Origin of the sequence: Pseudomonas sp. NPDC087342, assembly GCF_044744265.1 — a bacterium.
In the GTDB taxonomy this organism is placed as follows: Bacteria; Pseudomonadota; Gammaproteobacteria; order Pseudomonadales; family Pseudomonadaceae; genus Aquipseudomonas; species Aquipseudomonas nunensis.
Window position 1 is genome coordinate 111,481 of the sequence record NZ_JBIUXZ010000001.1, and the last position, 57,671, is coordinate 169,151.

The window sequence follows — 57,671 nt, forward strand, 5'->3', positions numbered from 1 at the left end:
TTCCCAATGTTTCAAACCATGCACTTTCTCCCATTGATCCGCGTGCAGCGTCAAGCAAAAGGCGCTGCGCCTATTCCACAGGCGTCGGAATCTGCATCGACGCGCTTTCCCCCATCGTGCTGTATTGCTCACGCAGGGCGCGTAGTTCCTTGGTCCCGAGCTTGTCCAGGCACAGTGCCGCGTTCTGCGCTTCGTGGGTGGCGCGAAGCAGCTCGTCGATTTTCAAATGCAGAATGTCGTTGTCGCGGTTTTGGGTGTTTTGAATCAGGAAAACCATCAGGAAGGTGATGATGGTGGTCGAGGTGTTGATGATCAGTTGCCAGGTGTCGTTGTAATGGAAGTACGGGCCGGTGCACGCCCAGATGCCGATCAGGGCGATGGCGAGCAGAAAGGTTTTGGAGCTGCCGGCCCAGTTGGAGAGGGATTGACAGAATTTTGCGAATTTCATGGCCGTGGTTCCTGAGGGTGGGTGAACCATGGACTGCGGCGAGTTCTTGAAATTCTTTTTTACATTTAGATAGTCCGACGAAATGTCGTTTTTTGGGTGGAGGTGTCTGGCTTGCGGGTTGTGGTGGTGTTGAGGGCTTCTTCGCGGGCGAGCCTCGCTCCTACAGAGGGGGAGGTGTGGGGCGGGACTGGCTGAGCAGTTGGCTGAAAGCTTGTTTGTCGATCGGGCGGCTCATGTAGAAGCCTTGCACTTCGTGGCATTGATCGGCGCGGAGGATGTTCAGTTGCTCTTCGGTTTCGACGCCTTCGGCGGTGACGGTCAGGCCCATGGCTTTGCCCAGGCCGATGATCGCCTGGACCACGGCGCGGTCGTTGCCTCCGCTGCCCATCGAGGCGATGAAGCGTTTGTCGATTTTGATGCCATCGAACGGGTAGGCGCGCAGGTAGCCCAGTGAGGAATAGCCGGTGCCGAAGTCGTCCATGTTCAAGCGCACACCGAGTTCCTTAAGGGCATTCATGGTGGTGAGGGCGCCGTCGATGTCGTTGAGCATCACGTTTTCGGTGATCTCCAGTTCGAGGCGGCTGGCCGGGAAGCGCGTTTCGACCAGCACCTCGCGGACATCCTCGACCACGTCGCTGCGGGCGAATTGGGCCGGGGACAGGTTGACCGATAACATGAGGTCGTCCGGCCAGGTGAGCGCGGTTTCACAGGCCTCGCGCAGGACCCAGCGGCCCAGCGGCACGATCAGGTCGGTTTGTTCGGCCAACGGAATGAACAAGTCCGGCCCCAGCAGCCCTTGACTCGGATGCTGCCAGCGGACCAGCGCTTCAACCGAGACGATTTCCTTGCCGTCCACTTTGTAGCGCGGCTGGTAATGCAGCACAAACTCATGCCGTTGCACCGCCAGCCGCAGGTCGTTTTCCAGTTGGCGACGATGCTGGATCTGGTCGCTCATGTGCGCTTCGAAATAGCACCAGGTGTTTTTACCGTCGGACTTGGCTTTGTACAGGGCAATGTCGGCACAGCGAATCAGTTCGCTGGGCACATAACCCAGGCGTCGGCTGAGGGCGATGCCCAGGCTCGCGCCGACATGCAGGGCATGCTGTTCATAGTGGATGGGCCGGTGCAGGCTTTCGATCAGCCGAGAGCAGAACTTGTCGACCTCGCTGCGGCTGTCCATGTTGTGCAGCACCACGACAAACTCGTCACCGCCCAGCCTGGCCACGATGTCATGGTCGCGGGTGCACTCGCGCAAACGCGCGCCGACTTCCTGCAACACCACATCGCCGGCGGGATGGCCAAGTGAATCGTTGATCGGTTTGAAGTTGTCCAGGTCGAGCATCAATAACGTCAGCGGCGCCGAGTGCTCCTTGAGCAGCAAGGCCTCTTCCAGGTAACGCGCAAGCTTGTTGCGGTTGGGCAATCCGGTCAGCGCGTCGTGCATCGACAGGTGCTGGATTTGCGCGTGGGCGGCGACTTCATCGGTGATGTCGCTGGCGGTGCCCCGGTAACCAACGATGCGCTGGTTGTCGAAGATCGGTCGCGCAGACACCCGGCAGTAGCGCTGTTCCCCGGTCTGATCGCGGTAGGTGCAGCGCAGGTCGCTGACGCTGTTTTCTTCGGTCAGTTTGTTCAGCCACAGGGGCAGCGGTGTGGTGTCGCAATACAGCAGTTGCTCGATGTTCAGTCCCAGCCATTGTTGATCGGAGAAGCCCGTGACGGCGCTGAAGCGTCCGGACAAGTAGGTGATGAACTGGCGCTGATCGATTTCCCAGATCCAGTCGGACGCCGCTTCCGCCACCGCGCGAAAGCGCTCTTCACTGGCCTCCAAAGCGTGATTGGCGGTTTCCAGCGCCTGGTTGGAGGCTTGCAACACTTCATAACTGCTGTCGACGTATCGGGACGAGCGCAGCGCATAGCGGAAGAAATACGCGGTCAGCAACATCAGCAACACCAAGGTCCCACCCAAGGTTGGCAACAACGACCACAACAAATGCTTGCCGGGCCGATCGAGTTCAGCGATCAGGCTGTAGCCGGTGCTGTCCAGTGGCACTTGCTGCTGGTTTTTGGCGAGGGAGCCATCGAGGGCGAGTTTCAGATTTTCCAGGCCATAGCTGGTGCCCAGGGCATGCAGTTTGGCCGTGCTCAGTTGATCGACGAACACGAGCACTGACGTGGTTTTCGGATCTTCAATCGGACGCTCGTCATTCGGCATGATCGCCTCGGCGGTCAACAACGCGGGCGCTCCCTCGAACATCGTGTACAGGCTCACCGGTTTGGTCAGTTCCTCCTGGCTCTGGACCTGCTCGATCAACGCGGCGGCAGACGCCGTCAGGTAACTGGAAAATTCCTCTTGGACCAATTGCCCGCGAACCACCGCGTATTTTGTGCGCGCCCGATCGAGCACGAACACGCCCTCGTAGCCATCGCTGCTGAACATGGTTTTACCCATGTTTTGCTGGGTGTACGCCCAGTCAGTGTCCACTTCACCGTTCAAATGGTCATAGGCGGAGGTCCAGAAGGCGTAACTGGTGATGTAGTTTTTTGACGCGGTGATGCGGTTTTCCAGCGCACGGGCGGTGTAGAAGCGGGTGTCGTTGATGTCTTCGGCGTCGAGGCCGGTGGCGATGCTGAACAGCGCGCCGACCACCATGCACACGCCGACGATAAACAGAATCGCCATCGCAAAAGCCAGGCGTCGGGTTACAAGGTTTTGTCGCGTGGGAGCGGGGGCCGTATAGGCTGAGACATCCATGCACTCGTCCTTGATCCATTGTCGCGGCGGGTGGGCAGCCTTGGTTGATGCACTGGTCAGGCTGCCCGGCGATCCAGTCATTTGCGACGGTCGGTGATGACTCTATGGGCGTGAGTATAGGTCGCGTGGGGGAGAGCGTTGGGATCGTTGGGTTTTGCGGTGGCTGATCTGGCGCCTTCGCGGGCAAGCCTCGCTCCTACAAGGGATCTTCTACTCCTCGTAGGAGCGAGGCTTGCCCGCGAAGAGGCCCACCCAGCCACCACAAACCCCGGATCAATTCGAGGTCCGTCATCCTGAGATAGACTCAACACGGTGCATCAACCGGCAGGAGTGACCACTGTGGCGCGATTCAAATGGATTCGCTGATCACCGCAGCAGCGCGGGCACTGGCGGCGGGTGATCCCCTCGGTGCGCTGAACCGCATCGCCTTGCGCGACGACGCGGCGGCGCTGGCCCTGCGGGGTATCGCGATGGCGCAGCTCGGCGATCTGCTGCGAGCACGGACACTGGTGCAGCGGGCGGCGCGGGCGTTCGGGCCAAAAGAGGCGTTGGCGCGAGCGCGATGTGTGGTCGCCGAGGCCGAGATCGCGTTGGCGTCACGGGACCTAGGTTGGCCGGTCAAGAAGCTCGACGCGGCACGGCTGACGCTTGAGGCCCACGGCGATTTCGTTAATGCCGCTCATGCGCGGTATCTGGAGATTCGGCGTCTGCTGCTGATCGGACGCCTGGATGAAGCGCAGCACACACTTGCCGAACTCGACCCCGCGCCGTTGCCGCCAGCCCTGCGTGCGGTGCATGAACTGGTGGTGGCCGGGATCGCGATGCGGCGCCTGCAATCGAACACGGCACGTGCGGCCTTGACCCGAGCCGAAGCGGCCGCCCGGGATGCCGCGATACCGGCACTGACTGCCGAAGTCGAGCACGCTACGCTGGTCCTCGACACGCCCGTCGCGCGGTTGATTGCCCATGGCCAGGCGCGACCGGTGTTGCTGGCGGAAGTTGAGGCGCTGCTCGCCTCGACATCGCTGGTGGTGGACGCCTGCCGCTACAGCGTGCGCGGTGCTGGCATGTCGGTGTCCCTGGCTTCACGGCCGGTGCTGTTCGCTATCGTCCGGGCGCTGGCCGAAGCCTGGCCGGGCGATGTGTCGAGAGAATCGCTGATCGCCCGGGCCTTTCGCTTGAAGCTTGGCGATGAGTCCCATCGCGCCCGTTTGCGCGTCGAAGTCGGACGCTTACGTGCGGCGCTGGAACCCCTGGCCAGCATGACCGCCACCTCGCGCGGTTTTGCGTTGGTGGTGCGCGGTGAAAGCGACGTCGTCCTATTGGCGCAGCCTGTCGAGGAGAAATACGCGACGCTGTTTGCGTTCCTTGCCGATGGCGAGTCGTGGTCGAGCTCCGCCCTTGCGCTGGCGCTCGGCACCAGTCAGCGCAGCGTGCAACGGGCACTCGATACGCTGGCGGCGGAAGACAAGGTGCAGTCATTCGGACGTGGCCGGGCGCGGCGCTGGATGACTCCGCCGGTGCCCGGTTTCGCGACGACTTTGTTACTCACGGCGCCGCTGCCCAGTGATTAGGATCACCTCACCAACCCGTGACTGAGGAAGCGATCATGAAAAACTCAACAGCTGAAATACTCCGTGAATATGGCCCCTTTGCCGGTGTCGATGCCGTGCATGGCGTGACCTGGGACGGCCAGCGTGTCTGGTTCGCCAGCGGCGAAAAACTCAACGCCCTCGATCCGGCCAGCGGCCAGACCTTGCGCTCCATCGACGTCAGCGCCGATGCCGGCACTGCGTTCGATGGCGAGCATTTATTCCAGATCGCCGCCGATCGCATCCAGAAAATCGACCCCAAGACCGGCCGCGTGCTGCACACCATTCCTGCGCCCGGCAACAGCGATTCGGGCCTGACCTGGGCGGAAGGGACGCTGTGGGTGGGCGAGTACCGCGACCGCAAGATTCATCAGATCGACCCTGAGACCGGCGCGATCCTGCGCACCATTGAGTCCAACCGTTTTGTCACCGGCGTGACCTGGGTCGAGGGCGCGTTGTGGCATGGCACCTGGGAAGGCGATGAGAGCGAATTGCGGCGGGTTGACCCGACCACTGGCGAGGTCTTGCAGAGCGTGAAAATGCCGGCGGGTGTGGGTGTTTCGGGGCTGGAATCGGATGGCGGCGATCAGTTCTTTTGCGGTGGTGGTGGCAGTGGAAAGGTGAGGGCGGTGCGGCGGCCGAGATGAGCTTAGGTCGATAATTTTTCGGAGACTGTTAGGGCCTCATCGCGAGCAAGCTCGCTCCCACATTCGACCGCATTTCTTCCGAGAGAACGCGGTCCCCTGTGGGAGCGAGCTTGCTCGCGATGAGGCCCGCCACGACAACGAAAGACTCGGAACGATAACGTATGATTGGTGCTTTCCCTCGCCAGCCACAAGGACCACCCCATGGCTTCAAGCAAACGCGAACAAGCCCACATCGAACGCCGCCTCGTCGCGACCCTGACCGAAGCCTGTGAAACCGCCAAAGCCGAAATCATCGGTTTCAGCTGGCTGACCCACGAAGTCGACTACGCCAGATTCCCCTCCAGCCTGCGGGTGATCTGGGTCTTCAATACCGAAGCCGAGAAAAATCAGGCATTGGCCAACGGGCAGGGCGAGCGCATGGTCGAGCTGACCACGTTCGCTTTAACCGAAGCAGAGGTGCTCGTCAGCCCGGTAGCCGCCCATGTGCAGTTCGACTCCGAAGAGCAATGCCAGCGAGTCAACGGCGGGAACTGGGTGCAACGCTTGGCGCGAGGAAAGTCATAGCCCGGCGCCTATCAACTTGAGGTACTCGGGGCTCTCGGAAATTGAGTTGTGTCCGACCCTTGCGATGACCTTCATCGACGCCATGCCCGGATTGAAATGCCCATAGAGCCGATCCGTGCTCGAACGCGGGATCACTTCGTCGTTTTCAGCGGCGATCAAGAGCGTCGGTACGCTGATGTGTTCGGCGTATTTGCCTGAGTCAAACGTATCCTTCAACAACCACTTCACCGGAAAAACCGGGTACTGGCGAACGGCGAGTTCCAGCAGGCTGTTGTAGGGCGTGATCAGGATCAGCCGCGCCGCCGGGCGTTGGCTGGCGAGGCGAATGGCGACGCCGGTGCCGAGGCTGCGACCGATCACCGTCACCTGTGGGTGTTCGGCGTAAACCCGGTCAAACAGGTCCAGGGCATCGCGCGCGATGGCCTCTTCGGAAGGCGAGCCGGAACTGCCACCGTAGCCCCGGTAATGCAGCAGGTAGATCGCCTGATCCGGGAACGCATCAGAAAACGAAGGCAGGTTTTGCGAGACATCTTCGGCATTGCCGCCAAAGTAGATCAACGCCTTGGGGCCGTCGTGGGGCCTTATGGATACCTGCAAATCCGCGTCGGCCACCGAGAGTTTGAGCACCGTGTCCGCTGTGGCGTGGGCGCTGGGTTGCGGGAAGTAGATCAAGGCGCGTTGAAACACGAACAGCGCCAGGCACAGCAGCAGGTAAACGGCTGCGAGCGCTACGAGGATGTACACCAGGGTTCGTGGCATTCGGCTGATTTTTCTGGGTGGCATTGACTGCTCGGGGCTTGTCGCTGATCACTGTCGAGTCTAGTCCGGAAAGCGGATCACCACACAAACCCCTGTGGGAGCGAGCCTGCTCGCGAAGAGGTCATCACATCCAACATCCATGTTGTCTGTCACACCGCCTTCGCGAGCAAGCCAGCTCCCACATTTTGAATTGCTACATCAGGGTGTTTTGCGGCAACCCCAACAACCCCGTCAGCGTATTCATGATCCCCTGCTGCCGCGCCCGATCCACTTGGTGCAGCGCCTCCGCAGCCGCCACATCCGCCGCACAATGCGGGCAAGTCGCTTCGTGTTGATGGATGTACTGCAAACACCCACGGCACAGCGCCAGTTGCGTCGGCACGCGGCCTTCATCCGGCGATTTCTGGCCCTGATTCGCCCAGGCCAGTTTGATCACCTCACCACTGTCACTGACGCTACTCACCGTTTCGCCGGTCTCGATACGCTCGGTGATCAAGTCAAAACGCCCCATCGCGAATGACTTCTGCGCCGCGTCCTCCAGTTTGACAATCCGTTCGCGCAGCCCGCGTTTTTGCAGGTCCAGCGCCCGATAATGGCAGTAGGGATTGTTGCCGGGTTTGCCGAGCAACGAGTGCGAAGTCCAGGTGCAACCGCCACGGCAGACGTCGTTGTAGTAGCAGCTGCGGCAGTAGCCCCACAGGTCATCGACCGAGCGCAGGCGACCGAAGTGCATGCCTTCGCTGTAGTGCCAGATGTCGTGCAGGCTCATGTTGCGCACGTTGCCGCCGGAGAAACCGACGGTGGCCAGCGACGGGCAGCCTTTCACCGTGCCATCGGCCTCCAGCGCCAGCACGGTTTGCCCGGCGGCGCAGCCACTCCAGTGCACGCGTTCGTCGCCGAAACCGCGCCACATATGTTCATACGGGCCGTAGTAGCCGATGTTGTTGCCCACGTTCATCAGCAGGCCGCGATCGACGCCTTCGCGGTACAGGCGCGCGAGCAACGGCATTACTTCGAGCAGTTGATAGGGTTGCAGCAACAGTTCCGGATGATCCACGGCGTTGCCCATGGCGACGGTCAACTGGATCTGCCAGTGGGTGGCGCCGAGGTCGATGATCAGGTTCATCAGTTCGGGCAAGTCGGCCAGGGTGGCGGCGCCGATCTGGGTGTTGACGCTCACTGCCAGCCCGGACTGTTTGGCGCGGCGCAGGGTGTCCACGGCTTTGTCGAATGAGCCGGGCACGTTGCGCACCGCATCGTGCAGCGGCGCCAGTCCGTCCAGCGAGACCCCGACGCCATTGAGCCCGGCGTCCACTGCGGCCTGCATTTTTGCTGGCGTGAGGTTGCGGCCACCGGTCTGGATCGCGCAATACATGCCGTGGTCGTGGATGGCCTGGATCAGTCGGGTCCAGTCCTTGCGCAGATAGGCTTCGCCGCCAATCAGAGTGATCTCGCGGGTGCCGAGCGCCGCCAGGGAATCAATGACGTCGAGGCATTCCCGGGTGTTCAATTCGTCGGGTCGGCGGTGCCCGGCGCGGGAGCCGCAATGCAGGCATTTGAGGTCGCAGGCCAGGGTGATTTCCCAGACCACATGCACCGGCACGTAGCGCTTGAGGTCGGTTTCACTGAGGTAGCGGGCAGGGCGATTGTCTGACATGGGAAATCCTTGCGCACCGACATGTGCGCGGCACGAATCCATCGTAGTTGTGGCGAGGGAGCACGCCCTCGCCACGGATCACTCCAATCACTTCACTGACGGTTAGCGCGCTTCCAGACGCGCAATTTCCGCGTTCAACTGCTCCAGCGCACCGCGCAGGGCACCGCTGTGAGCCAGTTGCTGTTCGCCCTTGTTCACCACCGATTTCAACTGCGCCAGATCACCACTGGCTTGCGCCTGTTGTACCGCGACGGCGTACAGCGGCTGGGCGTGGTGCGGGTGCTCCGGGGTGATAACGATGGGGGCCGGGCTGACGGCGGCGTGTTTGATCTCATGCCAGATACCCTGCTCGTAGTACCGATAGTCGACAAAACCGCTGATCCAGTCGGCACCGAGAATGCCCCTCAAATGAAAGGTCTGGGCAATCTGGCTGAGCGGGCCGCTCGGGCTGCCATCCAGGGTCAAAATGATGTGGCTCTCGGCCGTCGGAATCAGTTTGACCTCGGAATACGCACCCCACACCCGAGCATGAAAGTGCACGGGCGGATGGGTGGTTTGAACGAGGCTGGCAACCCCGCTGACTTTCTTTTTAACCGTATCCACCAGCAGGTCGAGGGTCAGGACCGGGGCGCCGAGCAGATGATTGCTGACGTTGAGGCGTGTGTGAAAAAGTCCGATAGACATGGTGCAACTCCCTTAAGTGTTTTCAGGACAAGCCAGGCACATTGAGTGGCCGGGTCAGCGGCGTTCCAGCCGACTGATTTCGCCCTTGGCGTCTTCCAGAGCACTTTGCAGTTGTGGCTGCTGATCCAGTTGCTGTTTGGCCAGGCTGGCCAGGCTTTTCATCTGCGCCAGGTCACCGCTGGCAATGGCGCTTTGAATTGGCGCGGCGTACAGCGGCATGATCGGTGGATAGGGTGACTGTGGTGGAATCACCGGGCCGGGTTCCAGGGGCGGGAAGGCGCTGGAGCGCACGGTTTCGGCGAGATGGGCGGGCACGTTGTTCACTTCGACCCAGCGTTGGCCATCAAGGTAGGAGTAGTTGGCGACCCCGTCTTTCCAGTCGGTGCCCACCACCAGTTGGATCTTGAAATTCACGATGGAATTGGAGCCCGGGCCGCCCTGATTGCCTTGTGCGGTGATCAGGATTTTGCTGACCCCCGGCGACATGACCGTCAGGTAGGTGTATTCGCCCCAGACATCGGAATGCACATCCAGCGGCGGGTTGGTTGCTTGAGTGATTGCCGCTGTGCCGCTGACCGTTTCTTCAGGGGTAAATACCAGCAGATTAAGTGCCAGGCTTTGTGCGCCCGGTGCCGAAGTACCAATACGGTAGGCGAGCGGGAACAAGCCGACAGGCTGTTGATTAGAACCAGACATGGTTATTGCCTCCATTGCAATAAGGGGAGAAAACAGAGCTAGTGTTTTTCCTGGCGCGTAACTTCCTTGGCCAGTCTTTCGTAGGCGGTCTGTAGCTCTTTGGGTTCAGCTTTGGCTGCGTCGCGTTGTTTCAATAACGCTTTCATCTTTTGCAGATTGCCTTCCGTGATCGCGTCATGGATGGCGGCCCCGTACGGGGGGATGGGATGAGACGAAGAACTGCTCATAACGACTCCTTCCGTGGTCTGTGTGACACTGCTCCGATCAGCAGTTTTTGCAGTTAAGCAGGACTCTTTGAATATGCAATGGCCAATGAAGGCATAATGCCTGTTAAATTTTTAATACGTATTTAGTAATCGCGATGCGTTTGGATATCACATAATTAATATTAAGAATGGCGATTAATAAAAACGTATTCAGCTTTTTCCTCATATATAAATGGTGTCTTTATCGCCATTAATAATGAGATGTTCATATAACGTTTGGCATTAAACTTTATTGTCATTTGATCGGGGTTCAGGACCCAAAACCGGGAGTACGAAATGACCGAGCGCCATCTGATCCACACCGAAACATTGCACAACGGCTGCAAAATCGAGGTGAAAGCCAAGATCCTGAGGGACGGCTCGCTGGAGATGTTTATCGGGGTTTACCGGCCGGACGGCACGGTGATTCTGGAGAACAACGATCCATCGCCACATCTGCTGGATATGGAGGCCGCGATGGAGTGGGGCATCGAGATCGCCAGGCAGGCCGCTAACGCTCAGACCGCCTGACCTTCATTCATCGCCAGATAGCGCTTGAACCAGTCCAGCGTGCGGCTCCAGGCAAGTTTGGCGGCGGCTTCATCGTAGCGAGGCGTGGAGTCGTTATGAAAGCCGTGGTTCGCGCCGGGGTAGATGTAGGCTTCATAGGTCTTGCCCGACGCTTTCAACGCCTGCTCGAAGGCTGGCCAACCTTCGTTGATGCGGGTGTCCAGTTCGCCGTAATGCAGCATCAACGGTGCCTTGATGCGCGGCACATCCTTGGCCTCGGGTTGGCGACCATAAAACGACACTGCCGCGCCCAGTTCCGGGTAGGCCACGGCCGCCGCATTGACCACGCCACCGCCATAGCAGAAACCGGTAATCCCGACTTTGCCGGTGCCCGCCGCATGACTCATCAGCCACTCGATGGCGGCGAAAAAATCATTCATGAGTTTTTCCGGGTCAACGGTCAGTTGCAGTTCGCGACCCTTGTCATCGTTGCCGGGGTAGCCGCCCACCGAGGTCAGGCCATCCGGGGCGAGGGCGATGAAACCAGCCTTGGCCAGGCGCCGGGCGACGTCTTCGATATACGGGTTGAGCCCACGGTTTTCATGCACGACCACCACCGCCGGCAACTTGCCGGTGGCTTTCGCCGGGCGCACCAGATAACCGCGCACCTGGCCGTTGCCCTTGGGTGACGGGTAGGTGATGTACTCGGCGAGGATGTCCGGGTCGGTGAATGCCACTTGCTCGGCCAAGGCGTAATTCGGGCTCAGGGCGGCGAGCAGGGCGGAGGCGGTCAAACCACCCAGAGTGAACAGCGCCGCACGGTCGAGGAACTCGCGGCGGTTGATCTGGCCATGCACGTAATAGTCGTAGAGTTCCAGCAATTCGGGGGCGAAGTCTTTTGCGGTCAGGCGGGTCATTGGCCAGTTTCCTGTCGGTTCATTCGTAAAGAGCGCCTAGGCATTCGCGACCTTGGCGGTGCGGATGAACAACGCGCGCACCTTGTCCCAGAAGTTGCCGCCCAGCACGAAGAAGCTGCCGATCAACATGAGATCGCCCAGCAATTGCACCTGCCAGAGGTTTGGCCGCAGCCCCGGCCAGATATTGTCGACATAGGGTTCAAGAAACGCCGCGATCAGCGGCACGCAAAACATGACGAGTCCGATTCGATGGCGAACCGGGCCCACTTCGGCATCTGCGCTGGGCGCCAGTGAAGTCACGTAGCCGAACACGCTGCGCTTCAACTGCTGGAACCCGGCCTTGCCCATCACCGCGATCACCAGGATCAGCAGCACTTTATTGCTGATAAACAGCACTCCGGTCAGCGCCGCGACTTTCGAGCCCGGCACCCCGACCGCAGCGGCGAGCGGCACCATCAGCCACGAGCCCAGCATCAGGCAGAGAATCACGATGCCCAGTTTGAAGCGCCAGCCGGCCGAGTGGGGTTGGGTGGTCATGAGGGTCGCACCTTTGATGGATTGCCGTTGTTTTGCGAGCACTTGAAAAGCGTAGCAGCTGACTCGCGACTGTGAGCAAGTCTGCGTTTTGCAACGCTCGCCTTTCATAGGGCCGGCTATGCTCCAGTCATCTTCCTTGGCCGGGGAAAAACCCTATGCATTCACGTGCCGCCATGCTGATCCGGTCGGGGCCGCTTTTGCTGCTGGTGCTCGGCTTCAGCGGCTGCGCGCGCGTCGGACCGGACTTCCAGCCGCCGGGCGAGGAATGGGTCAAACACTGGAGCACCCCGGCGCTGGAGAAAGCCAGTGAGCGGGGCGACAGCCCGGACCTGCGCCAGTGGTGGCAGGTCTTCAATGACCCGGTGCTCGACCAGTTGATCACCGACGCGGATGCCCACAACTCCAGCCTGAAAATCGCCGGTCTGCGGGTGATCGAAGCCCGGGCGCAATTGGGCATCGCCCAGGCCGGGCGTTATCCGCAATTGCAGCAGGCCAATGTCGATCTGCTGTATGCGGAGCGCCGCCAGTACAGCGGCAGCAACCCGAAGAACAGCCGTTTCTGGCAATTCAGCGAAGGCTTCGACGTCGGTTGGGAACTGGATTTCTGGGGGCGTTTCAGTCGCGCCATCGAGTCCTCGGATGCCAGTTACTTCGCGGCCCAGGCCAACTATGAAGACGTGCTGGTGCTGCTACGCGCGCAAGTGGCGGACACCTACTTTTCCATGCGCACCACTGAAGCGCGATTGCGCGTGGCGCGGGACAATACCCAGCAGCAAAAGCGCAGCCTGGAGATCACGCGCAAGCTGTTCAACAGTGGCCAGACCGCCGAACTCGACCTGCAACAGGCCAAGACCCAATACCTCGGCACGCTGGCGAGCATCCCCAACCTTGAAGACCAGTTGCATCGAACCCGCAACGCCTTGTCGGTGCTGACCGGGCAGGCGCCGGGCGAACTGCCGCAGGTCACTGAAAACGAGGAGCTGATCCCGCTGCTGGACTGCGCGGTGCTGCGTGATGTGCCGGCCAATCTGCTGCTGCGTCGCCCGGATGTGCGCGCCGCCGAGTTGAATGTCGCTGCCCAGTCGGCGTTGATCGGCGTGGCCGTCAGTGATTTCTATCCGTCGCTGACCCTGCTCGGCAGCATCGTCTGGACCGCCACTTCTGTGGGCGGTACGCCGAACAATCTGGACTTTGTCGGCGGCCCGAGCCTGCGCTGGAACCTGTTCGATCACGGCCAGATCAGCAATAACGTGCGGGTGCAGGATGCGCGTTTGCAACAACTGATCGAGTCCTATCGCGACACCGTGCGCCAGGCCGCCCGGGAGGCCGACGATGCCGCCGGCGGCCTGAGCAAATCTTTGGAGCGCGAACGCATCCTGCGCCAGGCCGAGGTCGCGGCCAAGCGCTCACTGGTGCTGGCGCGGGCGCAATACACCGAAGGCTTCTCCGACTTTCAGCGAGTGCTGGATGCGCAACGGGCGCTGCTCGAACAACAGGACAACTACCTGGTCAGCCGCAGCAACGCGGTGAGCAATCTGATCGCCCTGTACAAGGCCCTCGGCGGTGGTTGGTACGCCGCGCAACCGATCGTTGATCGCGCCACGCAAAAGCAAATGGAAAAACGCACCGACTGGGGCGACTTGCTCGATGAGCCCGCCGCCACGCCGCCAGTCTTTCCCCAGCTCGACAAGGTGAACAAGCATGAGTGAAGCCGCGCAGCCCTCCGTCGAAGCGCCTGCACCCGAGGCGCCAACGCCGGTTGCCGACCCGGCGAAAAAAGGCATCAAGTGGGTGTTGCTGCTGATCCTCATCAGCCTCGCCTGGTACTTGCTGGCCGACCGCTTCACGCCTTACACGCAACAGGCGCGGGTCGGGGCGTTCGTGATTCCGGTCGCATCGGAAGTGGCCGGCCGGGTGATCCGGGTGAACGTGCGCAACAACCAGGACGTGCGGGCCGGGGACATCCTTTTTGAGGTCGACCCGCAGCCGTATCAGATCGCCGTGGATCGCGCCCGCGCTGACCTCGAATCGACCCGCCGCCAGATCGGCGCCAGCACCGCCGGCATCGCTTCGGCGCAAGCCTCGTTGCGTTCCGCCCAAGCCAACGAATTGAGGGCGCGGCAGGACAGTCAGCGGCTGGAAGGTTTGTACCGCGCGGATAAAGGCACCGTGTCGGTACGCTTGCTGGAAGTGTCCCGGGCCAATCTCGAACAGGCCACCAGCCAGGTTGCGGCGGCGGAGGCCGAAGTGCTGCGGGCGAAGGAGCAGGAAGGCGGTAGCGAGGCGGAAAACGCCTTGCTGCGTAGCGCCGCGACGGCGTTGTCAAAGGCTGAACTGGATTTGGCCAACACCCGCATCGGCGCGCGCTCGGCCGGGCTGATCACCGACCTGCGCACCGATGTCGGCCAATTCACTGCCGGGGGCAGTCCGGTGATGACCCTGATCGCCATCCACGACGTGTGGATCAGTGCCGACATGACCGAGAACAACCTTGGCCTGGTCAAACCCGACACGCCGGTGGCCATCGTGCTGGATGCATTGCCGGGGGAAGTGTTCGGCGGCCGGGTGCGCAGTGTCGGCTATGGCGTGAGTGTCGGCCAGACCACCACGCCCGGCACCTTGCCGAGCGTGCAGAACAGCCGCGACTGGCTGCGCCCGGCCCAGCGTTTTCCAGTGGTGATCGAGTTTGATGAAGAGGCCTTGAACGCTTTGCGCGACAGTCGCGCCATCCGCGCGGGCGGGCAGGCGGAAGTCATGGCGTTCCCGGCCTCGGGAAATCCATTGAATCCGCTCGGTCGGGTGTTTTTACGCCTGATGAGCTGGCTGTCGTATGCCTACTAATCGCACGCCCCGGGATCAGCGTTCACTGCGGCTGGCCACCGGCACGGCGCTGTGCCTGGCCACGAGTTTCGGCCTGGCGTTGCCGATTCCTTTTCTTTCGCCGGTGCTGGCGCTGCTGTTTTTGGCCACGCTCAATCGGCCACTGCCGTTCAAGGCCGGGGTGGTGCTGGCGCTGGTGGCGACGCTCACCACTGGCATCGGTCTGTTGCTGATTCCGCTGCTGGGGCATTACCCGGTCAGTGGGTTGTTGCTGATTGGCGTTGGCTTGTTCCTGGTGTTTCGCTTTGGCCTGCGCGGCGGGAATAACCTGATCGTGACCTTTCTGGTGATCGGCCTGACCATGATTTCTGCGGCAGGGACCGCGAGTTTTGACTTGGCGCTGCTGGTGATTGGTGCGCTGGTCAAAGGGTTGCTGCTCGCCGTGTTGGTGGTGATCTTGAGTCATGGGCTGTTTCCCGAACCGGCCAATGCGCCGCCGTCACCTGTGCCCCCGATGCTTCCTGCCGAGGAGGTTGATCGAGTGGCGTTGCGCGCCACGCTGATCGTGTTGCCGGCGTTCCTGCTGGCGTTGATCGATCCGGCGAGCTATCTGCCGATCATCCTCAAAGCCGTCAGCCTGGGGCAGCAGAGTTCCACGACCACCGCGCGCAATGCCGGTCGCGAGTTGATTGGTTCTACGCTGTTGGGCGGTGTGTTGGCGATCCTGTTCTGGTGTGCGTTGAGCCTGTTTGTGCACCTGTGGATGTTCTTCCTGTGGATGCTGCTGTTCGGCCTGGTGCTGGCGCGCAAACTCTATGCGCTGAGCCCGACCCGTTTCAGTCCGGGGTTCTGGCTGAATACGCTGATCACGCTGATTATCCTGCTCGGCCAATCGGTGCAGGACAGCGCCGCTGGCAAGGATGTCTACACCGCGTTCGCCGTGCGCATGGGGCTGTTTATCGCGGTGACGTTGTATGCCTGGCTGATGGTGCATCTGCTGGAACAACGCCGGGTGAGCCCAGCCTGAACCCAGGCTGAACGGCTCTGCGGTGGGCAGCGCTTTGGACGAGGGCTGGCCTTACACTTCGGCACTCGTCCAACCCCTGAAGTCAAAGCCATGTCTGAAGCGTTCGAAGTCCCCAGCCCTCACGAACATCATGTCGAACACGTCACGCATCACGCGCATGGCACCGGTGATAACTTCGCCAGCAAAATCGCGGTGATGACCGCGATCATGGCCACCATCGGTGCGCTGCTCAGCTATCAGGCGGGCTCCACGGAGAGCGAAGCGGCGATGGACAAGAACAACGCCGCCATCGAGAAAACCGAAGCGTCTAACCAGTGGAATTACTACCAGGCCAAATCCAGTCGGCAGAACTTGTCCGAGTTGGCGACCCATATCCCCGGGATCGATGCTGCGCACTACGCTGCCGAAGCCGAGCGCTATAAAAAAGAAAAGGAAGTCGTGCGCAAGAAGGCCGAAGCGCTGGAAGAAGAGGTGCGGGTGTGGGATGAAAAGTCAGAACAGGCCCTGCATCAGCATCACCGCTGGGCCCAAGCGATGACCGCGATCCAGATCGCAATTTCCCTGGCAGCAATCACCTTGCTGACCCGCAAGGAATGGCTGAAAAAAGTCGCCTACACCGCGGCGGGTGCCAGTGTGGTGTTGGGCACACTGGCGTGGTTGCATTTGTAAAGCACCCATCTGATTGCACACACCAATCCCTGTGGGAGCGAGCCTGCTCGCGAAAGCTATCTACCCTTCAACATTGATATTGACTGACCCACCGCCTTCGCGAGCAAGCCCGCTCCCACAGGTAATCTGTGGTGGATGGAGATGTTGTGTACGACCCAAAACCACTGTGGGAGCGAGCTTGCTCGCGAATGCTATTTACCATTCAACATTGATATCGACTGACCCACCGCCATCGCGAGCAGGCTCGCTCCCACAGGTAATCTGTGGTGGATGGAGATGTTGTGTACAACACATAACCACTGTGGGAGCGGGCTTGCTCGCGAAAGCTATTTACCATTCAACATCATTGTTGACTGACCCACCGCCTTCGCGAGCAGGCTCGCTCCCACAGTTAATCTGTGGTGGGTGGAAATGGTGTGTGCGACACATAACTACTGTGGGAGCGAGCTTGCTCGCGATAGCTATTTACCATTCAACAGTGATATTGACTGACCCACCGCCTTCGCGAGCAAGCTCGCTCCGACAGGGGATCTGTGGCGGATGGAAATGGTGTGTACGACGCCAAACCCTAGTGGGGGAGATCAATCCCCCCGTATCTGCCGCAGCTCTTCAATGGTCTCGATCAGCGCGTCATACGAGACCGGTTTGCCCAGATGCCGGTCGAAGCCGGATTTGCGGGTTTTCTCGATGTCGCTTTCGGCGCCGTAGCCGGTCAGGGCGATGGCCGGGACTTGTTTGATATGCGGCAGTTCTCGCAAGGCGCGCATCAGGTCATGGCCGCTCATGCCCGGCATGCCCACGTCGGACACCACCACGTCGTATCGACCGGTCTGGGCGGCTTTCAGCGCCTGGCGTGGCTCGGTGAAGTCGATGACTCGGGCGTCTTCCATTTCCAGCAGAATTTTCAGGGTGTCCAGCACGTCCCGAGAGTCATCCACCAGCAACACCGTGAGCCCGGCAAGACGCCCGGACTGTTCGCCGGTCTGCGTCGATGGCGCCACCAAGTCATGGGGCTGTCTCAAGGGCAGCAGGACGGTAAAGGTACAACCCTGGCCCAACCCGGCGGATTGCACCTCGACACTGCCGCCATGCGCTTCGGTCAACTGGCGTACCAGCGACAGGCCGATACCCAGGCCATCCCGTTGATGGGTTGCATGCTGATTGGCGGCCTGGCCGAACAGGTCAAATACCTGATGCAGGCTCTCAGCGCTCAGGCCCACGCCGCTGTCGCGCACATCCAGTCGCGCCATGCCGCCAACGCGGGCGGTGACCAGCTGAATCTTGCCGCTGGTGGGCGTGAACTTCAGGGCGTTGTTCACCAGGTTCCAGACAATTTGTTCCACCCGGGTCGGGTCGGCATCGATCACCAGGAGTTCTGGCATTTGCACCGACATGTCGACGTCCGGGTTGTCATTCGTCACCACCTGATAGACGTCTTGCAGCATCCGGTTCAGATCCACGGCGCTGCGTTTGAGCCGCAGCTTGCCGGTGCGCACCCGGGCGACATCGAGCAAATCGTCAATGATCCGCGCCTGGCTGCTGACCGCCTCGCAAATGGTACTGACGGCTTTTTCCGCCGGGGTCGCGGATTTGATAACGGGCAGGCGCCGCAGCAATTCGGCGTTGAGCTGGATCAGGTTCAGCGGGTGCTTGAGCTCATGGGACATTACCGCGAAGAACTCGTCCTTCAAGTGGTTGCTGCTCTTGATGTCGGACAGTTCCTGGTTTTGCTCGTCGTGCAGGCGCATGCGTTCCTGGCCCATGCGCAGCTCTTCTTCGGCGGCGCGGCGCTTGGTGATGTCGATGAAGGTCAGCACCGTGCCGTCGATGTGATTTTCGCTGGAGCGGTAGGGCAGGATCCGCGCGATGTACCAGCGGTTGTCGGTGCTGCTGACTTCACGCTCGATCATGTTCAAGGACTCGAACACCAGCGCCGCGTCACCCGCCAGGTCTTCGTAGTCGAGGCGATGGGTGATGTCGAGCAACGAGCGTCCGGTGTCCACCGGCAACATGCTGAAGATGTCGGTAGCCCGGGGCGTGAACCACTTGATGCGCAGTTTGCTGTCGACGAACACCGTGGCGATGTCGGTAGAGGCGATCAGGTTGGTCAGGTAGTCGTTGATCTTGTCGGTTTCTTCGACTTTGGTTTTCAGTTCGAAGTTGACGGTCAACAACTCTTCGTTGATCGACTGCAGCTCTTCCTTGCTGGTTTCCAGCTCTTCGGTGGCCGAGCGCAGTTCTTCGTTGATTGCCTGCATTTCTTCGTTGGAAGCCTTGAGCTCTTCGCTGGAGACTTCCGATTGTTCGATGGTGTCCTGCAACTGCAATTTGGTGCGTTGCAGTTCCCGTTCAAGGTTGGAAAGCACCTGGTTTTCCGATTGCAGCGCGATACCGGTGGCAACGTCGGCAGCGTCGACTTCGACTTCCTCGAAAATAACCAGGACGAACTCGCTGTCCGATTCTTCGTCGCGGTAAGGGTGGGCCAAAAGGTCGACTTTAAAGCTGCGATCCTCACGCTTGATGATCACCGCGCGGGACTTCACCACCTGGCTGCTTTGTTGCGCCTGGAACAGCGTGGTGCGCACTTCCAGGCGCAGCTCCGGAATAATCAGGGTCAGCAAATTGCGTGACAGCTCGCCGCCGACGTGCCGCAGGAAACGCCCCGAACTTTCGCTCATGTGCAGGATGTCGGCATTCGCGTCGACGATCATGCTCGGCGGTGCGGAGTGTTCCAGGGCGCGTTGATGGATGTCGGCAAACGACAGTTTGCGCGGTGCACTGCTCTGCGGGGCCGGTTGGGAAATGTCGGTGCGCACGTAGCCTCCACGGGGCATCGCTGGGGGACGGCGGCTGTTGCCGGCGCCGGTCTTGGCCCGGAAGATCCGGTTGCGCTTGTCCACTGGGGCAAACAGGTCATGGCAGGCGTCCGCGCTCTCGGAGGTGCCGAGGAACAGGAAGCCGCCGGGACGCAGGGCAAAGTGGAACATTTGCAGGATCTCGCGCTGGACCTCGCGATCCAGATAAATCAGCAGATTGCGACAGACGATCAGGTCCATGTGCGAGAACGGTGGATCGGACAACAGGCTGTGCTTGGCAAACAAGACCTTTTCGCGCAGCTCTTTGCGAATCCGATAGTGCAGGTCTTCCTTGCTGAAGTAGTGCCGCAGTCGGGTCGGCGGCACATCGGTGATGATCGCTTGCGGGTACAGCCCGCTGCGACCGACGCTGATGGCGCGCTCGTCGATGTCGGTGGCGAACAACTGCAACGTGGCCTGACTAGCGTCCAGTTGCATCTGATCGCTGAGCAGCATGGCCAGGCTGTAGACTTCCTCGCCTGTGGAGCAACCCGCCGACCAGACGCGGATTTCTTCTTTGTCGGGATGGGCCGAGATGGCAGCGCTGACCAGTTGCGGCACCACGTCCCGTTCCAGCGCTTCAAAGGCCTCGCGGTCGCGGAAGAAGTTGGTCACGCCGATCAGCATGTCGGCCAACAGTGCCTTGGTTTCTTCGGGGCTGTTTTGCAGGTAGTGGTAATAAGCGGCCAGGTCGGGCTGCGCCGTGACCTGCATCCGCCGTTCGATGCGACGCAGCACGGTGGCGCGCTTGTAGTGCTTGAAGTCATGGCCGGTGCCGGCGCGCAACTGGATCAGGATGCTGTGCAGCAATTGTTCGGCGGTCGCAGCTTCTCGCTCGTTGACCGAGGCGAAGCTTTGCAGGTCGGGATCGTTGGCCGTCGGCAGGGTGATGGCTTTCGCATTGCGCCACAACTCCAGCAGCTTTTGCGGCATTTCCACCACTGGCAAAATCAGGTCGACCATTTGCGTTTCGATGGCGGCCCGGGGCATGCCGTCGAACTCGGCGTCTTCCGGTGCCTGGGCCAGGGTCACGCCGCCCTGTTCCTTGATTCGCGACAAACCGACAGCGCCATCGGAGCCAGTGCCGGACAACACCAGGCAAAAGGCCCGTTCACGGTGCACATCCGCCAGGTTACGGAAGAACAGATCGATGGCCGAGGTTCGACCCAGGCGCGGGTCGGACGGGCTGACCTCAAGGTAACCGTCATTCATGGTCAGCCGGTGCGCCGGAGAAATCACATACACATGATTACGTTCGATGGGCACCGTTTCGGTGACCTGCAGGACCGGCATCTGTGTCGATTCCTGGATGATCTTGTCGGCAATGCTTTCGTGATCCGGCGACAGGTGAAGAATGATCACGAACGCCATGCCGTTGTCCTGGGGCATGTTGTCGAAAAACAACTTGATCGCTTGCAGTCCACCGGCGGACGCGCCAATACCCACGACACCAAAATCGAGTGGGTGAAAGGGATGCGGCGGTGAATCGGCAACGGTGGACTTTGGGTCGGATGAAGTTGTCATGCATGTGCCTTAGAAAGCGACGTCCTGACGCCGCTATAAAATAAATAGGCTTGTGCCTGCTTCGTGAATCAATAGCAGGACGCGATCAATTACTTGTATTAAATCAACGCGAACCGGATGGCGGAGAAATTTAGCATTCTATACGGGATACGGGTGGACGTTTGTTCGGGGGGACTGAGTGGACCAATTGATGTGCCAAGTGTACGGGCTCAGTCTTTTAAGCTTAGTCGATTATCAAGTAATCATTGGCGCCGGGGGAGGGTTCCCGGTCGCCTGGAACGAAGGTGCTGATTTGCTGTGTTCACTGCGGCGAGGGAGCAAGCCCCCTCACCACAAGGGACCGGGTTGATTCATTCAATGCCCACCAACCACCATATGGCTGAACGGCGCCACATACGCCTGCAATGTCACCAACCCGCCGACCAATATCGCCAGCACGATGGAGTGGAAGAACACATAACGCAGAATCTCCCCTTCGTGGCCGTACCAGCGGGTAGCGGTGGAGGCGACCACGATGGACTGGGCGTCGACCATTTTGCCCATGACCCCGCCGGAACTGTTGGCGGCGGCCATTAATACCGGGCTGATCCCCAGTTGTTCGGAGGTCACCCGTTGCAAGCCGCCGAACAGCACGTTGGAGGCCGTATCCGAGCCGGTCAACGCAACGCCGAGCCAGCCGAGCAGGGTGCCGAACATCGGGTAGAAAATCCCGGTGGCGGCGAACGCCAGGCCCATGGTTGCGTCCAGCCCCGAATAGCGCGTCAGATAGCCAAGGGCAAGCATCGCCGCAATGGTGATCAGGGAAAAACGCACCACCCACAGGGTTCGCAGGTATTGGCGTGCGAGTTGCGGAATCGAATAACCCATCAGCAAACCGCCGAGGATCGCCGCGAAGAAGATGCCGCTGCCGGTCGCGGTGAACCAGGTGAATTTGTAGATCGCGTCTTCGGTTTTTGGCGTCGGCACCACGGGCGGCACTTTTTCGACTTGCTGGTGCAGGGTGGTGAAGGTCAGTGCCGGGGAGAAGATCGGATTCGCCTCGCGCAACGGCTTGCCCTGTGGATCGAGCGTGGCAGTGTGGGTTTGCGGATCAATGACGGCGCGGGTATCGAACAGGTTCTTGAAGCCCTGGGTGCCCCAGGCGAACACAAACACCGTGAGGATGATCCACGGCATCCACGCGCGCATGACCGCCGGTTTGGCATCGCTGGCAAACGTCGCACTGGCCTCGGGTTTTTGCTCATGCTCGGGGTCGATTTTCGAGTTGTCGACGCGTCCGGACAGGGCGGCTGACGTGTGCACGGTGGCGGGTTTCCAGACCTTGAGGAAACCGGTCAGGCAGGCCATGGAAATCAATGCGGCGATCACGTCCACCAGCATCGGTCCGTGGTAGTTGGAGACGATGAATTGCGGCACCGCGAAACTGACCCCGGCCACCAGAATCGCTGGCCAGATTTCCAGCATCTTGCGCCAACCGGCGAACGCCCAGATCAACCAGAACGGCACCAGCACCGAGAAGAACGGCAGTTGCCGGCCGACCATCATCGACAGCTCCATTTCATCCAGCCCGGTGACTTTGGCCAGGGTGATGATCGGTGTGCCGAGGGCGCCGAAGGCTACCGGCGCGGTGTTGGCGATCAGCGCCAGGCCAGACGCAGCCAGAGGCGAGAAGCCGAGGCCGATCAGAATCGCCCCGGTCACCGCCACCGGCGTGCCGAACCCGGCCGCGCCTTCAAAGAACGCACCGAAGCAGAAGGCGATCAACAGCAATTGCAGACGCCGGTCGTCGGTGATGCGCGCCAGCGAATCCTGCAGCACCTTGAACGAACCGTTCTCGGTGGTCAGCCGGTGCAGGAAGATGATATTGAGCACGATCCAGCCAATCGGCAGCAGCCCGTTGGCCGCACCGAATAACGCCGCCGTGCCCGCCATGTTCGCCGGCATGCCGAAGGCGAAGATGGCGATCAGCAAGGCCGAGGCCAGCGCCAGCAGTGCCGCCAGGTGTGCCTTGACATGAAAAAACGCCAGGGAGGCCAGCATCACCACCACCGGCACTGCTGCCATGACGGTCGATAACACCGGGTTGCCGAACGGGTCGTAGATTTGCTGCCAGACCATGTTCCACCTCTGCTTTTTATTGTTGGAAGCGCAGATCCATTGCGGTTAGGTGGTTGGAGTATAGGTGGCATTTAGCCGCTGTCCTGGCGGGGTAGGGGTGGGGCTATTGCAGCCATGGAGATCCCCTGTGGGAGCGAGCTTGCTCGCGATTGCGATTTCCCATTCGACATTGATGTTGACTGGCCCACCGCTATCGCGAGCAAGCTCGCTCCCACAGGGGCTGGGTTCGGCAAGGCATCGGCGGTGGATGCTGGGTCCGGGCGCATCCGCAAAAAGAGCACGTACATCCAATTTTCCCTCGCCTGACCCCGGCACTATCGGATCAAGTGCCGGCGAAGCCATGCCGGTGATTTTTCAATGGGATGGGCGGGCCATGAATGCATCGGGCTGGGATGAACGGTCGCGGGACCTGGGGCTGCTGTTTTTGCGGGTCAGCGGCGGGTTGTTTCTGCTGTGGGTCCACGGTTTACCCAAGCTGCTGAATTACACCGAGCAACTTCAACAGATCGAAGACCCGTTCCACCTCGGCGCCAACCTCACGCTGATCCTGGCGATTTTCGCCGAAGTGCTGTGCCCGCTGCTGATCGTCGCCGGGGTGCTGGTGCGTCTGGCGTGCTTGCCTATTCTGGTGGTGCTGTTAGTGGCGCTGGTGATCGTGCATCCGCAATGGAGCCTGTTCGAAGGGCAGTTCGGCTGGCTACTGTTGATCGTGTTCACCAGCATCCTTATCGCCGGGCCTGGACGGTTGGCACTCAATCATCGATTCGCCGGAGTTTTGCGTTATGCCTGAGTCTTTCACCACCGCTGCGACCACGCGGCCGGGTTTCGATGAGATCGTCACCCTGATTATCAAACATCGGGTCAAGGCCGGTTTTGAAGCACCGTATGAAGCCTGGTTGCGCAACATCGTGACGATCGCCGGGCAGCAGGAAGGGCATTTGGGCGTGGACGTGATGCGCGGCAAAAACGCCGGCCTCGACATGTACACCTGCGTGCTGCGTTTTTGCTCCACCGAGGCGATGCAACGCTGGCTGGATTCGCCGCAGCGCCTTGAATTGGTCAACGAAGCCACGCCGATGCTGGCCGACGGCGACCAGACCGAAGTCAACCCGGTCAATGAATTCTGGTTCGCGCCAACCGCCGACGCCGCTTCGCCACCGCCACCGCGCTGGAAACAAGCCGTGGTGACATTTCTGGTGATTCTGCCGCACACCTTGCTGGTGCCGCTGATCTGGGGGCCGCTGCTCAAGCTCCACCCCCTCCTTTCCAATTACGTGGTCGCCACGTTCCTGGTCACCGTGACCATCGTGGTGTCGGTGGTGTACCTGTTCATGCCCAGGGCGACCCGATTGTTCGCGCCCTGGCTTTCTCATTCCCCTGCGACGAAGGAAACGCGATGAACGCCGATCTGATTCTATTCAATGGCCAATTCCATACCGTTGACCGCGAAAACCCGCTGGCCAGTGCGGTCGCGATCAAGGACGGGCGCTTTGTCGCGGTCGGCAATGACGGCGAAGCCATGGCCCTGCGCGGCTCGGGCACCCAGGTCATCGACCTCAAGGGTCGCTGCGTCATCCCCGGCCTCAACGACTCGCACTTGCACCTGATCCGTGGCGGCCTCAATTACAACCTCGAACTGCGCTGGGAAGGCGTGCCTTCGCTGGTCGATGCCCTGCGCATGCTCAAGGATCAGGCTGACCGCACGCCGACCCCGCAATGGGTGCGTGTGGTGGGTGGCTGGAACGAATTCCAGTTCGCCGAAAAGCGCATGCCGACCCTGGAAGAGTTGAACCAGGCCGCGCCAGACACCCCGGTGTTCGTGCTGCACTTGTATGACCGTGCCTTGCTCAACCGCGCCGCATTGCGCGTCGCCGGCTACACCCGCGACACGCCAAACCCGCCGGGCGGCGAAATCGTGCGTGATGCGAATGGCAACCCGACCGGCATGCTGGTCGCGCGTCCGAACGCGATGATCCTCTACTCGACCCTGGCCAAAGGGCCGAAGCTGCCGCTGGAATATCAGGTCAACTCGACCCGCCAGTTTATGCGTGAACTCAATCGCCTCGGCCTGACCAGCGCCATTGATGCCGGTGGCGGTTTCCAGAACTATCCGGACGATTATCAGGTGATCGAGCAGTTGGCCAAGGATCAGCAACTGACCATCCGCATCGCCTACAACCTGTTCACCCAGAAACCGAAAGAAGAACTCAGCGACTTCAAGAACTGGACGTCGAGCGTGACCCTGCACCAAGGCGACGACTACCTGCGGCACAACGGCGCCGGCGAAATGCTGGTGTTCTCGGCGGCGGATTTCGAGGACTTCCTCGAACCGCGCCCGGACCTGCCGCAAACCATGGAAGACGAACTGGAACCGGTGGTGCGCCACTTGGTGGAACAGCGCTGGCCGTTCCGTTTGCACGCCACGTACAACGAATCCATCAGCCGCATGCTCGACGTGTTCGAGAAGGTCAACCGCGACATTCCGTTCAACGGTTTGCCGTGGTTCTTCGACCACGCCGAAACCATCACCCCACAGAACATCGAGCGGGTGAGGGCGCTGGGCGGTGGCATTGCGATCCAAGACCGGATGGCGTTCCAGGGCGAGTATTTCGTCGAGCGTTACGGCGCCAAAGCCGCCGAAGCCACGCCGCCGATCAAGCGCATGTTGGCCGAGGGTGTACCGGTCGGCGCCGGCACCGACGCTACGCGGGTGTCCAGCTACAATCCTTGGACCTCGCTGTACTGGATGGTCAGCGGCCGCACCGTCGGCGGTCTGGAATTGCATGCTGAAGGTTTGTCGCGACTGACCGCGCTGGAGCTGTTCACTCATGGCAGCGCCTGGTTCTCGTCCGAACAGGGCAAGAAAGGTCAGATCAAGGTCGGCCAATTGGCAGACGTCGCCGCCCTCAGCGCCGATTTCTTCAGCGTCGATGAAGAGGCGATCAAGTGGATCGAGTCCGTGTTGACCGTGGTCGGCGGCAAAGTGGTGTATGCCGCCGGTGACTTCGAGAAACTCGGCCCGGCCAGCGTGCCGGTGCTGCCGGACTGGTCGCCAGTGGTGAAAGTCCCTGGCCACTGGCGCCCGACGTCGCCGATGCAGGCCCAGGTTCACCATTGCAGCGGGCCGTGTGGCGTGCACTCCCACAGCCATGAAAAGGCGCGCCTGTCGAATGCGCCGGTCAGCGATTTTGCGGGTTTCTGGGGCGCCTTTGGCTGCTCGTGCTTCGCCTTCTGAAGATCATAAAAAAGCGCCGGCCCAACGTGCCGGCGCTATTGGCACCATCCCACTACCGAGGAGTTTCACATGAGCAACGTTCCGTACAAACGCCTGAACAAAGACGACGCCGTTGTACTGTTGGTTGACCACCAGACCGGCCTGATCTCGTTGGTGCAGGATTTCTCGCCCAACGAATTCAAGAACAACGTACTGGCCCTCGGGGACCTGGCCAAGTTCTTCAAACTGCCGACCATCCTCACCACCAGCTTCGAAAACGGCCCGAACGGCCCGATGGTGCCTGAGCTCAAAGAACTGTTCCCGGACGCGCCGTACATCCCGCGTCCAGGCCAGATCAACGCCTGGGACAACGAAGACTTCGTCAAAGCCGTCAAGGCTACCGGCCGCAAGCAGCTGATCATTGCCGGTGTGGTGACTGACGTGTGCGTGACCTTCCCGACCTTGTCGGCCCTGGCTGAAGGGTTTGAAGTGTTCGTGGTGACCGATGCGTCGGGTACTTTCAACGAAACCGTGCAACAAGCTGCTTGGGCGCGCATGTCGGCGGCCGGTGCACAACTGGTGAACTGGTTCTCCGTGGCCTGCGAGCTGCAAGGCGACTGGCGCAACGACATGGAAGGCCTGGCCAACCTGCTGTCGCCGCGCATTCCGAACTATCGCAATCTGATGAACAGCTATTCGGTGTTGACCGCCAAGTAAGTCCCGGCGCATAAAAAAATACCCGCCAATGTGCGGGTATTTTTCTATCTGACCAAATCCCGTAGCAGCTGCCGAGCCTGCGAGGCTGCGTTCGGCGGCGAAGCCGTCGTCAAATCAGTCGCTGCGGTGTTTCAGGTAAATCGAGGTGGCAGGATTGACGACGGCTTCGCCGCCGAACGCAGCCTCGCGGTGCTCGGCAGCTGCTACGGGGGAGTTTTGTCGGGTGTCAGCGTTTTTGTAGCCAGCCCAGAAAACCACCTTTCTTGACCGGCGCCGGCACGGCCATCAACGCCAGCCGACTGTTCTGCTGCCGCACCGCCTGCAACTTGTTCAACGCCCGTCCAACCTCGCCACGCTGCGCCATGCAATCGCGGGTCAGGGACTTGTCGATCCGGTAAATGATGCACGACGTCAGCGCTGTAAAGCTGGCCTGTGACGGTGTGTCGGTGAGGATGCTCTGTTCGCCCATGACTTCGCTCGGCCCCATGCGTCCGGCTTCCTTCTGCCCGGTGCCATCGGGCACGGTGGCGCTGACCACGCCGGTGGCGATCACGAACAGGCTGTCCGGCACTTCATTCAATTCCAGCACCACCTGACCCGCCGTGTACTGCTGCGGGACCATGGCTTGCGCCAGTCGATCACGTTCATCCTCGCTCAGGGAACGGAAGATTTTCACTTCATCCAGCAACGCCCGAGCGCGGGTCGATGGCTCGATCACGCCATCGAGCTGCCGGGAAATCCCTGCCGCTTCCAGATGCCGATGGGCCAGGTCGAACAGCTGATTACGCACGTCGCCTTTTTTGCTCAGTTCCGCGATAAACCCGCTGGCCACGTAGATGGACATGGTTTCGCCGGCCTCTTTCAGCACCGCTTTCGGCGCCGGGTTCAGCAGCAACGTGCTGCTGCCTTGAAGCGTGCGATCCAGCGCATCCAGCACCCGACGCGGACGAATATGATTCGGCACCTGAATGCTGATCGACACGCCGTGCATGTTGTTCGGCCGGCTCAGGTTGACGATTTTCGCCTTGGCCGCCACCGAGTTCGGCACCACCGCCATGGTGCCGGCGCTGGTGAGCAAATGCGTGGCGCGCCAGTCGATGTCGAGCACCTTGCCTTCAACGCCGTCGATCACCACAAAATCATCCACCTGATACGGCTTGGTGGTGTTGAGCACGATCCCGGAAAACACATCGCTCAAGGTGCTCTGCAACGCCAGACCGACCACGATCGCCACCACCCCGGACGTCGCCAGCAAGCCCTTGACCGGCAACTCCAGCACATAACCGGCCGCCGCGACGATCGCCACCAGAAACACCAGCGCACCGATGACGTCCTGCAACAAGCGCCCGCTGTGACCAATGCGGCGCATCAGCACCAGGCCGATGACTTCGGTGAGCACCCGCGCGGCGTACAGCCACCAGATAATCCCCAACGCCGTGGCCCCGAGCTGCGCCACGCGGTCATCGGCAAACAGCGGCGCCTGCAAGGGGCTGACGCCGGCGTTGATGATCACCGCGCTGAAGATCATGAACAGCGCCAGGCGCAGGCCAATGCGGATCACGCGTTTCTGCAATGGCGCGAGGTGCCAGAGCAGGGCGTCGATCACCAGCAACAGGGCGCTCCAGGACAGGGGATGAGCGTAGACAAAGGACATGGCGGAACTCCGGGGATATTTGTTTTGTTGTCATGCGGGAGATCGCTTTTTGTAGGAGCCAGGCTTGCCGGCGAAAGCGCCCTCAAGTACGCCTTCGCCGGCAAGCCTGGCTCCTACGAAAAGCCCCTCTTCACACAAGTGCCGTGCGAGGAGGGGAGTCCTCAGTTCAAATGCGTCTTCAGTTCCAACGCCGCCTGCCGCACCGCCGCTTTCACTTCAGGAATCTGACTCAGCGGATTCAACAAACCAAAGTCATGAATCATCCCGTTGTAACGCACCGCCGTCACCGGCACACCCGCCGCATCCAGGTGACGGGCATAGGCCTCGCCTTCATCTCGCAACACGTCGAACTCGGCGGTTTGCACCAGTGCTGCGGGCAAGCCTTTGAGCTGTTCGGCGCTGGCCTGCAACGGTGATGCATGGATCTGCGCACGCTGGCCGGCGTCGGTGGTGTAGTTGTCCCAGAACCAATTCATCATGCCCTTGGTCAGGAAATGCCCTTCGGCAAATTGCTGGTACGACCCGGTGTCGAACTGCGCGTTGGTCACCGGCCACATCAGCAACTGGAAGCGCAGCGCCGGGGTTTTCTGTTCCTTGGCCATCAATGCCACGACTGCCGCCATGTTGCCGCCGACGCTGTTGCCGGCCACCGCCAGGCGTTTGCCATCGACGCCGATGTCCTTGCCATGCTCGGCGACCCAACGAGTCGCGGCATACGCCTGGTTGATCGCGGTCGGGTACTGCGCTTCCGGGGATGGCGTGTAATCGACATACACCGCCACCGCGCCGGAGCCCACCACCAGGTCATGAATCAGGCGTTGGTGAGTCGGGTAGTCGCCCAACACCCATCCGCCACCGTGGAAGAACATGAACACCGGCAACTCACCCTTGACCTTGGCCGGACGCACGATTTTCAGGTTGATGCTTTGCTCGCCGACCTTGATCGCTCGCTCGCTGACTTCCACGCCCGACAGATCCACTTTCACCGAGTTCTGCGCACCGGTCAGCACCGCACGGGCATCCTTGGGGCTCAGTTGTTCGAGGGGTTTGCCACCGCCAGCAGCGAGGGCTTCGAGGAAGGCCTGGGTGTTGTGTTCAACGCCAGGGCTGCCAGCCGCGAAGGCGTTGCCAACGGCGAGGGCGAGGAGGGAAGCGGTCAGGGTCTTTTTGACGAGGTTCATGGTGTAAATCCTTTTTAATTATGAAAGCGGCTTGGGTTCGGCGGCAGCGGCTGTCGCTGCACCATGGACACAGATTAATGGGGTGCCAGAATCGGAAAAAGCGGCTATAAAGTGTTTGACTGTCAACCAGAGCGTGACAATGAACCCGTTCGAAGATATGCGTATTTTTTGCCAGGTCATGGACTCCGGCAGCTTCACCGCGGCGGCTGATCAACTGGGCCTGTCCAAGCAATTCGTCAGCCGTCGATTGATGCAACTGGAAGAACGCCTCGGCGTGCGTTTACTCAACCGCTCGACCCGGCGCCTGGACGTCACGCCGCTGGGCCAGAGCTACTACGAGTCAGCCTTGCGCCTGCTCAGCGAAGTCGAGCAAGTGGAGCAGGGCATCGCCGGCCAGACCACCGAGCCTCGCGGGACGATTCGCCTGAGTGCGCCGCTGTCGTTCGCGCTGGCGCATTTGGGTTGCCTGCTGCCGGAATTTTTGCAGCGCTACCGCGACGTCACCGTGGAAGTCGACCTCAGCGACCGGCCGGTGGATTTGCTCGGCGAGGGCTACGACCTGGCGTTGCGCATCGGCGTGCTGGAAGACTCGACGCTGATTGCCCGACGCATCGCCTCGATCCAGCGCGTGTACTGCGCCAGCCCGGCGTACCTGGCCGAGCGCGGCACTCCGGACAAACCCGAAGACCTGCTTAGTCACGACTGTCTGCCGTATGGGCATGGGCGGCAGGTGCAGTGGCGGTTTGAGGGGCAGGGCAAGCCGTTGAGCGTGAATGTCACCGGGCGGATGCGCGTGAATAACGGGGAGTTGCTCAAGGATGCGGCGATAGCGGGGATGGGGATTACGTACCTGCCGACGTTTATTGTCGGCGCGGCGTTGAAGGACGGGCGGCTGGTGCCGGTGCTGGAGGATTTTCGGCCTGAGTCGCTGACGTTGTCGGCGGTGTACCCGCAGCATCGCCAAGGGTCACGGCCGGTGCAGGCGTTTATCGAGTTTTTGCGCGAGCGTCTGGATGGAGAGGTCTGACATCAACTTAGAACGGTTCAAAACAGGTATCGAATCAATTTTTTTGGGGATGCTGGCATTTTGACTTGTCTTCGCTACTATGCCCTCTATTCGGGATAAGCCGCAGCACAGGGAAGTCGTGTGAACATCAGAAAACTGTTGAGCTGGCTTGGAATTGGCAAACCGATGCCGGCGATTCAGTCGGCTTCAGTGGTGCCCGATGAGCCCCAGGAGGTCAATCCATTGCCCGCGTACTTCGCCTTGAGCTGGGCTGAGCGCAGGCAGAGGGTACTCGATCATTCTTACGACGGCTTCAATGGCGGCTTTGCTGCCGCCAACAGTGCCGAGATCAAGCGTATGGCCCTTGCTCGAGGCGATCATGCGCAGTTGCATGTGATCTTTAACATCGGTGCTGACGCCTTGGCCGAGTACATGCGAAGCGATAACTACAAAAATATCTACGAGTGTCCAATGGTCGGCTCCAAAGTCCTCAAACCCTCGGCAACCCGCCGCCAGGTGGATGAGTTGATCGGGCTGGCGCCTGCAGAAAATTTCTATTTCTGTGCCGCCTCCATTGGTGGCACCGGTATGCGCTATTACGGTGAGTACTGCGTGGCGCTCAAATCGCCGGACGATCAGGTGAGTGTCAAAGAGGGGCTCGATCGCAACTCCTATGATCTGATCAAGGCACCCTTGGCGGCGTTGCTGGACGTGGATAATCCCAAGTCGCGGGTAGATCGATTGAAGTTCAAATTCCGCTCAACCGAGTTCGCTGACATGCTGGCCGTCAAGGTCTTGCAGCATCAAGGCTTTCGTCCTCGCTTGTTGACTGCCGGCAATATCGGCGAGGCAGTGTTGAGCGACGAGGATTACGTCGAACTGTTTCATGAAGACAAAATCCGCCGTAACACGATTCTGGAGGTCCGCTCGCACCCTGAGGATGAAATGACCGAAACGGCCATTCAGGCGCGCTGGGAGCGCGGGGGCATTGTTTCACCCCAGCAATTGCTCTGGTTGCAACGTCGTCAGGCGGCACGCAAAGCGATGGATGCCAACGACATCGTGCATCGAGTGGTGAGCGGGAGCGGGAGGGTCTACCGATGGAGTTGAAATGGTACATCGACAGTTGGGCGCCGACCGAGGGCGTGGCGTTCGTTTCGAAGCGAAAGTCCTGCGAAGACCCTTGGGCTCTTGAGCACACGGCAACCCTAATGATTCGTGCGCCGGAGTTCGAGGCTCGTCCCGTTGATCGCGCCGTCGCATTCGGTGCGGCTCGTCGAGGCTTTCAGGAGCGATTTGCGATTGAGGGCTCGAAGGAGTACGGCTTCTTCTCCCTTGAGCACCTGACTACTTTTGTGAGTCGGATTTATCTAGGCAGTGGACCGGGCGCAGGTGGCGGGGGCGGCCTTCCAGTGGAAGGGGGCCCAGGGCCAAAAGGTAGTGGGCATTTTCGCGTTCGAATCAACAAGCTGGCACGCCTGAAGATCGTCTTGTCGGAGACGAACTGGGGCGTTTTTTTTCTGGAGCTACTGGAAGCGTCGCCCTACGATAGGTTCACGAAAATCCAAGGTCTTCTCAATGAGTACGTGTTACTGAGTGCTCTTGAATTATTGGAAGAGAGTGCTCATGAAGCTGGTGGGCCGCAAGTCCGTTCCAACTATCTGAATTGGCTCGCGCCAACCAATCGACTTGAAACTGCATTCACGGCGCCTTTACCTCACTCCTATGCACAGTCTCTGCAATTGCCCGAAAAGCTTCGAAGCTTTACGGATTTAATGAGCTTTATCGCCTCTGACCGTGCAGTTATCGCTGGATTGTCGATGGCCCAGGTGTTGCCTCTGCTACTGGCCACAGCAATCCAGCTGCTCAGGCCGTCGACTATTAGTGTCTACTACAGGGTTCGGCTATACGACGAAGAGGGTTGGCAGTACTGGCATCACAGATTTTCAGACAGATATGCGCAGTTCATCCTCAATTGGTTACCCCTTGCTGGACTGCCTTCGGAACTTGAGCAACCGCTAAAAGAATGGAACCAGCGCAGCCACGAAGATCAACGCGCTCGCCACTATCAAGGATAAAACGCATGACGAATCAAAGTTCGACGGGCAGTAACCCTCGATTAAGTAAAAAGCCGAGTGAGTCCCCTGGCACTGTCTACGGTGATCTGGATAAATCCGTAAAAGTCTTGATGCCTGTCTTGTTGCTTGGGCTCCTTGCTGCATTGGTCTTGGGGTTGTCTGCCAATGCGATGGCAGCAGTCATTCTTTGGGTTGTGGCGTGTCTGGTAGCGGGGGCTACCGTTGGCTTTTTGTTTGGCATTCCCAAGTCGGCGGCCCCGAGTGCAGCTCTGCCAGACAAGGCTGGCCCAGGCTCGGCTTCTCCTCGCAATGAGGCGGGAGGCCGGCCTAATACTAATTTGGAAGAAGTGTCAGATTGGCTGACGAAAATTATCGTGGGGTTGGGCCTGGTCCATCTTAAAGACATCAATGCCTACATCTTGAAAATCAGCCACACCGCCGCCGCATCCTTGAACGCCACACCCACTCCTCGTGATGTGTCCGTGGCAATGGCGTTGGTGATAGGCTTTGTCGTACTGGGATTTCTATTTGGATATCTTTACACCCGACTCTTCCTGCAAGGAGCTTTTCAGCGCTCTGATTACGACATGACCAAGCGTAGCCGTGAAGCGCTGGAGCTGGAACTTGAAAATACTCCCCCGGCCACTATGTCGGTCAAGGGTGAAGATTCAATGCCCACTGAGGAAGACAGATTGTCTGCTGAGCGTGTGCGTCAAATTGTTCCCGCCGATCAACCGGAAGAAGCGCTGGCACCGCTACGTAGCCTGGCGGCTGAGTTTGAGCAACTGCGCAGAGAGATGCCTTACGGCAACGAGCGAACGAGGAAAATGGCGGACATCGCGAAGAAGATGAAGTCGCTCGGTCTGGTGGCTACAAAGTTCCTGCCACAGCTGACCCAAAGCCACTCTCCAGGTGAGCGCCTGGCCGCGATCATGGCGCTGCAAATGCAGTTCGATCCGGCATACATAAATTGGCTGGCTGAACGCTTGGTGGTGGAGCCTGCTTTTCCGGGTTATCAGGCAGCCATTGCATTTCTCGCGCGCCTGCCAACGGTCGGCCGTGTTGAGGCTGAAGAGATCAAGTCCGCGGTGAAAAAAGCTGTGCAACAGCGCCTTGATAACGGCGTGGAGCCCGAGACCAGCCTGGATCAGTTGTGCGAAAGAATCCTCGCGCATGCGCAATAAGCGAACATAGTGTCGCTTAATCCGTTAAAGCGCAGAAAAAAGGGTCGGTAGATTATCTCTCCCGGCCCTTTTTCGTTATCGCTGATAAGCTCATTGGGTACGCTTGTCGTCGCCCGGTTCGCCGCCGACGTGAACGCCACGGTCATCGGCTACCTGGCCGACCGCATGCACGCCACGGTTGTCGCCCAGTTCACCGGCACGATGCACGCCATGGTCATCGCCTAGTTCACCCGAACGATGCACGCCGTGGTCATCGCCTAGTTCACCCGAGCGATGCACGCCATGGTCGTCACCCAGTTCACCAGAGCGATGCACGCCGTGGTCGTCACCTAGCTCACCCGAGCGATGAACCCCATGATCATCCCCACGCTCGGCATGGGTGCCGCTGCGTCCGGAGTTTGAGGCGTTTCCGGCTTGCCCCGATCCATGGTCGCTACCGCTGTGGCCACTGCTGTTTCCACCGTTGCCACTGCTGCCATTGCCGCCGTGACTGCCGCCATTGCCGCTGCCACCGCCGCCAGATCCACCACCAGATCCGCCGCCGCCACCGCCCGAGCCACCACCGCCGCCAGAACCTCCGCCGCCACCGCCCGAACCGCCACCGCCGCCAGAACCTCCGCCACCGGAACCGCCGCCCCCACCACCGGAGCCACCGCCGCCACTCCCGCCACTGCCACCATCCTTGGCTTGTGCGCTCGACACACCGGACAGGCTGTCCGGAATAAGAACGGTAGACGCCGACAGAACTGCGCCAATAGCTACTGCAAGTAAAAGCTTGTTGATGTGCATGTCGTTCTCCGTCTTTTTATTCAAGTTGGAACGTTGATGAACACTGCAACGTGCTGCCTGATTCAGTTCGTAAACACATCAGCGTTCCGATTTATTCATTCGAGACGTCGGTGACCGATGCACGGTAGTGCCCGACCCGTTCCAGAGTCAGTGAATACTCGAAGCCAGTTCGAAGATCGGCATGTACATCAGGATCACGATGACACCGATCAACAGGCCGATGAAGGTCATCAGCAACGGTTCGAACAGGCGCACGAACCATTCGAGCCAGCGGCTGATTTCTTCGTCGTAGAAGTCCGCGCTGCGTTCCATCATTTGCCCGAGGTTGCCGGACTGCTCGCCCGCACGCAGTAACCGCAGTGACACCGGGGTCACCAGATGGTTGAGTTCCAGCGCGGTGGATAGCGACTGACCTTCGCGCACCCGTTCGCAGGCCTGGTCCAGGCGCGTGCGCGAGGCCACGGTGAGCAACCCCCGAACCATGCCCATCGCGGTGACGAGCGGTATCCCGCCCTGCAGCAGAATCCCCAGGGAACGGTAGAAGCGCGCCAGTTCGTACATGAAGATCCGCTGATGCACCGCCGGGAGTTTTTCGATCAAGCGGTCCACACCTCGACGAAAGGCCGGTTGGCGCTGGAGGAACGCGAGGGCGACGATGATCGCTGCCAGCGTGCCGAAAAATTCCATCTGGTGCGCGTGCAGGAACATGCCGCTGGTCATCAGGACCTGCGACATCCAGGGCAGGTTCGAACCGAGGCCTTCGAACACCAGGCTGAAGCGCGGCACCACGTAGCCCATCAGAAACAGCACCACGCCACCGCCGACAATCAGCAACAGCAGCGGGTAGATCGAGGCGCTGACGATCTTCTGCCGAACCTCGTCCATGCGTTGGCGATAGCTGACGTAGCGCCCGAGGGCCTCGCCCACGGCGCCGGTTTTTTCACTGGACTGCACCAGCGCCACGTAGAGCGGCGGGAACACCGCCGACAACTGGCCCAGCGCCTGGGAGAACGATTTGCCCTCATACAGCAGGCGCACCAGCTCGCTCAGGGTCTTGCGGGCCTGGGGCGCGCTTTCCTTTTCCGCCAGGCTTTCCAGCGCGTCGATCAACGGCAGGCCGGCGTTCAGCAATGTGGTCAGCTCCTGGCTGAACAGCACCAGGTTGAAGGTCTCGCGCTGGCGCAGGCGCAAGGCCCGCCAGTGTCGCTCGGCTTGCAGGCTGACCACGCGCAAGCCCTGGTCTTCGACGATGCGTCGGGCTTCGCTGTGGCCGGGGGCTTCGACGGTCATCGAGACCACGCCGGCCTTGCCGACAGCCTTGAGATGAAAGCGCATGGGCGTCGCTCCGGTCATTGCCAGTTAGTGACTTCAGCGTTTTCGCCTTCGCCGCCGGGTTGCCCATCCTTGCCCATCGACAGCAAGTCGTACTCGCTGTTTTCCCCGGGGTAGCGGTAGTTGTAGTTACGGCCCCACGGGTCCTGGGGCAGTTTTTTCTGCAAGTACGGGCCGGTCCAGCGGGTTTCATCGCTGGGCGCGGTGACCAGCGCCTGCAAACCCTGCTCGGTGGACGGGTAGTGGCCGACCTCCAAACGGTACAGATCGAGTGCCTTGCTCAGGCCTTCGATCTGCGCCTTGGCGACCTTCACTTCCGAGCGCCCGAGCTGGGCGAAATACTTCGGCGCCACGATGCCGGCCAACAGCCCCAGCACCACCAACACCACCAACAATTCGAGCAAGGTGAACCCGCTTTGGGAGCGCGGGGCGGAATACAGACGCTGATTCATGATGACCTCATCCAGTCGGCAGCAGAGTCGCTGAGAGGGCTTATGCAATTGCCATGCTCACGTTTGGCGATACCGCTGGACCCCTTGTGATCCGGGCCTTGGCGCCGACGGCACAGTGCTTGCGTATGGCTGGTTGACTACCGGCCATTGGGGCAAAAGCCCCGTTTTTCGGGGCCGGCCAGGGGAGGTATGAAACATGAAAAATCTCACCGCAGGACTGCTCGGCACGCTGCTGCTGACCGGCATCGCCCAGGCCGATGTCTTCGTTTCCATGGACGCCAAGGGCAGCTACGTTTTGTCCAATGTCCACCGTCCCGGACGGCACTATGAACGGGTGATTCACGAGCCCGAAACAGCCCAGCTGAGCATGGATCAGCAACCACAAATGATCGCCCGCCAGCCCTATGCCGAGCTGGTTTCGGCAGCGGCCACGGCCAATCAATTGCCGGCGGCGCTGCTGCACGCGGTGATCCAGGCCGAGTCGCGCTACAACGCCGACGCGACCTCCGCCAAAGGCGCCGGCGGGTTGATGCAATTGATGCCCGACACCGCCCGGGAAATGGGGGTGACTGACGTCTACGACCCCAAAGCCAACATCCAGGGCGGCGCGCGTTATCTCAAGCGTTTGCTGACCTTGTTCGACAACGACATCAGCCTCGCCGTGGCGGCCTACAACGCCGGGCCGCAAGCGGTGCTCAGCCGTGGCGGGGTGATCCCGCCGTTCGCCGAAACCCAGCGTTACGTGCCCAGTGTCTTGCGCCAATACCGACGCTTGCAGGGCCTGGCTGTGGATGCGCCGTTGTGATCGACGGTGGTGGGGCAGGTTGCCCCAAATGTGGGGCAAACCGGGTAGTACCCCGTAGCAGCTGCCGAGCCCCGGCGAGGCTGCGTTCGGCGGCGAACCCGTCGCAAACCCTATGCACACGTTTGACCTGAGACACCGCGCCGCCTGATCTCACGACGGCTTCGCCGCCGAACGCAGCCTCGCCGGAGCTCGGCAGCTGCTACAGGGGAAATAGTCGCCAAACGTGGTTGGAAAGTGGGGAATGGGGGTGGGTTATTTCCCCCGATTGATTAACTCGTAACTTTAAGTTGTTGATAAACCAACAAATTATTTATGGCATGCGGATTGCTCCACCGGACTTGTCGAGAATTATTCCTGTGAGCACCCAAAGCGAGGCCCGTGATCATGACCGGCATACCACACGCTCATCACCTGGTTAACCTGCTGCTGTTTTTAGCGCCGATGTTTGGCCTGCAGCTGGCTGAAGCCGCCGTGCGCTGCGAGCGCAATCTGGTAGCGAACGTCGTGGCGTTCGATCAGCCGCTGATGTTCAACCGCCTCGGCGCGCAGAACGCCAACGGCATGATGTTCGCCCTGCGTCGGGATGTGGTCGACGACCATGACCGCTCCCTGGCCCAGGGTGGTTCGGCAGTGCCGGGCAAGGTTTCGCTGCGCCCCGACAAGCGTCCGCGTCCGCTGGTGCTGCGCGTCGCCGCCGGTGATTGCCTGACCATCAACCTGCAAAACCTGCTGGCCTATCAGGCCAACCCCGGCAGCCATGAAAGCGGGGAAGAAGAGGAGGGCGAAATCGGCAATGTCGATGATTTCAAGGTCGACGAGCAAGTCACCGACCGCCACGTCGGCTTCCAGGTCAATGGCATGCAGGCGGTCAACAGCATCGACGACATCGCCTCTTACACCGGGCGCAACGCCAACAGCCTGATCGCCCCTGGCGCCAGCCGTTCCTACACCTTGTACGCCGAGCGCGAAGGCGCGTTCGCCGCCAGCAGTCGTGGCGCGACCTTCGGTGGTGAAGGCGACGCGGGCAACGTTGCCAACGGTCTGTTCGGCGAAGTGGTGGTGGTGCCCAAGGGCGGCCGCACCTATCGCAACACCGTCACCGAAGAAGAAATGCGCCTGGCCAGCAGCGGCCGCACGCCGACCGGCCAGCCGATTGTCGATTACCAGGCGCGCTACCCGCAGCGCGAGCCGTGGATCCGTGAAGGCAAGGCCGGCACGCCGATCATCGGCATGGTCGATGGCAATGAAATCATTTCCAGCGAGAGCGACGCGATCGTGATGGGCAGCAACGCCGACGGCAGCTTCCCGCCCTCAACTTATCCGCTGGAAGCCATCGGCAAACGCAACCCGGCGATCCCCAACCGGCTCGAACCGTTCCGTGATTTCGCCTCGCAGTTTCAGGATGAAACCGCCGCTACCCAAGCCTTTCCGGCCTATTGGGCCGACCCGGTGATGGCCCACGTGCTGGAACCGACCCGCGATTCGTTCATGATCAACTACGGTTCCGGCGGCATGGGCGCCGAGGTGGTGGCCAACCGATTGGGCGTCGGGCCGATGCACGATTGCCTGTCCTGCGCCTACGAAGAATTCTTCCTCAGTTCCCACACCGTCGGCGACGTCGCAATGCTGGTGGACGTCCCGGCCAACGCCGGCCTGGAAAACATTCTCCCCGGCGAAACGCCGCGCGCCGATCAGATCGGGGTCAAGGCGACGATGGCGCTGTATCCGTCTGAGCCGTCCAACGTCAACCACAGCTACATCGGCGACTTCGTCAAATTCCGCAACACCCACAACGGCCACGAGCAGCACATCTTTCACCTGCACGGCCATCAGTGGTTATTCAACCCGAACGACGATAACTCCGACTATGTGGACGCCCAGGGCATTGGTCCGGGTGCCGGCTACACCTACGAAATCGCCAACGGTGGTTCGGGCAACCGCAATCGCGTGGCCGGCGATGCGATTTATCACTGCCACTTCTACCCGCACTTTGCCCAAGGCATGTGGAGCATGTGGCGGGTCCACGATGTGTTCGAAGAAGGCACCAAACTTGAAGTGTCGCAACAAGGCTCAGACGGTTATCACAGCGAACCCTACGCCTTGCGCAGCGGCAAACCAGCCTCAGGCGCCCGGGCCTTGCCCGATGGCGAGATTATCGCCGGGACGCCGATCCCCGCCGTTGTGCCGCTACCCGGTAAAGCCATGGCGCCGATGCCGGGCAAAGTCGCCGTGGTGCCGAAAATCGGCGAAAGCCTGGTGGCGGGTCATGACGATGACGATGACGACGATGATGACGGCGAACACCATGGCGGTGGCGCTCAAGCCATCGGCTCCCTGGCCCTGGTGGATCGCAGCGAAGCCAACCGCAACGCCGACGGCAGCCTGAAAAACCCTGGCTATCCATTCTGGATCGGCGGCATGGAAAGTTCGGTCGGGCAACGTCCGCCAACACCACCGCTGGACATGCTCGACGCCGCCAAGGCGCAGTCCCTGAAAAGCAGTGGCAAAGCCCTGTGGGCCAATCTCGACCCGGCGCAGTCCGGTGGTTGGGACGGCGGTCTGGGCCGGCATTCCCTCGACGGTTTCTCCTCTGGTGGCCTGGCCCACACCGTGACCACCTCGCTGGATTTCTCCAAGGAAGTGACCCGCGCCAAACCGATCTACATGCCGGAAGAGGGCACCGAAGTCGAACAGGCGGCCATGGCCTTCCACGCGAAAAAGGATCACCCAAGCTTTGCGCTGCTGCCCGGTAATCAAATCGTGGCCAAGGCGTTCCGCACCAACGGCGCGTTGCCGATTGCCGGTGCGCCGTACTACGAACCGTGCATGGACGACCGGCAAAAACGCCTGACCGCCAGCGCCGGGATGGGCGAGTTCAACAGCGGCGAGCGGGTCGACGGCATGTCTTACACCGGCTCCTCGACCTTCACCGCCGACCGTCCGCGCATCTACAAAGCCGCGAACATCCAGTTCGACGCGGTGTACAACAAGGTCGGCTACCATTTCCCGCAAGCGCGCATCCTCGCCCTGTGGGAAGACGCCTGGCCTGTCATTACCAAGCAGCGTCCGCCAGAGCCACTGGTGATGCGCATGAACACTTTCGACTGCGTGCAATACCAGCAAACCAACCTGGTGCCGGCCACCTATGAGATGGACGACTATCAGGTGCGCACGCCGACCGACGTGATCGGCCAGCACATTCACCTGCCGAAATGGGACCTGACCGCCGCTGACGGTTCAGCCAACGGCTGGAACTACGAAGACGGCGTGCTTTCCCCAGGCGCCGTGCAAGAACGCATCCACGCGATTCGCGAGTTCAACCAGTGCGAAGGCACCGACCCGCGTGACGGCACGCCGGCCTGCCCGAAAGCCAAGACTCACCCGTTCTTCGGTCAATACGGCCGGGCGGACTGGGTAGGGGCGCGCACGGCGATGCAGCGCTGGTTTGTCGATCCGGTGGTGAATGCCAAAGGTGTCGACCGTGGCCTGGGGACGATTTTCACCCACGACCACCTCGGCCCATCGACTCACCAACAGATTGGCCTGTACGCCACTGTGCTGGCGGAACCGGCCGGTTCCACCTGGTTCCACGCTGAAACTGGCGAGCCGTTGTACAGCGGCGCGCGGCAGGATGGCGGGCCGACGTCGTGGCAAGCGGTGGTGTCCACCGGGGACATCGACGGCGATGGCAAGAACGACAGCTTCCGCGAGTTCTTCCTCGAATACAGCGACTTCCAGCACGCCTATGAAGCCGGTGTGTATGTGGGCGCCGGCCCTAACGGCGTGCCTGATCCGCAAGCCTTCCCGGCCACCGCGGACAGCTTCCGTTACGCGATCAATCCGCCGGTACGCAACAACGCCAGCACCTTGCTCGACGGCATCATTGAAGTGCAGGGCGGCATGGTGCCGGGTTGTCCGACTCGGCCGTGCCCACAGGCGATCTCGGTCGATGACCCGGGCATGTTCGTGGTCAACTACCGCAACGAACCGCTGGCCCTGCGGGTGTACGACCCGAACAAGGTCGGCCCGGACGGCAAGCGCGGCATGCAGGCCGACGGCCTCGGCGGCGACCTGGCGTACGCCATGCAAAGCCGTACCGACCGTTCGATCCCGGCGATGAACCTGGCGCCTAACCTGGTCACCGCAGCCACCGGCCCAACCGGCGGCACCACGCTGTTCCCGCCGCACATCAACAAGGGCGGCGCCGAGGCCGGTGACCCGTTCACCCCGATGCTGCGCACCTACACCGGTGACAACGTGCGGCTGCGGGTGCATGCCGGCGGTCACGAGGAAGAACACAACGTGACCTTGCACGGGGTGAAATGGCTGCAAAGCGGCTCCGGCTTCGGCAACAGCTCGAACTCGGGCTGGCGCTCGTCGCAGATGGTCGGTATCTCGGAACAGATGGGCTTCAATGCGCCGGTCTCGATGCTCTCCAGTTCGGCGGCGACCACGGGTGATTACCTGTACTCGATGGACGCGTCGATTGAAGGTTACTGGAACGGTATCTGGGGCGTGATGCGCAACTACACGGCCCAGCGCAACGATCTGTTCGCCGTGCCCAACAATCCTAAACCGGCGGGTATGCGCAACACCGTGGCCTTCGATGGCTCCTGCCCACGGATCAGTGCCAACCCCAACGGCATCGGCACCCGGCCGACCGTGCAACGCAACTATGAAGTGGTTGCAGCGCTGGCCAACGACATCCTGCGCAATCCGTTGAACCTGACCATCGGCGATCCGGCCGGCATCGGGCAACACGTGGGTGGGCCGTTGAATCCGGCGGGTGGCACCCTGGTGTTCAACTCGCGGCCGGTGAATATCCCTCAGGTCACCGTGGTCGATCCTGAAGATGGCGAAACCATCACCATCGGCGGGCAAAGCGGTCCGTTGCATGATCCGACTGCGATCCTGTACGTGCGCAAATCCGACCTCGATCCGGCCACCGGAAAAATGAAACCAGGTATACCGGTGGAACCGCTGGTATTGCGCGCAGCAGCGGGCGACTGCATCAACATCACCCTGGAAAACCGCTTGCCGGTGATCATGCCCGACCTGACCCAGACGGCTGTGATGCAAGGGCTGGTCAAGCGCGATCGCAACAATGGCCAGGGCTCGACCATCTTCACCAACAACCTGCTGCGGCCGTCGAGCCACGTGGGTCTGCACGCGCAACTGCTGGCGTACGACATCACCAAATCCGACGGCACCAACGTCGGCGCCAACCCGATCCAGACCGTGCCACCGCGCATCGGCAACAGCGGTGCGTACCCGACCCGTACTTATCAGTACTACGCCGGGCACCTGGAACGCGAAGGCAAGCCGATCTCGCAACTGGGCCGCAGCGTCGACAACATCAACGCCACGGCGGTGGAGTTCGGCGGGCTGAATATCACCCCGGCGGACCTCATCAAACAACCGCAGAAAGGCTTGGGTGGTGCGATGACCATCCTGCCGATCGGCGCAACCTGGGTTGAGGATGCGCGCAAAACCAACGCAACGGTCACGGCGCCAGGGCAGACCACTTACCGCGACTTTGCGATGGTCTGGCAGAAAGCGTTGAACATCCGCTGGGCCAACGGTCGGCCGGTGGAAGGCATTGCCGCCGAAGGTTTTGGTGTGCCGACCGATCCGCAGGACAACTCGAGCATGGCCATCAACTACAAGGCCGAGCCGATCTGGTTCCGCTTCGGGTTGGCGCCGGATGCGCCGTTCGGACACGCCGGCGGCGCCGGTTACGGGGACGTGCCTAACGCGCATATGGCCTATAGCAATGCGCTGATCGGCGGCGATCCGCAGACACCGGTGCTGTATGTGAAACCGGGGCAACCGTTCCGTACGCACATCCTCTTGCCGACCGGGGGCAGCCGCGGCTCGACCTTCCAACTCGATGGGCATGTGTGGTCGGTGAATCCGTTCCAGTCGGAGAAGAGCGATACCGGTGGCTATCCGATGAGCACCCCAGGCGTGGGCTCGGTGCGGTTCGGCTACAACCCGATGTCGATGTACATCGGCGCTCGTGAAAGCATCCTGCCGGCGGCGCACTTCAGCTTCATGCACCCGAGCGCCGGGGGCAGCAACGCCATACCGGGCGACTACCTGTTCCGCGACTACGGCGCCTACGGCAACACCGCCGGGTTGTGGGGATTGCTGCGGGTGACCAACGAACCGGAACCGGCGCCAGCCCCGTAGGAAATGGGCGCACCGTTTCCGTAGGAGCGAGGCTTGCCCGCGAAAGCGGTGGGTCAGGCGACATTGATGGTGAATGTGATGGCGCCTTCGCGAGCAGGCTCGCTCCCACAGGGGGGCACCGATTCTGTAGGAGCGAGGCTTGCCCGCGAAGGGAACGACACGGTTTTGATGGTGTGGCAGATGACGCCTTCGCGGGCAAGCCTCGCTCCTACAGGGGGTGGGGTTGGACACAGATGCTGCGCCCACAGGAGATCAAATGTGGGAGCGAGCTTGCTCGCGAAAGCGGTGGGTCAGGCGACATCGATGGTGAATGTGATGGCCCTTTCGCGAGCAAGCCCGCTCCCACAAGGGGGCACCGATTCTGTAGGAGCGAGGCTTGCCCGCGAAGGGAGCGACGCAGTTTTGATGGTCTGGCAGATGACGCCTTCGCGGGCAAGCCTCGCTCCTACAGATGAAGGGAGCGACGCGGTTTTGGTGGTGTGGCAGATGACGCCTTCGCGGGCAAGCCTCGCTCCTACGGGGGCATGGCGTGGCACTGATGGGTAAGGGGAGACGCGGTATGAACAGGACAATAAGAATTGCCGGGTGTGTGGTGGTTGTTGCTGCCGTGTTGCTCTGGCTGGGTATCTGGCGCACGGCGCCGCCCACGATGCTCAGCGAGGTGGCGCTGCCGGACACCTGGAGCGGCCAGACGCTGGCCCGTGACGGGGTGGCGGTGGACTTCAAGGTGCAGGCGCTGGCCGAGGACGGTGTGCTGCGTGAAGGCGGGTTTGCCGATGTGCAGTTCCGCGTCACTGACAGCAATTCCGGCCAGCCGCTGTCAGGGGTGAATCCCGGTGCCTGGCTCGACCCGGAAACCGTCGCCGCCGACCAGGCCCAGGGCCGTGAACAAAGCTGCAAATCCCGGGTTGGGGTGTTCCTGAAATCCAGCATCGGCGCACGTCCGATGCTCGACCTGAACAGCTACTTCCTGCTGGTGATGAACCGCGACGCCAGCGTCTCCGTAGTCGATCCATCCGTGTCGGTCGGCGGCATCACCAGCACCATGGCGCGCATCGACCTCAAACAAGCGCCGATGGATTGGGTCACCACCAAAGACAACAAACGCGTGTTCATCTCGATGCCCACCGCCGGCGAAGTGGCGGTGATCGACAGCGAACAATTCAAACAGATCGACTCGGTCGCTGCCGGCAACAACCCGGTGCGCGTAGCCCTGCAACCGGACGAGCGCCTGCTGTGGGTCGGCAACAATGGCAAAACCGCAGAGGAGTCCGGCGTCACAGTAATCGACAGCCGCAGCCTCAAGACTCTGAAACACCTCGCGACCGGCAAAGGTCACCACGAAATCGCCTTCAGCAAAGACAGCCGCCACGCCTTCGTCACCAACCGCGACGACGGCACCCTGAGCATCATCGACATCGCCACCTTGACCATCAGCCAACAACTCAAGACCGGCACCCACCCGTTGTCGGTGGCCTACTCGCCGCTGTCCCAAGCGGTGTACGTCGCCGATGGCCAGGACGGCAGCGTGACCGTGGTCGACACCAGCAGCCTGGCGGTGCGGCGCATCATCAAGCTGAGCCAGGGCCTGGGCCCGATGGGCTTCACGGCTGACGGTCGCTTCGGCATCGCCCTCAACACCCTGGAAAACCGCGCCGAAGTGATCGACGCCGCCACCAACGCGCGCATCCACTCCATCGACGTCTCCGCCGAACCCTATCAAGTGGTGTTCACCAAAGCCTACGCCTACGTGCGCGGACTGGCCTCGGCCAAAGTGACGATGATCAACCTCGCATCCCTCGGCGAAGGTCGCACGCCAATCAGCCAAGGCTTTGAAGCCGGACCCCAGGCGCCACGGCTGGCCGGTGACTTGCCGCTGGCGTCGAGCCTGGCGGTGTCGCGAGACGACAACGCAGTGTTCGTGGTCAACCCGGTGGACAACACCACCTATTTCTACGCCGAAGGCATGAACGCGCCGATGTCCGGCTACCCCAATCGTGGGCAGGTGGCGCGGGCCGCGATGGTCATCGACCGCAGCCTGCGGGAAGTCGAGCCGGGGCTGTACAGCGCACGGATCAAACTGCCCCCGGCCGGGCGTTTCGACGTGGCGTTCCTGCTCAACCAGCCGAACATCATTCACTGCTTCAGCGCCCTGGTAGAACCGGACAGCAACCTCGCCCAGCGCCCCGGCGTGCCGAAAGTGGAATTCATGCTCGACAAGTCCACGGCCGACCTTGGCGACCCGTATGTCGTGCGGTTTCGCATCGTTGAGGGCCAACACAAAACCCGGCGCAGCGGGGTCAAGGATGTGCAGGTGCGCTACTTCCGCGCCCCGACGTCCCGGGCTCAGGAAGTCGCGGCGCTGGATCTGGGCAACGGCGTGTATGAAGCGCCGGTGACCCTCGACCAGAGCGGCGCCTGGTACCTGCATGTGCGTGCGGCATCCCTGGGCGCGAATTTCGATGACAAGACCTTTGCCAGCGTCCGGGTTCTGCCCTGCGATGACCACCGAAGAGGAAACTGACATGAACCGATTCGCACACCGTGGCTTGTTGACGTTCTGCCTGTTGGCCACCGGCATCGGCCAGGTCCTGGCGCATTCGGCGGATGAACACGCCGGGCACAACGCGCCGCCAGCCAAGACCCAGGAAAGCGCCCAGGTGAAATTCGCCGACGTCGCGCTGGTGGACCAGAACGGCAAACCGGTACGCCTGGAAAAGGACCTGATCAGCAACAAAATCGTGGTCATGGGCTTCATCTACACCAGTTGCACCACGGTGTGCCCGGTGGTGTCGTCGATCATGGGCAAGGTGCAGAAACAGCTCGGCGCGCGGGTCGGCAAAGAGGTGCAACTGGTGTCGATCAGCATCGATCCGCAACGCGATGACCCCAAACGCCTGAACGACTACGCGCGCAGTTTCCAGAACGGCCCGGGCTGGAGCTGGCTCACCGGCAGCCAGCAATCGGTGACCGAAACCCTCAAGGGCCTCGGCACGTTCAGCGGTGACTTCAAGAACCACGCGCCGCTGATCATGGTCGGCGACGGCAACAGCCGTCACTGGACCCGTTACTACGGTTTTACCGACCCGACGGTGCTGACCCGTGAAGTGGAAAAACTCAGCGGCCAGCGCAACGCCCACGCCAAACACACTGCTATCGCCATGGAGAACCAGCCATGAAAGCGCTTATTTTGATCTTCCTGACGATGTGCTTTTGCGTGATCAGCTTCCTCGCGTTTTCCCACGAACAGCACGCAGAGCCGACGCCAGCCGTGACCGCCGCCGCGCCGGCAACCGGCACCCGCGATGCGCAGACCTGGTTCACCGATACGCCGTTGCAGGACCAGAACGGCAACACCTTGCGCTTCTACAGCGATGCCCTGCAAAACCGCGTGGTGCTGCTCAACGTGATTTTCACCAGTTGCACCGATGCCTGCCCGCTGATCACCCGCAAGCTCAAGGAAGTGCGCGAAGTGCTGGGCGACAAGGCGGACGGCATCACCTTTATTTCCCTTACCAGTGATCCGCTGCGGGACACCCCGGCGGTACTCAAGGCTTACACCTTGAAGCAGGGCGTCGATGGCCCGCACTGGCTTTTTTTAACCGGTGACAAGGCGCAAATGGATCTGGTGCTGGGCCGCATCGGTCAGATCGTGCCGACCCCCGAGCAACATTCCACGCAACTGATCGTCGGTGACGTGGCCAACAAACGCTGGAGCAAGATCCGCCCTGATGCCCCGGCCGCCGCCATTGCCCAGCGCTTGCAGTTGCTGACAATGCCCGTGGTCGGTCGCTGAGTCCGGGCCATGAACATTGCCCTCCTGATCCTTCTCGCCAGCGTCAGCCTGAGCTCCAGCGCGTTGCCGCTGAGCCCCAGTGAAAGTGCGGGCAAACGCTTGTACCGCGAAGGGTTGTCGGGCAGTGGCGAGCCGGTGATGGCGCGGGTCGGCGCGGCGGACATTGTGTTGCCGGCCACCAGCCTGCCGTGCGCCAATTGCCACGGCGCCGATGGCCAGGGCCGGGCGGAGGGCGGGGTGCGGCCACCGGACCTGAATTGGTCGCGGCTCAGCAGCGTTTATGGCCAACAGCAGATCAATGGCCGCGATTACCCGGCCTACACCGAGGGCACGCTGGCGCGGGCGATTCAGGAAGGGCGCGACCCCGGCAACAATCGACTCGACCCGGCCATGCCACGGTTCGTGCTGTCGATGAAGGATCAACGCGACCTCAGTGCTTACCTCAAGCGCCTGGGCGAAGACCGCGATCCGGGCCTGAACGCCGACAGCCTGCACTTGGGCACCTTGTTGCCGAGTCAGGGGCCGTTGCGCGATGAAGGCTCGACCGTGGCGGCGGTGCTTCAGGGCAGCGTGGCACGGATCAATGAGGCGGGCGGGATTCATGGCCGCACGCTGCGCCTGACGATCCTCGATCCCGGCCCGGACAGTGCCAGTGCGGAACTGGCTCTGGACCGCTTGATCGAGCAGGAACAAGTGTTTGCCCTGATCGCGCCGCTGGTTCCGGCGCTGGACACCGAACTGGCGGCACGCCTGGAGCGGGCCGGAGTGCCGCTGATCGGGCCGTTGTCGCTGCTCGGCACAGCCCAGGCGAGTCGGCAGATTTTCGAACCGTTGCCCGGTTTGCGCGAACAACTGATCGCCCTGGCCGACTACGCCACCGACAGCCTGCGGGTGCTGCCGGGGCCGACACTGATTGCCTATCCGGACGATCCCGGCCAACGATTGGCGGCGCAGAGCCTCGGCCAATATTTGCAGGCTCACGCCTGGCAGGATGTGCGATTGCACGCCTACGATTCGGCACAGGATGAGTTGCCGCTGGGTTCGCGTTCAGTGTTTTACCTGGGCAGCGGTGGTGGTTTCAGTCGCCTGGCCGAACGCTTGCAGACAGCGGGGCAGGTGCCTTACCTGTTCGCCGCATCGAATCAGGTGGCGGGGGAGTTGCTGCAAGTGCCCAGCGGGTTTTCCCGGCGGGTGTTCCTCGCTTACCCGTTCGTGCCCAGCGACTGGACCCAGTCCGGGCGCACGGCCCTGACCTTGTTGCGCGAGCATCAGGGTCTCGGTGGCGAACACGCGGTGCTGCAAGTGGGAGCGTTCAGTTCGATGCTGCTGTTCAGCGAAGGCATGAAGCAGGCCGGGCGCGATGCCAGCCGCGAAAAACTCATCAGCGCCCTCGAGGGCTTGCACGATTTCGACACCGGGCTGACCCCACGGATCAGCTTTGGCCCCGGCCGCCGCCTGGGCCTGAATGGCGCGCATATCGTCACCGTGGACCTGTCCGACCAGCGTTTTTATCTGGTCGCACCCTACAAACCGATTGCCGTTACACCCTGACCGGAGGCTTCGATCATGAAGACGCTACTGTTGCTGCTGATGCTCTGGGTGCCCGTGGCCTTCAGTAATAACGGGCCGGCTGCGGCGCGGGTCAATGGCGAAGAGATTTCCGAGTTTCGCCTGGAGCGTTATTTCGCCGAATACCTGGAAGACCAGGGTCGGGCGGTCGCCAGCATCCGTAATCCCAAGGCTTACAAACAGCTGCGTCAGGCCGCCCTTGATGCACTGATCGACAAAGAATTGTTGTGGCAGGAAGCGCTCAAGCGCGGGGTGGTGATCAGCGATGCCACGGTGCAAAGCCAGGTGGCGCTGACCCGCCAGGCCATCGGCGGCCCCGAGGTGTTCGCGCGCAAGCTGCAAGACTCCGGTTTCGATGAGGCGAGTTTTACCGAGTACACCCGACGCGAGCTGGCGGCCCAGGAGGTTTTCGCCGACCTCACCCGCGTGGCGGAGCCGGACGAAAAACAGGTCCGCGACTTCTTCGAAGCGCACCGCGCCGAGATGGGCAGCCCCGAGCAGATCCACGCCCGGCATATCCTGATCAAAGTGCCGCAGGGGGCGGATGCCGCCACAGTCGAAGCCGCGCGACTACGCTTAGAGGAGCTACGTGTACAAATCGCCAGTGGCGCGGACTTCATCAGCGTCGCCCGCAGTGCTTCCGAAGACGCTTCGGCCAGTGCAGGCGGGGACTTGGGCTATTTCGCGCGCGGGCGCATGATGCCGGAATTCGAAGCGGCGGCGTTTGCATTAACGCCGGGCCAGGTCAGTGAACCGGTGCGCACGCCAGTTGGCTGGCATTTGATCTATTTACAGAACCACCAGGAGGCGACAGATGTCACAGAGGAGCAAGGGCTTGAAACAGTCAGGGTGTACCTTGCCCGACAGCAAAAGGCCCAGGCTCGTCGAGACGTTCTGGCGCAGTTGCGGTCCCGCAATCGCATTGAGCGGATTGACGATGATTGAACGTTCCCCCCCAATAGTGGGGAAAAGCTTCAATGCCAATCCATGCGCTTCCCCGCCTTTGGGGGGAGGGGGATCTGGACGACTTGGCATTGTCTTCAAATTCAAGGACATGAAGAGATAAAAATACCGACGCTCGGCCTGGCATGAAGTGTGCGTTAGCCCTTGTAAGGCGCGCACTCCGCCAGGCTCGGTACTCGGACCTGCGGTTTCAAGGAGTCGACCTTGTTAAACAAAGTACTGGTTGTCGAAGACGAACAACTGCTTGCCGAAAACCTCAAGGATTACCTTCAGGCGCAAGCGTTGGAAGTCCGGATAGCTCACGACGGTGCCATGGCAATCGGTGAAGCCGAACGTTTTGCACCCGATGTGATGGTGTTCGATTACCGCTTGCCGGATATGGAAGGCTTTGAGGTGCTCGATGCCGTCCGCCAGAACAGGAAGTGTCATTTTGTGCTGATTACCGGGCACCCAACCGCTGAAGTCTGTGAGCGGGCCCGACAGTTAGGTGTCAGCCATATCCTGTTCAAACCCTTTCCGTTGGCGGAATTGGCCCGTGCAGTCTGCGACCTTCTAGGGATGGAGCGCGAAGCCAAAACAGGCGTGAGCACTTCTGAAGGTTTTGTCGAACGACGCCAGAGCAGGACCGAGAGTTTCCCGCTGCAGTTGTACGACGGCAGTTGGGTGCTGGCGGATCGCCGACGAACATCGGCCTCGCTGGCACCGGACGACGAACAATTGCTCACCGGGGAGTAGTGGCGCGACACGACGTTCCGGCTCCAGCCGCAATGGCCTGCCGCGCCGACAGGGCTCTAAGCCCCCGGCGTTGGAGAGCAAGCCATGGAACGTCTGACACTTGCCGTAGAACCGGCACCATTGGAGTCTGTACCGACACGTTTTAGCAGTGAGCAATTGGCCCAGGCGCGGATCCGGGCCGCCAGTTCCGGTGAACGGGTACTGGACGCCCTCGGGGTGTTGTGCGAACTGGCCTCCATGCCGTTTATCCAGTGTCTCGGCGCTACCCTGCATTACCCGGTGCTCGACACCGACACGCTGTTCCAGGCCACTCCAGTATTTGATCGGGTCACCCTGGCCCAATGCCTCAAGCGCGAATTCATCCTGCTGCGCCACGCCGACGAAGTCATCGGTGTGTTCGCCGACCCGTTCGACACGGCGCGCCTGGCCTGGATCGACGATTGCCTGCACGGCGCGCCGCTGTATCTGGTGCATGCCGACGACCTGAAAGCCTACCTGGCCCGTCACGAAGAAAGCTTCCACGCCGTGGAGTCGCTCAACGCCCAGGCCGACGCGAATGTCGAGATCGACAACCTGCAAAGCCTGTCCCTGACCAGCATCAGCGAAGACGCGAGCGTGGTGGTCAAACTGGTCAACTCGACCCTCTACGACGCGCTGAAAATGCACGCCAGCGACATTCACTTGGGCACCACCGGCAGCGGCCTGGTGATCAAGTACCGCATCGACGGCGTGCTCAACAACATCAGCAAGATTCAGGGCAGTGAGTTCGCCGAGCAGGTGATTTCCCGGGTCAAGGTCATGGCCGAACTGGACATCGGCGAGAAACGCGTGCCCCAGGACGGGCGCTTCAAAATCGGCATCAGCGGTCGGCAGATCGACTTCCGGGTGTCGATCATGCCAAGCATTTTTGGCGAAGACGCGGTGCTGCGGGTGCTGGACAAACAAGACCTGGCGGACAAAGTCAGCGGCGTGCAGTTGCAGGCCCTGGGCTTTGAAGAAGACACCCTCAAGCAACTGCGTCGCCTGGCTGCCGAACCCTACGGCATGGTGCTGGTGACCGGTCCCACCGGCAGCGGCAAGACCACCACGCTCTACGCGATGATCACCGAGATCAACCACGGCGTGGACAAGATCATCACCATCGAAGACCCGGTGGAATATCAACTGCCGGGCGTCCTGCAAATTCCTGTGAATGAAAAGAAAGGCCTGACCTTCGCCCGTGGCTTGCGCTCGATCCTGCGCCACGACCCGGACAAGATCATGGTCGGTGAAATCCGTGACCCCGACACCGCTCAGATCGCTGTGCAATCAGCGCTCACCGGGCACCTGGTGTTCACCACCATCCACGCCAACAACGTGTTCGATGTGATCGGCCGTTTCACCCAGATGGAAATCGATCCCTACAGCCTGGTCTCGGCGCTCAACGCGGTGCTGGCCCAGCGCCTGATTCGCCTGGTCTGCGCCAGTTGCAGCGCACCGCACCAGCCGACCGATGAAGAACTTCAACAGTCCGGCCTCGACCCGCAAGACGTCGGCCACTACCACTTCGTGCATGGCAAGGGCTGCGGCCATTGCCGGGGCACCGGGTATCGCGGGCGCACGGCGATTGCCGAGCTGCTGCACCTGGACGACGAGCTGCGGCAAATGATTGTCGAGCGCCAACCCATTTCGAAAATCAAGGCCCACGCCTGCAAACGTGGCTTGCGCCTGTTGCGCGAGTCGGCGCTGGAACTGGTGCAAGCGGGGCGTACTACGCTCGAGGAGATCAATCGTGTCACTTTTGTCTCGTGATCGTTATGTCGCCGTGCTCGGCGCCAGTGGCGTCGGCCTCGGCCAGCGCCAGGGCAGCGAAACCCGTTGGCTGGGCAGCGTCGGTTTTATCGACGAAGGCTTCCATGCCTGGGCCGTTGCCCTGGAAACCCTCGACCGTCTGCTCGGCGAACATGCCCACACGGGTGCCGAATTGAGCGTGGTGGTCTCCGGGCACTTCAGCCGCTTTTGCCTGGTGCCCTGGAGCGACCAGATCAGCAGCCCCGACGAATTGCTTGGCTTCGCTCAGCTGTGTTTCGAAGACCTCTACGGCGTCCCAACCCAAGCCTGGAGCCTGGTGCTCTCGGCGGAACCGGCGGGCTACGACCGCATCGCCTCAGCCTTGCCCCGGGACTTGCTCGATCGCTTGCGCAGTCTGGTCAGCGCTCGTGGTTTGCGCCTGCGTTCGGTGCAGCCGTACCTGATGGCAGCGTTCAACCACTTCGATAAAAGCTTCGACGCCGGGGACTTCCTGTTCGTGGTCGCCGAACCGGTGCGCAGCGTGTTGCTGCTGGCCCGGGAAGGGCGCTGGACCTCGGTGCGCTCGGTGGGCAGCAGCGACAGCGATGCAGCACTGACGGCGCTGATTGGCCGCGAAGGCCAGTTGCAGGCGTCCAGCAGCGATCGGCCACTCAACGTCTACCTGCACGCCCCGGCGCGCATCGATTCGCAACCCGAAGTGCCCGGCGTACACCTGCGGACCCTCGAAGAAGACCGGACTGGCGTACGGGATTGCCTGTACGTGATGTCCCGGGCGGTGGCCTGACATGCGCGCCCTGACCCTCGACTTCCAGCCGCGTCGCCGCTCGGGCCCCTTGGGCTGGAGCCTGATGACCGCCGGCGTGGCGCTGACCCTGGCGTGCTTCTTCGCCCAGCAGCACCTCGACCAGCAATCCTCACAACAACAAGGCCACTTGCAACACGCCCAGCGCGAACTCACCGGCGACACCGGCGGCAAAGTCGGCCTGACCCCGGCCGAGACCCGCGAACAAGCACAAAACCTCGCCGAGATGCGCAAGGTCTCCCAGCAACTGCGTCGGCCATGGGAACGCCTGTTCGCGATGCTCGAAGCCATGCCTCGGGATGACATCGCCTTGCTGACCCTGACCCCGGATGCGCGCAAAGGCCAGGTACGAATCAGCGCCGAGGCGCGGGACCTGGAAGCGATGCTCGAATTTCACCAGCGTCTGGAAGCCAGCGACGAGCTGTCGGACGTGTCCCTGCTGAGCCACGAAATCGTCGCCAACGTGCCGGAACACCCGGTGCAATTCAACCTGTCGGCGACCTGGGAGATAGGCGATGCGAATCCCTAGACTGATCGTGCACGAATACCTGCAAGGCCTCGGTATTCCGGGCCTGGCCGGGATGGCACTGGTGGCGGTGGCGCTGATGTATGCGCTGGCCGGGCTGGTGCCGGACTGGCAGTCGCTGCAAACCCTCAGCCAGCAAACCCGCGAAGCCGGCGAGTACCTGGCCAAGGTTGAAGACGGCAGCGTCGCGCCACCGGTGGTGCCGCAACGGCAACTCGACGACTTCCGCAGCAAGTTGCCGTCGCAGCCTCAAGCCACCGTGGCCATCGACAAGATCTACGCGTTGGCCGCGCTGGAACACATCACGTTGGCCCGGGGTGAATATTCCCTGGGCATCGACCCCAAGACCCATCTAGCTCGATATCAAATCCTGCTGCCAGTGCGCGGCAGCTATCCGCAACTGCGGCGCTTCCTGCACGCCTTGCTCGGCCAGTTGCCGGCGGTGGTGGTGGAGGACGTGGAGTTCCAACGCAAAAAGATCGCCGACACCGACCTGACCGGGCGGATCCGCATGACCCTTTACCTGTCGAGGTCGTGATGAATACCAAACGCGTAGTGGGTTGGGTGGCGTTCTTCGGCGTGGCGGCGGCGCTGGCCTGGTTGCCGGATTTCTTGCGGCAACCCGAGGACGGCGAGGTCAGCGTTGCGACCGTCGCAACGCCGGCCAAAAGCAAAAAACCGGCCGCAGCCGTCAGCGTCAAAGCCGCGCCGATCAAGGACTTGAGCCCGTCCGGCGACCTGTTCGCCACCCGCAGCTGGAAGGCTGCGCCGGTACTGGCCAGCGTCACCGAACAACCCGTCAACCTGACCCCGGTGGTGCAAACCCCAAGCGCCCCCGCGATGCCTTTCCAGTTCGTCGGCAGGCTGCATAACCAATCCGACCTGCAAGTGTTTTTGCAGAACGGCGAAAAAATATACGTCGTACGCAAAGGGGATGTGATCGACGACACGTGGCGGATCGAGGGCATTTCCGATGTGGAATTGAGCCTGGTCTACCTGCCTCTGCATTTGTCCCAGACCTTGTCTGTGGGGAGCACGCAATGAACAGATCCCGTTTGCTGATGAGCCTGTGCCTGAGCACAGCGCTGGCCGCGTGCAGTTCGGCGCAAGTCGCCAACAAAGAAGCGTCTGACCTGATCGAACAAGGCCAGTACGAAGCCGGGTTGGCGCGCATCCAGGAAGGCCTGCGGGAAAACCCTCGGGACACGGAATTGCACCTGCTGCTGAACACCGGTCGGGCCAAGGCGATTACTGCGTTGTTGACCGCCGGCGACACTGACCGCGCGCGCCGGGACTTCGCGGCCGCACGCCTGGCCTACGGTCGGGTGCTGACCATCGAACCGAGCAACCGCCGCGCCCAGGATTCCCTGAAGCAACTCGACTACCTGCGCAGCCAGGACGACAAACTCGAACTGGCCCGTGGCGACCTGCGCCGTGGCGACATCTACGGTGCCGACCGTCAGGTCAAACAGATGCTCGAACTCGACCCGAAGAATGAAGGTGCCCTGGAACTGCAAGGCAACATTCGCCTGGTCCAGAGCCGCAACGTGGTGCCGTATCCACAACTGCGTACCCGTCTTGATCGGCCAGTCACCTTGGAGTTTCGCGACGCCAACCTGAAAACCATTTTCGAAGTGCTGTCCCAGGTCGCCGGGCTGAATTTCATCTTCGACAAAGACCTGCGCCCTGACATGAAAGCCACGATCTTCGTGCGTGATGTGCGCATCGAAGACGCCGTGGAACTGCTGCTCCAGCAAAACCAGCTGCATCAGAAAGTGGTGAACGAAAACACCTTGCTGATCTACCCGGACTCGCCGCAAAAGCTCAAGGATTATCAGGAGCTGGTGATGCGCACCTTCTACCTGACCAGCGTCGATGCCAACACCGCGCTGAACATGATCAAGACCATGCTCAAGACTCGTGATGTGTTCGTCGATGAACGCCTCAACACCCTGACCATGCGCGACACCGAAGACGCGGTGCGCATGGCCGAGAAACTCCTGCAATCGCAAGACCAGTCCGACCCCGAAGTGGTGCTGGAAGTGGAAGTGATGGAAGTCGCCACCCAGCGGATTCTCGACCTGGGTCTGCAATGGCCGAACACTTTCGGCGTGGTCAACAGCGACGGCTCCGGGGTGACGATCCTTGATCAACTCAAGGGCATCAACTCCAGCCGCATCTCCATTTCGCCGTCGCCGCAAGCCAAGATCAATGCGCAGGACAACGACATCAACACCCTGGCCAGCCCGGTGATTCGCGTGAGCAACCGCGAGCAGGCGCGCATCCACATCGGTCAGCGCGTGCCGATCATCAGCGCCACATCGGTGCCTTCGACCCAGGGGCCGGTGATCACTGAAAGCGTCACCTACCTGGATGTCGGTCTGAAGCTGGAAGTGCAGCCGATCGTGCACTTGAACAACGAAGTGGCGATCAAGATTGCCTTGGAAGTGAGTAACGCCACGCCACTGGAACCGACCCGCCAGGGCACGATTCCGGTACAGGTTGATACCCGCAACGCCCAGACCACTTTGCGTCTGCACGACGGCGAAACCCAGATCCTCGCCGGTCTGGTGCGTAACGACCACGGCGCCACCGGCAACAAGATCCCGGGGCTTGGCGACATTCCGGGGCTGGGCCGCTTGTTCGGCAGCAACAAGGACACCGTCGGCAAATCGGAACTGGTGCTGTCGATCACCCCTCGGATCGTGCGCAACCTGCCTTACCAGAGCCCGTCGGACATGGAGTTCCAGACTGGCACCGAAACCAGCATGCATATCCAGGCGCCTGAGCGTGGCATGGACTCGGCGATTCGTACCGACGTCATGGTCACACCGGTTGCGTCTTCCACCCGTGTTGTCGTCGAGAAGCCTTGATCATGAACGCCTCCCAGCGCGGTTTTACCTTGATTGAAGTCGTGGTGACGCTGGCCCTGGTCGGCCTGTTGGCCGGCATGGCCGCGCCCCTGACCGAGACCGTGGTGCGACGTGGCAAGGAGCAGGATATGCGCGCTGCGCTGTACCAGATCCGCGACGCCATCGACGCCTACAAACGCGCGTTCGACGCCGGTTATATCGAGAAGTCGCTGAACAGCAGCGGCTACCCGCCGAACCTGCAAGTGCTGGTGGACGGCGTGCGCGATGTGCGCAGCGCCAAAGGCGCCAAGTTCTACTTTTTGCGCCGGGTGCCTCACGACCCGTTGCTGCCGGTCAAGCGTAACGACGAAGGCGGCTGGGGCCTGCGCTCCTACGACAGTACGGCTCAAAACCCACGGGAAGGCGAAGACGTGTTTGACGTCTATTCCAAAGCCCGGGGCAAGGGCCTCAACGGCATTGCCTACCGCGAGTGGTGAACCTATGCGCCGTGAAAAGGGTTTTACCCTGCTGGAACTGATGGTGGTCATGGCCATCATCGCGACCCTGATGACCATCGCCTTGCCGCGCTATTTCAGCAGCCTCGAGGCGTCGAAAGAGACCACGCTGCGCCAGAGCCTGTCGGCGATGCGCGAGGCGCTGGACCACTATTACGGCGACACCGGGCGCTATCCCGATTCCATCGAACAGTTGGTTGAGCAGCGTTATTTGCGCAACCCGCCGACCGATCCGATTGCCGAGCGCAAAGACCTCTGGGTCCTGGTCGCACCACCGGACGGCGTGCCGGGCGCAGTGGCCGATATCAAAAGCGGTGCTACCGGGAGGGCGCGTGATGGCAGCCTTTATTCCGAGTGGTAGTCCTGCGGGTGAAAGCCTGTGGCAACTGGGGCTCTTGTGGCGAGGGGGCTTGCCCCCGTTCGGCTGCGTAGCAGTCGCAAAACCGGTAAATGCGGTTTGTTTGACAAAACAACAGTTGGGGCCGCTGCGCGAC

At 61.3% G+C, this 57,671-nt stretch carries 48 protein-coding genes; 32 read left to right on the plus strand and 16 right to left on the minus strand.

From position 1 onward, the window contains the following. Positions 1-70: 70 nt before the first annotated feature. Together ACIOYV_RS00565 and ACIOYV_RS00570 are read right to left on the minus strand one after the other, a co-directional pair. Positions 71-448, minus strand: a complete 378-nt coding sequence (locus ACIOYV_RS00565; RefSeq protein ID WP_054055276.1) for a low affinity iron permease family protein — start codon at positions 446-448, stop codon at positions 71-73. 160 nt (positions 449-608) lie between these two features. Then, positions 609-3,203 (minus strand): EAL domain-containing protein, encoded by a 2,595-nt coding sequence (locus ACIOYV_RS00570; RefSeq protein ID WP_401322530.1) that lies wholly within the window; start codon positions 3,201-3,203, stop codon positions 609-611. A gap of 353 nt (positions 3,204-3,556) precedes the next feature. Here ACIOYV_RS00570 and ACIOYV_RS00575 point away from each other — a divergent pair, with 353 nt between their 5' ends. The 3 genes from ACIOYV_RS00575 to ACIOYV_RS00585 all read left to right on the plus strand — a co-directional run bounded on the left by ACIOYV_RS00575 (position 3,557) and on the right by ACIOYV_RS00585 (position 6,006). Continuing rightward, positions 3,557-4,777 (plus strand): helix-turn-helix domain-containing protein, encoded by a 1,221-nt coding sequence (locus ACIOYV_RS00575; RefSeq protein ID WP_401319898.1) that lies wholly within the window; start codon positions 3,557-3,559, stop codon positions 4,775-4,777. 35 nt (positions 4,778-4,812) lie between these two features. Then, a complete protein-coding gene (locus tag ACIOYV_RS00580) occupies positions 4,813-5,442 on the plus strand; it encodes a PQQ-binding-like beta-propeller repeat protein (protein WP_401319901.1) in 630 nt (209 codons plus the stop codon). A gap of 201 nt (positions 5,443-5,643) precedes the next feature. Further along, a complete protein-coding gene (locus ACIOYV_RS00585) occupies positions 5,644-6,006 on the plus strand; it encodes a hypothetical protein (protein ID WP_401319903.1) in 363 nt (120 codons plus the stop codon). Here ACIOYV_RS00585 and ACIOYV_RS00590 read toward each other — a convergent pair. The 5 genes from ACIOYV_RS00590 to ACIOYV_RS00610 form a co-directional block, all read right to left on the minus strand. Further along, complete coding sequence (locus ACIOYV_RS00590; RefSeq protein ID WP_401319905.1) at positions 6,001-6,789, minus strand: alpha/beta hydrolase; 789 nt, start codon at positions 6,787-6,789, stop codon at positions 6,001-6,003. The genes ACIOYV_RS00585 and ACIOYV_RS00590 overlap by 6 nt on opposite strands. A 169-nt stretch (positions 6,790-6,958) precedes the next feature. Beyond that, on the minus strand, positions 6,959-8,422 hold the full coding sequence (locus tag ACIOYV_RS00595; protein ID WP_401319908.1) for a GDL motif peptide-associated radical SAM/SPASM maturase: 1,464 nt from the start codon (positions 8,420-8,422) through the stop codon (positions 6,959-6,961). Between the two features lie 102 nt (positions 8,423-8,524). After that, positions 8,525-9,106 carry a DUF1842 domain-containing protein gene (locus ACIOYV_RS00600; protein ID WP_401319910.1) on the minus strand — a complete coding sequence of 194 codons (582 nt, stop codon included), beginning with the start codon at positions 9,104-9,106 and terminating at the stop codon, positions 8,525-8,527. A 54-nt stretch (positions 9,107-9,160) separates the two neighbouring features. Beyond that, the gene (locus tag ACIOYV_RS00605) at positions 9,161-9,802 is read right to left on the minus strand and encodes a DUF1842 domain-containing protein (RefSeq protein ID WP_401319913.1); all 642 of its coding nucleotides are present in this window, start codon (positions 9,800-9,802) and stop codon (positions 9,161-9,163) included. Positions 9,803-9,840: 38 nt separating this feature from the next. Beyond that, positions 9,841-10,029 carry a DUF1843 domain-containing protein gene (locus ACIOYV_RS00610; protein WP_054054566.1) on the minus strand — a complete coding sequence of 63 codons (189 nt, stop codon included), beginning with the start codon at positions 10,027-10,029 and terminating at the stop codon, positions 9,841-9,843. A 315-nt stretch (positions 10,030-10,344) separates the two neighbouring features. On the opposite strand from ACIOYV_RS00610, the gene ACIOYV_RS00615 reads away from it, so the two are divergent. Next, positions 10,345-10,578, plus strand: coding sequence for a hypothetical protein (locus ACIOYV_RS00615; protein ID WP_401319916.1), 234 nt, complete (start codon positions 10,345-10,347; stop codon positions 10,576-10,578). Here the strand turns inward: ACIOYV_RS00615 and yghX are convergent. Together yghX and ACIOYV_RS00625 are read right to left on the minus strand one after the other, a co-directional pair. Further along, entirely contained in the window at positions 10,566-11,474 is a 909-nt protein-coding gene (yghX, locus tag ACIOYV_RS00620) for a YghX family hydrolase (protein WP_401319919.1), read from the minus strand. The genes ACIOYV_RS00615 and yghX overlap by 13 nt on opposite strands. A gap of 36 nt (positions 11,475-11,510) precedes the next feature. Then, positions 11,511-12,011 carry a transporter suffix domain-containing protein gene (locus tag ACIOYV_RS00625; protein ID WP_401319922.1) on the minus strand — a complete coding sequence of 167 codons (501 nt, stop codon included), beginning with the start codon at positions 12,009-12,011 and terminating at the stop codon, positions 11,511-11,513. 173 nt (positions 12,012-12,184) lie between these two features. On the opposite strand from ACIOYV_RS00625, the gene ACIOYV_RS00630 reads away from it, so the two are divergent. The 4 genes from ACIOYV_RS00630 to ACIOYV_RS00645 all read left to right on the plus strand — a co-directional run bounded on the left by ACIOYV_RS00630 (position 12,185) and on the right by ACIOYV_RS00645 (position 16,527). Next, complete coding sequence (locus tag ACIOYV_RS00630) at positions 12,185-13,720, plus strand: efflux transporter outer membrane subunit (protein ID WP_401322533.1); 1,536 nt, start codon at positions 12,185-12,187, stop codon at positions 13,718-13,720. Next, entirely contained in the window at positions 13,713-14,852 is a 1,140-nt protein-coding gene (locus tag ACIOYV_RS00635; protein ID WP_401319924.1) for an HlyD family secretion protein, read from the plus strand. Before ACIOYV_RS00630 ends, ACIOYV_RS00635 begins: the two co-directional genes overlap by 8 nt. After that, positions 14,842-15,858, plus strand: coding sequence for a DUF2955 domain-containing protein (locus ACIOYV_RS00640; protein ID WP_401319926.1), 1,017 nt, complete (start codon positions 14,842-14,844; stop codon positions 15,856-15,858). The genes ACIOYV_RS00635 and ACIOYV_RS00640 overlap by 11 nt, the downstream gene beginning before the upstream one ends. Positions 15,859-15,948: 90 nt before the next feature. Next, positions 15,949-16,527 carry a DUF4337 domain-containing protein gene (locus tag ACIOYV_RS00645; RefSeq protein ID WP_054054553.1) on the plus strand — a complete coding sequence of 193 codons (579 nt, stop codon included), beginning with the start codon at positions 15,949-15,951 and terminating at the stop codon, positions 16,525-16,527. A gap of 581 nt (positions 16,528-17,108) precedes the next feature. Here ACIOYV_RS00645 and ACIOYV_RS00650 read toward each other — a convergent pair. Further along, positions 17,109-20,906, minus strand: coding sequence for a CheR family methyltransferase (locus tag ACIOYV_RS00650; RefSeq protein ID WP_401319929.1), 3,798 nt, complete (start codon positions 20,904-20,906; stop codon positions 17,109-17,111). Between the two features lie 354 nt (positions 20,907-21,260). Next, on the minus strand, positions 21,261-23,024 hold the full coding sequence (locus tag ACIOYV_RS00655; protein WP_401319931.1) for an L-lactate permease: 1,764 nt from the start codon (positions 23,022-23,024) through the stop codon (positions 21,261-21,263). Between the two features lie 373 nt (positions 23,025-23,397). On the opposite strand from ACIOYV_RS00655, the gene ACIOYV_RS00660 reads away from it, so the two are divergent. From ACIOYV_RS00660 to ycaC, 4 genes are all read left to right on the plus strand, one after another. After that, the gene (locus tag ACIOYV_RS00660) at positions 23,398-23,814 is read left to right on the plus strand and encodes a DoxX family protein (protein ID WP_054054547.1); all 417 of its coding nucleotides are present in this window, start codon (positions 23,398-23,400) and stop codon (positions 23,812-23,814) included. Next, entirely contained in the window at positions 23,807-24,424 is a 618-nt protein-coding gene (locus ACIOYV_RS00665; RefSeq protein ID WP_401319933.1) for an antibiotic biosynthesis monooxygenase, read from the plus strand. Before ACIOYV_RS00660 ends, ACIOYV_RS00665 begins: the two co-directional genes overlap by 8 nt. Continuing rightward, the gene (locus ACIOYV_RS00670; protein WP_163913958.1) at positions 24,421-26,259 is read left to right on the plus strand and encodes an amidohydrolase; all 1,839 of its coding nucleotides are present in this window, start codon (positions 24,421-24,423) and stop codon (positions 26,257-26,259) included. Before ACIOYV_RS00665 ends, ACIOYV_RS00670 begins: the two co-directional genes overlap by 4 nt. Positions 26,260-26,328: 69 nt before the next feature. Then, complete coding sequence (gene ycaC, locus ACIOYV_RS00675) at positions 26,329-26,955, plus strand: isochorismate family cysteine hydrolase YcaC (RefSeq protein ID WP_054054541.1); 627 nt, start codon at positions 26,329-26,331, stop codon at positions 26,953-26,955. A 226-nt stretch (positions 26,956-27,181) separates the two neighbouring features. On the opposite strand, the gene ACIOYV_RS00680 is transcribed toward ycaC, so the two are convergent. Both ACIOYV_RS00680 and ACIOYV_RS00685 read right to left on the minus strand, forming a co-directional pair. Further along, the gene (locus ACIOYV_RS00680; RefSeq protein ID WP_265039359.1) at positions 27,182-28,609 is read right to left on the minus strand and encodes a mechanosensitive ion channel family protein; all 1,428 of its coding nucleotides are present in this window, start codon (positions 28,607-28,609) and stop codon (positions 27,182-27,184) included. A 161-nt stretch (positions 28,610-28,770) separates the two neighbouring features. Next, positions 28,771-29,790: an alpha/beta hydrolase gene (locus tag ACIOYV_RS00685; protein ID WP_401319938.1), complete on the minus strand. Its 1,020-nt coding sequence runs from the start codon at positions 29,788-29,790 to the stop codon at positions 28,771-28,773. 139 nt (positions 29,791-29,929) lie between these two features. On the opposite strand from ACIOYV_RS00685, the gene ACIOYV_RS00690 reads away from it, so the two are divergent. The 4 genes from ACIOYV_RS00690 (at position 29,930) to ACIOYV_RS00705 (ending at position 34,058) form a co-directional block, all read left to right on the plus strand. After that, positions 29,930-30,817 (plus strand): LysR family transcriptional regulator, encoded by an 888-nt coding sequence (locus ACIOYV_RS00690; RefSeq protein ID WP_401319940.1) that lies wholly within the window; start codon positions 29,930-29,932, stop codon positions 30,815-30,817. 120 nt (positions 30,818-30,937) lie between these two features. Further along, on the plus strand, positions 30,938-31,906 hold the full coding sequence (locus ACIOYV_RS00695; RefSeq protein WP_401319943.1) for a hypothetical protein: 969 nt from the start codon (positions 30,938-30,940) through the stop codon (positions 31,904-31,906). Beyond that, positions 31,897-32,874 carry a hypothetical protein gene (locus tag ACIOYV_RS00700; protein WP_401319945.1) on the plus strand — a complete coding sequence of 326 codons (978 nt, stop codon included), beginning with the start codon at positions 31,897-31,899 and terminating at the stop codon, positions 32,872-32,874. Before ACIOYV_RS00695 ends, ACIOYV_RS00700 begins: the two co-directional genes overlap by 10 nt. 5 nt (positions 32,875-32,879) lie before the next feature. Next, complete coding sequence (locus ACIOYV_RS00705) at positions 32,880-34,058, plus strand: hypothetical protein (RefSeq protein WP_401319948.1); 1,179 nt, start codon at positions 32,880-32,882, stop codon at positions 34,056-34,058. A gap of 90 nt (positions 34,059-34,148) precedes the next feature. On the opposite strand, the gene ACIOYV_RS00710 is transcribed toward ACIOYV_RS00705, so the two are convergent. The 3 genes from ACIOYV_RS00710 to gspG all read right to left on the minus strand — a co-directional run bounded on the left by ACIOYV_RS00710 (position 34,149) and on the right by gspG (position 36,631). Next, positions 34,149-34,847, minus strand: a complete 699-nt coding sequence (locus ACIOYV_RS00710) for a hypothetical protein (protein ID WP_401319951.1) — start codon at positions 34,845-34,847, stop codon at positions 34,149-34,151. Between the two features lie 147 nt (positions 34,848-34,994). Then, positions 34,995-36,182, minus strand: a complete 1,188-nt coding sequence (locus tag ACIOYV_RS00715) for a type II secretion system F family protein (RefSeq protein ID WP_265039351.1) — start codon at positions 36,180-36,182, stop codon at positions 34,995-34,997. Positions 36,183-36,196: 14 nt separating this feature from the next. After that, entirely contained in the window at positions 36,197-36,631 is a 435-nt protein-coding gene (gspG, locus tag ACIOYV_RS00720) for a type II secretion system major pseudopilin GspG (protein WP_163913970.1), read from the minus strand. A 196-nt stretch (positions 36,632-36,827) separates the two neighbouring features. On the opposite strand from gspG, the gene ACIOYV_RS00725 reads away from it, so the two are divergent. The 16 genes from ACIOYV_RS00725 (at position 36,828) to ACIOYV_RS00800 (ending at position 57,538) form a co-directional block, all read left to right on the plus strand. After that, positions 36,828-37,436, plus strand: coding sequence for a lytic transglycosylase domain-containing protein (locus ACIOYV_RS00725; protein ID WP_290029902.1), 609 nt, complete (start codon positions 36,828-36,830; stop codon positions 37,434-37,436). A gap of 384 nt (positions 37,437-37,820) precedes the next feature. Beyond that, the gene (mnxG, locus tag ACIOYV_RS00730; protein ID WP_401319954.1) at positions 37,821-43,628 is read left to right on the plus strand and encodes a manganese-oxidizing multicopper oxidase MnxG; all 5,808 of its coding nucleotides are present in this window, start codon (positions 37,821-37,823) and stop codon (positions 43,626-43,628) included. 559 nt (positions 43,629-44,187) lie between these two features. Next, the gene (locus ACIOYV_RS00735; protein ID WP_401319957.1) at positions 44,188-46,152 is read left to right on the plus strand and encodes a YncE family protein; all 1,965 of its coding nucleotides are present in this window, start codon (positions 44,188-44,190) and stop codon (positions 46,150-46,152) included. Position 46,153: 1 nt separating this feature from the next. Further along, on the plus strand, positions 46,154-46,807 hold the full coding sequence (locus ACIOYV_RS00740) for an SCO family protein (RefSeq protein WP_054614213.1): 654 nt from the start codon (positions 46,154-46,156) through the stop codon (positions 46,805-46,807). Continuing rightward, positions 46,804-47,424 carry an SCO family protein gene (locus tag ACIOYV_RS00745; RefSeq protein ID WP_290030027.1) on the plus strand — a complete coding sequence of 207 codons (621 nt, stop codon included), beginning with the start codon at positions 46,804-46,806 and terminating at the stop codon, positions 47,422-47,424. The genes ACIOYV_RS00740 and ACIOYV_RS00745 overlap by 4 nt, the downstream gene beginning before the upstream one ends. A gap of 9 nt (positions 47,425-47,433) precedes the next feature. Further along, positions 47,434-48,975, plus strand: a complete 1,542-nt coding sequence (locus ACIOYV_RS00750; protein WP_401319959.1) for an ABC transporter substrate-binding protein — start codon at positions 47,434-47,436, stop codon at positions 48,973-48,975. 15 nt (positions 48,976-48,990) lie between these two features. Continuing rightward, the gene (locus tag ACIOYV_RS00755) at positions 48,991-49,938 is read left to right on the plus strand and encodes a peptidylprolyl isomerase (RefSeq protein ID WP_401319962.1); all 948 of its coding nucleotides are present in this window, start codon (positions 48,991-48,993) and stop codon (positions 49,936-49,938) included. Between the two features lie 222 nt (positions 49,939-50,160). Continuing rightward, on the plus strand, positions 50,161-50,691 hold the full coding sequence (locus ACIOYV_RS00760; protein ID WP_401319964.1) for a response regulator: 531 nt from the start codon (positions 50,161-50,163) through the stop codon (positions 50,689-50,691). 84 nt (positions 50,692-50,775) lie between these two features. Beyond that, positions 50,776-52,482, plus strand: coding sequence for a GspE/PulE family protein (locus tag ACIOYV_RS00765; RefSeq protein WP_401319966.1), 1,707 nt, complete (start codon positions 50,776-50,778; stop codon positions 52,480-52,482). Continuing rightward, the gene (locus tag ACIOYV_RS00770; protein ID WP_401319968.1) at positions 52,463-53,266 is read left to right on the plus strand and encodes a hypothetical protein; all 804 of its coding nucleotides are present in this window, start codon (positions 52,463-52,465) and stop codon (positions 53,264-53,266) included. Before ACIOYV_RS00765 ends, ACIOYV_RS00770 begins: the two co-directional genes overlap by 20 nt. Before the next feature lies 1 nt (position 53,267). Further along, complete coding sequence (locus ACIOYV_RS00775) at positions 53,268-53,813, plus strand: PilN domain-containing protein (RefSeq protein ID WP_054054510.1); 546 nt, start codon at positions 53,268-53,270, stop codon at positions 53,811-53,813. Continuing rightward, positions 53,800-54,348 (plus strand): GspMb/PilO family protein, encoded by a 549-nt coding sequence (locus ACIOYV_RS00780; RefSeq protein WP_054054507.1) that lies wholly within the window; start codon positions 53,800-53,802, stop codon positions 54,346-54,348. Before ACIOYV_RS00775 ends, ACIOYV_RS00780 begins: the two co-directional genes overlap by 14 nt. After that, entirely contained in the window at positions 54,348-54,854 is a 507-nt protein-coding gene (locus ACIOYV_RS00785) for a hypothetical protein (protein ID WP_401319971.1), read from the plus strand. The genes ACIOYV_RS00780 and ACIOYV_RS00785 overlap by 1 nt, the downstream gene beginning before the upstream one ends. Further along, complete coding sequence (locus tag ACIOYV_RS00790) at positions 54,851-56,683, plus strand: secretin N-terminal domain-containing protein (protein ID WP_401319973.1); 1,833 nt, start codon at positions 54,851-54,853, stop codon at positions 56,681-56,683. Before ACIOYV_RS00785 ends, ACIOYV_RS00790 begins: the two co-directional genes overlap by 4 nt. 2 nt (positions 56,684-56,685) lie before the next feature. Then, on the plus strand, positions 56,686-57,159 hold the full coding sequence (locus tag ACIOYV_RS00795; RefSeq protein WP_054054501.1) for a type II secretion system protein: 474 nt from the start codon (positions 56,686-56,688) through the stop codon (positions 57,157-57,159). Positions 57,160-57,163: 4 nt separating this feature from the next. Beyond that, positions 57,164-57,538 (plus strand): type II secretion system protein, encoded by a 375-nt coding sequence (locus ACIOYV_RS00800; RefSeq protein WP_054054499.1) that lies wholly within the window; start codon positions 57,164-57,166, stop codon positions 57,536-57,538. The last annotated feature ends 133 nt before the right edge of the window (positions 57,539-57,671 follow it).

What these genes read in the sequence shown, in the direction of transcription:
- ACIOYV_RS00565 (WP_054055276.1), bottom strand. Translation starts at nt 448, where the DNA reads ATGAAATTCGCAAAATTCTGTCAATCCCTCTCCAACTGGGCCGGCAGC.
- ACIOYV_RS00570 (WP_401322530.1), bottom strand. Translation starts at nt 3,203, where the DNA reads ATGGATGTCTCAGCCTATACGGCCCCCGCTCCCACGCGACAAAACCTT.
- ACIOYV_RS00575 (WP_401319898.1), top strand. Translation starts at nt 3,557, where the DNA reads ATGGATTCGCTGATCACCGCAGCAGCGCGGGCACTGGCGGCGGGTGAT.
- ACIOYV_RS00580 (WP_401319901.1), top strand. Translation starts at nt 4,813, where the DNA reads ATGAAAAACTCAACAGCTGAAATACTCCGTGAATATGGCCCCTTTGCC.
- ACIOYV_RS00585 (WP_401319903.1), top strand. Translation starts at nt 5,644, where the DNA reads ATGGCTTCAAGCAAACGCGAACAAGCCCACATCGAACGCCGCCTCGTC.
- ACIOYV_RS00590 (WP_401319905.1), bottom strand. Translation starts at nt 6,789, where the DNA reads ATGCCACCCAGAAAAATCAGCCGAATGCCACGAACCCTGGTGTACATC.
- ACIOYV_RS00595 (WP_401319908.1), bottom strand. Translation starts at nt 8,422, where the DNA reads ATGTCAGACAATCGCCCTGCCCGCTACCTCAGTGAAACCGACCTCAAG.
- ACIOYV_RS00600 (WP_401319910.1), bottom strand. Translation starts at nt 9,106, where the DNA reads ATGTCTATCGGACTTTTTCACACACGCCTCAACGTCAGCAATCATCTG.
- ACIOYV_RS00605 (WP_401319913.1), bottom strand. Translation starts at nt 9,802, where the DNA reads ATGTCTGGTTCTAATCAACAGCCTGTCGGCTTGTTCCCGCTCGCCTAC.
- ACIOYV_RS00610 (WP_054054566.1), bottom strand. Translation starts at nt 10,029, where the DNA reads ATGAGCAGTTCTTCGTCTCATCCCATCCCCCCGTACGGGGCCGCCATC.
- ACIOYV_RS00615 (WP_401319916.1), top strand. Translation starts at nt 10,345, where the DNA reads ATGACCGAGCGCCATCTGATCCACACCGAAACATTGCACAACGGCTGC.
- yghX (WP_401319919.1), bottom strand. Translation starts at nt 11,474, where the DNA reads ATGACCCGCCTGACCGCAAAAGACTTCGCCCCCGAATTGCTGGAACTC.
- ACIOYV_RS00625 (WP_401319922.1), bottom strand. Translation starts at nt 12,011, where the DNA reads ATGACCACCCAACCCCACTCGGCCGGCTGGCGCTTCAAACTGGGCATC.
- ACIOYV_RS00630 (WP_401322533.1), top strand. Translation starts at nt 12,185, where the DNA reads ATGCTGATCCGGTCGGGGCCGCTTTTGCTGCTGGTGCTCGGCTTCAGC.
- ACIOYV_RS00635 (WP_401319924.1), top strand. Translation starts at nt 13,713, where the DNA reads ATGAGTGAAGCCGCGCAGCCCTCCGTCGAAGCGCCTGCACCCGAGGCG.
- ACIOYV_RS00640 (WP_401319926.1), top strand. Translation starts at nt 14,842, where the DNA reads ATGCCTACTAATCGCACGCCCCGGGATCAGCGTTCACTGCGGCTGGCC.
- ACIOYV_RS00645 (WP_054054553.1), top strand. Translation starts at nt 15,949, where the DNA reads ATGTCTGAAGCGTTCGAAGTCCCCAGCCCTCACGAACATCATGTCGAA.
- ACIOYV_RS00650 (WP_401319929.1), bottom strand. Translation starts at nt 20,906, where the DNA reads ATGACAACTTCATCCGACCCAAAGTCCACCGTTGCCGATTCACCGCCG.
- ACIOYV_RS00655 (WP_401319931.1), bottom strand. Translation starts at nt 23,024, where the DNA reads ATGGTCTGGCAGCAAATCTACGACCCGTTCGGCAACCCGGTGTTATCG.
- ACIOYV_RS00660 (WP_054054547.1), top strand. Translation starts at nt 23,398, where the DNA reads ATGAATGCATCGGGCTGGGATGAACGGTCGCGGGACCTGGGGCTGCTG.
- ACIOYV_RS00665 (WP_401319933.1), top strand. Translation starts at nt 23,807, where the DNA reads ATGCCTGAGTCTTTCACCACCGCTGCGACCACGCGGCCGGGTTTCGAT.
- ACIOYV_RS00670 (WP_163913958.1), top strand. Translation starts at nt 24,421, where the DNA reads ATGAACGCCGATCTGATTCTATTCAATGGCCAATTCCATACCGTTGAC.
- ycaC (WP_054054541.1), top strand. Translation starts at nt 26,329, where the DNA reads ATGAGCAACGTTCCGTACAAACGCCTGAACAAAGACGACGCCGTTGTA.
- ACIOYV_RS00680 (WP_265039359.1), bottom strand. Translation starts at nt 28,609, where the DNA reads ATGTCCTTTGTCTACGCTCATCCCCTGTCCTGGAGCGCCCTGTTGCTG.
- ACIOYV_RS00685 (WP_401319938.1), bottom strand. Translation starts at nt 29,790, where the DNA reads ATGAACCTCGTCAAAAAGACCCTGACCGCTTCCCTCCTCGCCCTCGCC.
- ACIOYV_RS00690 (WP_401319940.1), top strand. Translation starts at nt 29,930, where the DNA reads ATGAACCCGTTCGAAGATATGCGTATTTTTTGCCAGGTCATGGACTCC.
- ACIOYV_RS00700 (WP_401319945.1), top strand. Translation starts at nt 31,897, where the DNA reads ATGGAGTTGAAATGGTACATCGACAGTTGGGCGCCGACCGAGGGCGTG.
- ACIOYV_RS00705 (WP_401319948.1), top strand. Translation starts at nt 32,880, where the DNA reads ATGACGAATCAAAGTTCGACGGGCAGTAACCCTCGATTAAGTAAAAAG.
- ACIOYV_RS00710 (WP_401319951.1), bottom strand. Translation starts at nt 34,847, where the DNA reads ATGCACATCAACAAGCTTTTACTTGCAGTAGCTATTGGCGCAGTTCTG.
- ACIOYV_RS00715 (WP_265039351.1), bottom strand. Translation starts at nt 36,182, where the DNA reads ATGCGCTTTCATCTCAAGGCTGTCGGCAAGGCCGGCGTGGTCTCGATG.
- gspG (WP_163913970.1), bottom strand. Translation starts at nt 36,631, where the DNA reads ATGAATCAGCGTCTGTATTCCGCCCCGCGCTCCCAAAGCGGGTTCACC.
- ACIOYV_RS00725 (WP_290029902.1), top strand. Translation starts at nt 36,828, where the DNA reads ATGAAAAATCTCACCGCAGGACTGCTCGGCACGCTGCTGCTGACCGGC.
- mnxG (WP_401319954.1), top strand. Translation starts at nt 37,821, where the DNA reads ATGACCGGCATACCACACGCTCATCACCTGGTTAACCTGCTGCTGTTT.
- ACIOYV_RS00735 (WP_401319957.1), top strand. Translation starts at nt 44,188, where the DNA reads ATGAACAGGACAATAAGAATTGCCGGGTGTGTGGTGGTTGTTGCTGCC.
- ACIOYV_RS00740 (WP_054614213.1), top strand. Translation starts at nt 46,154, where the DNA reads ATGAACCGATTCGCACACCGTGGCTTGTTGACGTTCTGCCTGTTGGCC.
- ACIOYV_RS00745 (WP_290030027.1), top strand. Translation starts at nt 46,804, where the DNA reads ATGAAAGCGCTTATTTTGATCTTCCTGACGATGTGCTTTTGCGTGATC.
- ACIOYV_RS00750 (WP_401319959.1), top strand. Translation starts at nt 47,434, where the DNA reads ATGAACATTGCCCTCCTGATCCTTCTCGCCAGCGTCAGCCTGAGCTCC.
- ACIOYV_RS00755 (WP_401319962.1), top strand. Translation starts at nt 48,991, where the DNA reads ATGAAGACGCTACTGTTGCTGCTGATGCTCTGGGTGCCCGTGGCCTTC.
- ACIOYV_RS00765 (WP_401319966.1), top strand. Translation starts at nt 50,776, where the DNA reads ATGGAACGTCTGACACTTGCCGTAGAACCGGCACCATTGGAGTCTGTA.
- ACIOYV_RS00775 (WP_054054510.1), top strand. Translation starts at nt 53,268, where the DNA reads ATGCGCGCCCTGACCCTCGACTTCCAGCCGCGTCGCCGCTCGGGCCCC.
- ACIOYV_RS00780 (WP_054054507.1), top strand. Translation starts at nt 53,800, where the DNA reads ATGCGAATCCCTAGACTGATCGTGCACGAATACCTGCAAGGCCTCGGT.
- ACIOYV_RS00785 (WP_401319971.1), top strand. Translation starts at nt 54,348, where the DNA reads ATGAATACCAAACGCGTAGTGGGTTGGGTGGCGTTCTTCGGCGTGGCG.
- ACIOYV_RS00790 (WP_401319973.1), top strand. Translation starts at nt 54,851, where the DNA reads ATGAACAGATCCCGTTTGCTGATGAGCCTGTGCCTGAGCACAGCGCTG.
- ACIOYV_RS00795 (WP_054054501.1), top strand. Translation starts at nt 56,686, where the DNA reads ATGAACGCCTCCCAGCGCGGTTTTACCTTGATTGAAGTCGTGGTGACG.
- ACIOYV_RS00800 (WP_054054499.1), top strand. Translation starts at nt 57,164, where the DNA reads ATGCGCCGTGAAAAGGGTTTTACCCTGCTGGAACTGATGGTGGTCATG.